Raw genomic sequence first — 57352 nt, 5'->3', positions numbered from 1 at the left:
CGCCGGGCGCGAAGATCAGCGTCGTCGTGCTGTAGCTTTCATAGTCGTAACCGCCGCTGGCGGTCACGCTGTAGGTGTAAAAATCGACGGACGTTTCGTTGGTGCTGGGCGCGCTCAGCTTGAAGACGAGCATCGCCATTCCGTCCGGCTCGGCTTCGTTGAAAATTGCCCGTTCGACCGAGACATAGGGCGTTCCTGCCGCGGCCGTGTCGCTCAACCCGATCGTGGCAGTCGCCACCCCGTCGCCGATCCCCGCGCCGCTGACTCCGGATATGCCGGTCAGTTCGAAGCGGAACGCCTCCGCCTTTTCGGCGACGCTATCGTCGGCGATCGCGACGCGGATCGTCTTGGCGGTTTCGCCGGGATTGAACTCGACCGATCCGGTCAGCGCGGTGAAATCGCTATCGGCAGTGGCGGTGTCGCCGACCGTGCGATAGCTGACCGTGACCTGCACCGTCGATGCACGGTCGAGCACGATTACGAAGTCGGCGAAGCCATCGCCTTCGTCGACAGCCAGGTCGCTGACCGTCGCGATCGGCGCGCGGTCGGTACGGTCATCATCGGCGATCCAGACCGGGGTGACCGCGTCGGCGATCTTAAGCCCGACCGCATCCTGCAGGAACACGTTGAATGCCTCGAACCCCTCGACGTTCGCATCGTTCAGCAGCGGCACTGCGACCGTCTTGACCGTCTCGCCGGGGGCGAAGACCAGCGTCGTCGTGCTGTAGCTTGCATAATCATAACCGCTGCTGGCCGTTTCGCTCGACGTATAGAATGTGACCGACGTCTCGCTGGCGCTCGGCGCGCTGAGCTTGAACACCAGCACCGCCTGTCCGCTGGCCTCGGCCTCGTTCACCACCATGCGCTCGACCGAGACATAGGGCGTCCCCGTCGCGGCAGTGTCGCTCAATCCGATTGTACCCGTCGCTACCCCGTCGCCGATCTTCGCGCCGCTGACCCCGCTGATGCCGGTCAGTTCGAACCCGAAGCTTTCCGCCCCTTCGGCAACGCTGTCATTGGTGATCGCCACGCGGACGGTCTTGACGACCTCGCCGGGGCTGAAGGTCACCGATCCGGTCGCGGCGGTGAAGTCGCTGCCCGCCGTCGCAGTGCCGCCCACGGTGCGATAGCCGACGGTCACCGATGCCGTCGCGCTGCGATCGAGGATGATGACGAACTCGGCGAAGCCCGCGCTTTCGTCGACGTTGACGTCGCCGATCGTGGCGATCGGCGCACGATCCGCGCGCTCGTTGTCAAGGATGGTCGCGGTCAGCACCGGGGTACCGATCGTCAGCCCGTTCGGCGTGTCGAGGAACAGCTGGAAATGCTCGATCGCCTCCCGCGTGCTGTCGTTCAGGATCGGCACGTCGATGGTGCGTTCGGTCTGGCCGGCGGCAAAGGTGATCGTGGTATAGCCGAGCCCGGTAAAGTCGTAGCTCGAACCGGCATTGATCCCCTGCGTATAGACCCGGACGCTGGCGGTCGTCGTCAACGCCGACGACAATCGCAGTGTGAAGCGGACATAGGGGTCGCCTTCATCCACGATCGCGCCGAAGCCGCTCAGTACCGCCATGGAACAGTTCCTTGAACAAGAGAGGTGAATAGTTGCACGCTTCTCCTGGACCATGGCGATGCGGCCGTCATAACGGACTTCTGAAGATTTTATAAAGAGCGCATACTTCGATGGAATCTCCTTCGACATCAAACGGTTCGGGGTCGCAACGACGCGATCTCTGGCGGTTCGGGGCCATGGCGTTCGACGAATCGACCTGGACCCTGACGGTCGGCGGACAACCGGTGGCGCTCGAATCCAAACCGCTCGCGGTGCTGTACGAACTGTTGCTGCGGCCGGGCGAGGTGGTGACGAAGGACGAATTGCTGACGGCGGTGTGGCCGGGCGTCTTTGCCAGCGAGGCGTCGCTCGCCACCGCCATTTCCAAGCTGCGCCGGGCGTTCGGCGACAGCGGCAACACGGTGATCGCGACCGTATCGCGCATGGGATACCGGCTCACCGTCCCGGTCACGCGCGAGGCGGTGGCGCAGCCGGTCGCACGGCAGCTGACGCTGGCGGTGGGCGACGTGGTGCCCGGCCGGTCGCGCTGGACCCTGGTCGAGGAGCTGGGTGGACGGCGGGACGGCGCGGTGTGGCGGGCGGGGAATGCGAAGACGGGGGAGATGCGGATATTCAAGTTCGCCGACACCCCGGCGGGGCTGCGGGCGTTGAAGCAGGAGGTGACCATCGCCCGCCTGCTGGCGAAGGCGAACCCGGCGGACCGGCCGTTCGTCGACATCCTCGAATGGTCGTTCGACACACCGCCCTTCTTCATCGAAAGCGCCGATGGCGGACAGGATCTCGTCCGCTGGTCCGCCGGCGACGATGGCTTCGCCGCCACCCCGGTCGGGCGTCGCGTGGCGATCGTCGCCGCCGCCGCGCGCGCGGTTGCCGCCGCCCATGCGCTGGGCGTGCTGCACAAGGACGTGAAGCCGAGCAATATCGTGATCGGTAGCGATGGGGTCGTCCGGCTGCTCGACTTCGGCAGCGGCGCGGTGATCGATAACGACGCGCTCCGTGCCTTCGCCATCACCGATCCGGGCGATCCCGAGGCCGAGGACGGCCGGGGCACGCCCGCCTATCTGGCGCCAGAACTGGCCAAGGGTGCGCCCTATTCGATCGCGACCGACGTCTATGCGCTGGGCCTGCTCCTCTATCAGATGATCGTCGGCGACCTGACCCGGCCATTGGCGCCGGGTTGGGAAGCGGACATTGCCGACCCCCTGCTGCGCGACGACATTGCGGAGGCGGCGGCCGGCGACCCGGCCCGACGGCTGCCGAGTGCGGCGATGCTGGCCGACCGGATCGACACGCTGGCCGATCGCCAATCACGGATGGAGCGGGACCGGATCGAGGGCGAGCGGACGGCACGGGCGGCGGCGGCGGAACAGCGGCGGCGGGCGCGCGCGCCCTGGGTCCGCGCGGCGGCGGTCGCAGGCGGGCTGGGACTGGTGGCGACGAGCGCGGCGACGATCCTCGCGATCACGTCGCGCAACGCGGCGCAGGCCGAACGACAATCGGTCGAGGCCGCGTATGAATTTCTGACCGACGACTTGCTGGCGCGCGTTTCGCCGCGCCGGGCCAATGCGGCGGAAGAGACGCTGACCGAGGCGGTGCTGCGCGCGCGGTCCGACATCGACCGCCGCTTCGCCGACCGGCCGTTGCTGGCGGCGCGGCTGCACGTCGCGCTGGCGGGGGCGCTGCACGAACGGTCGCAATGGGAGGAGGCGCGCCGATCCTATCGGCTGGCCGATGCGGCGTTCGTCAGGGGCAAGTCGGGCGAGAGCGACGAGGCGCGTGAGAACCGGCTGACCTGGGCGGGGATGGAGGCGGCATCGGCGCAACCGGGGTCGCTCGACCGCGCCAAACACATGGTCGCGACAGAACGCAAGCACCTCACCGACCCGGATCGCGGCGCGGTCGGCGTGAAACTGGCGCAGGCGGAAGGTGCCGTGGCCTATTTCGGCGATCCGGCCACCGCGCCGGCGAAGTTCGATCGCGCGGTCCGGCTGGCCGATGCGCTGCCCGATCGCTTCAAACCTTTCGAACGGTTGCGGATGCGGCAATCCGCGGCGATGGGCCGTTTGCGGACCGGCGACACCGCCCGCGCCGAACGCGAGTTGCGCGCGGTAGCGACGCAGATGGCTGCGCTGAAGGGGGCGGACGATCCCGACGCGCTGCTGGCGCGAATGAGCGCGATCATCGCCGCCGCCTATGGCGGACAGGATGCGACGACGACGGTGGCGGAAATTTCGGCGATGCTGCCGCTGGCCGAGCGGCGCTTCGGGCCGAACCATCGCTATACGCTCGCGCTGCTGTCGCAACGTGGCGATTCGCTGATGGTGGCAGGGCGGCTGCGGGAAGCGGCGCGCGACGCCGAACGGGTCTGGCGCGCGGCGCTGGCACGCGAGGGGCCGGGGCAGCAGGCGCAGGTCGGCGAACTCGATCTCGCCATCGCGCTGTGTCGCGACGGACAGGCCGATGCCGGGGTCCGTCACGCACGGGCGGCACGGACCGCCGTGATTGCGGGCGGCGGCCCCGAACAGCCGCTGGCCCATGCGGCGAACTTCGTGCTGGGCGAATGCCTGACGGCGGCGGGCGATGCGCGTGACGCGCTGACGCTCTACGACGCGGTCGACCCGGTGCGGGTCGGGCAACAAATGGCGGATCCGCACTGGCAACCCAATCTCGACCTAGCGCGCGCCGAAGCGTATCTGAAGTTGGGCAATCGGCAGAAGGCGCGGGACTATGTCTCGCATCTCGGCACCGCTTTCCGGGAACGCAAGGATGCTTATCAGCGCGATCGGTCCGATCGTTTGCGCCGGGCGCTGTCGTTCTCCTGAAAGGCTGACCCGTTATCGGATGCCGGCGATTTGTCGTGTGACGGTTTTGATGCACGCAAGCATCTGCCGGGCCTCCTTTGACGGTTCAGTACCGGGCCATGCGGGGCGTCGCGAAGCGCAGGAAGAGCGGTTCGATGGCAGCGGGATGGGCCATGATCTCGGGCGATCCTTAAATGCCGGTCGGGGATCCTATCAGGAAGGGCGAATCGAAAAGCGGCTGTTCAGTGCGAACGACACCGAGCGGTCGCACGCCTCGCTGGGTGCCGCTACCCCGACCCTGTGTTCGAGCTGAGCCTCTCTGATGCGATTTCGTGATGATTTTCTTGCGGGGTGACCCGTCGAATGCCAGCTTGCAAGTACCGTAATGCTACCGGATCGGGTCGCCCTTTATGCCGAACGATCATCACGACGTGAATCGCCGGGAGCTTCCGCCACTGCCTGCACTGGCCAGTTTTCTCGCGGCGGTGGAATCCAGCAGCTTCTCGCGCGCGGCGCAACGTATGGCGCTAACGCAAAGTGCGATCAGCCGGCAGATCGCGCTGCTGGAAGATTGGCTGGGCGTGCCGTTGTTCGAGCGGAGGGGGCGGCGGGTGACGCCGACTCCGGCGGCGCTGGCCTATGCCGAGGCGGTGGGGCCGGCGGTCGAGAAATTGCGCAGCGCCACGCGGCGGTTGCTGACCCCGGCGGCCGATCGCGCGCTGACCATCGCGACGTTGCCGAGCTTCGGGATGCGCTGGCTGGCCCCGCGCCTGCCTGGGCTGACCGCGCGGCATCCCGAATTGCTGGTGAACTTCGCAGCGCGATCCTATCCGTTCGATTTCGCGGAGGAGCGGTTCGATGCGGCGATCCACTATGGCCTGCCCGACTGGCCGGGTGCGGATCATGCGCTGCTGTTCCATGAGGATGTCGTGGCCGTGTGTTCGCCCGACTGGCTGGCACGCCATCCGGTGGCGACGCCCGCCGACCTGCTGCGGCATGGCCTTTTGTCGCTGGAGGCGAGGCCCGATGCATGGGCAAGGTGGTTCGCCGCCGCCGGCATGGACGACACGGCGATACCCGAAGGGCCGGTGTACGAACACTTCCTGATGCTCGCCCATGCCGCGGCGGCGGGGATGGGGTTGGCGCTGATCCCGTCTTTTCTGATCCGTCCCGAATTGGCGTCGGGCGCGTTGGTCACGCCGCTCGATATCACCCTTGTCGCGTCGGAAGCCTATTATCTGGTCTGGCCGCGCCGTAGCAGTCACAGCCCGCTGTTCGACCGCTTCCGCCACTGGCTGCTGGATGAAGCCAAGGCAGAGGCGTGAGGGGGCAGTTGGCAACGGCGTCACCCTAGATCAAGTCCGGGGCGACGATGACGGTTTTCGGATCTCTTCTTACAGCGGCTTGCCACGCATCTTCCGGGTCAGCTGCACTGCAAAGCTGCGGCCGATGCCGTCGAACCAAGAGATGTCGTAACAGGGACAGGACGCATAGGTCGGGTCGCGCCCCGGCGCCTGATCGAACAGGTTGGTGACGGTGCCGGTCAGGCGAAGGCGTTCGTTCAGGTCGTAGCGGGCCGAGAGGTTGAACAGAGAGCTTGCCCTGATGAAAGCATCTTGGTCGTAGTTGGGCAGCTTGCCCAAGCGCAGGCCGGTGAGCGTGGTTGAGAAATCCGCCGAGGCTCCATGTCAGACTGGCGGTGCCCTTTTCGCGGGGGATGTCGAAATTGCTGTCGAGCGCGAACTTGTCGATGATCGGATCGCCGGGATACCGCCGCACCGTGTGGTTGAAGACATGGGTGTAGCCGCCCGACAAAGCGAATTCGCCGATCGCGGCGGTGGGCAGGCGGAAATTGGCGGCTGCGTCGATGCCGTCGGTGGTTTCTTCCGCGACGTTGATCGGGTTGACCGCCACCGCCTGTAGCTGTCCCGCCAGCGCGCCGCTGGTGTAGCGGATCACGCGGACAAGCGCGTCGCGGCAGGTCGGCGACGATGCATCGTCGCCGCCACCCGCGCGGCAACGCGATTCGTCGCGCAGTACCGAATCGATGCTGATGTCGCGCACCTGATCCTGCATCTTCACCCGGAAATAGTCGACGGACAGGTCGATCCGGCTGGACGGTTGCCACACGATGCCAGCGGCGGCGATGGCGGGTTGATTGCCTTGGACGGTAGCGGACGCATCGCCTTCGCGATGAACAGCGACGGCATGTATCGTGGTAGCGTGACGGAGGACCGGCGCTGGTGCGCGCGCATGTGATGATGACGACGCTGCCCAAGTTGCTGGACGAGACGAACGAGGCGCTGGCGGCGATTCCGGAGCTGCCCGGGGTGTATGCCATTGCAGGCGAATATGACCGGATCGCCATGGTCGAGGCCCCCAGCCTGGAACGGCTGAACGACGTGATCGACGCGATCGGGCGGATGGAGGGCATCGGACGGACGATGTCGGCGGTCGTGCTGGCGACGCGGTTGCGGCGGTAGCGGCGCCTACCCGGTCAATATCCGGTCGATCAATTCCACCGGATGCAGCGGGCGGCGGCCGGTCAGGCGCTTGGTTTGGCAGCGGCAGGAAAAGCCGGTGGCCAGCATCGCGTCGTCCTGCGTCACGTCCGCCCAGCTCAAGGCGAAAATGTCGCGCGACAGCTTCTGGTTCGCCGCTTCGTGCCCGAACAGCCCAGCCATTCCGCAACAGCCGGTTTTCGTCGGGGCGGCGGCAATGCCGAAGCCGGCGAGCGCCTCGGCCCATTGGGCCAGCGCCTGTGGCCGGAGTGCCTGTTCGGTGCAATGGCCGAGCAGGCGTTGCGGGGGAAGGGCGTGGGTGGCAGCAGGCGCGCGACCCTGTCGCACCGCGTCGGTGAGCACGGTTTCCAGCCCGGCGACATCGACGCTGTCGCCGGTCATCTCGGTAAATTCCTGCGTGAACATCAGCGCGGTCGCGGCGTCCAGTCCGACCAGTCGGACGCCCATATCGGCGAGCGCCTTCGCTTCCGCCATCCGCCTCGCGGCGACCCGGGCGAAGCGGTCGCGTATCCCCAGCAGGTGCAGTATCTTGCCATTGCTGCGCGGCGGCAGGCGTAGCACAATATAGCCGCAGGCAGTCAGCACGCGTCCGGCAGCGGCGACCAGCGGGCCGTCGAAGCTGGCGGTAAAGCTGTCCTCGACCAACACGACCACGCGCGTGCGTTCCCCGGCAGAAATGGCTTTGAGCTTCGACCGCGAGACGATCGGGGGCAGGCTGCGCGGATCGGCGACGGCGAAGGCGGGCAGGTCGACATAGCCGAGCCTGTATTCCAGCGCGGCCCGTGCGCGGTCGCTGCTCGCCACGCTGTTGGCGATGCCCGGCAACGCGCGGGCGGCGGCGAGCATCGCTTCCATCCGCGCGACGACATGGTGGCGGAGCGGGCGGCTGCGCCTCGCCCAATAGCGTTCGGCGAAGCGCGACTTCATCGTCGGCACGTCAACCTTGACCGGGCAGAGCGTCGTGCACGCCTTGCACGACAGGCAGGTGGCGAGCGAGGCTTGCGTGTCGGCGGCCAAAGCGTCGCGCTCGGCGGCCTCGGCCGGGGTCGGCTTCGCGATGGAGTCGAGCCGTGCCCAGGCGCGGAGCAATGACGCGCGGCCCTTGGGCGATTGCGCGCGGTCGCGGGTCGCCTTGTAGGACGGGCACATGACGTCGAGCGAGTCCCACGCGAAGCACGCGCCATTGCCGTTGCAGGCGACCGCGCGATCGAACTGCTTGGAACGCACCGCTTCGATCCGGCGGTCGGCTTCGCCCCGCAACGGTACGCCGTCGATCCGGTCGATCGGCTGCCCGGCAGGCGCGGCGAGCTTGCCGGGGTTGAGGCGGTTGTCGGGATCGAACGCGGCCTTCAGCGCCTGTAGTTCGCCATAGAGGCTGCCGAAGAACAGGGGCGAGAATTCGCCGCGATAGCCGCGACCATGTTCGCCCCACAGCAACCCGCCATAGGATTTGGTCAGGCGTGCCACTTCGTCGGAGATCGGGCGGATCAGCGCGGCCTGTGCGGGGTCGCGCAGGTCGAGGAACGGACGAACGTGCAGGCAGCCGACATCGGCATGGCCGAACATGCCATAGTTCAGGCCATGGCCGTCGAGCAGCGCGCGGAACTCGGCGACGAAATCGGCCAGCTTTTCGGGCGGGACGGCGGTGTCTTCGACAAAGGGAATACCCTGTCGCGTGCCGCCCAGCCGGGCGAGCAGCCCGACCGATTTCTCGCGCAGGGTCCAGAGCTGGCCGATCGCGGCATCGTCGCGGACGATCCGCATGTCGCCCTGCGGGCCGATGGCGGTCAGCGCGGCGAGGCCGGCCTCGATGGTCGCATCGTCGTCGGCGGTGAATTCGACGAAGTTCATCGCCGCGACAATTTGATCCTCTAGCGAGGATGCGGTGCCGGCCCGCTCCCCCACCCGACCACCCACAGCGTATCCTGAATGGGTGGTCGGGTGGGGGAGCGGGCCGGCACCGCACTGATCCGGCATCGCCGGATCAGCCGCCGCTACCGCGTCGCTCGCCCCGCCCAGCAGCCCCTCGACGCTCGACCAGATAATGTCGCTGCGCGCGACGCCCAGCACCTTGTCGTCGAGAATCTCGATCGCGACCGGATCGGCGGCGATCAATCGCTGCACGTCGCGCATCGCAGTGTCGAACGCGCCGTAGCGGATGACGGCGAGCGCGCGCTTCTTCGGCTTGTGCGCGACGCGCAGCGTGATCGCGCGGGTGATCGCCAGCGTGCCTTCGGACCCGGCGAGCAGAGGCCCGAGGAAGAAACGGTCGGCGGCGGCGTCCCACGCCTTTTGCAGGTTATAGCCGGTCAGGCCCCGGTTCATGTCGGGGAAGATCGCGGCGATATCGTCGGCGCGGGTCGTGACGATGCGCAGCGCCTCGCGGTGGATGTCGGCGACGATGCCGCTACCGGCCGCGATCCGCTCCGCCTCCGCCCGCGTCATCGGTTCGGCGCGCCATGGCGTGCCGTCGGATAAGGTCAGATCCAGCGCGACGATATAGTCCGACGTCTTGCCCCAGCGGCGCGATCCCTTGCCCGACGCATCGGTTGCGACCATCCCGCCGATCGTCGCGCGGCTGGCGGTCGACACCATCGGCGGGAAGAAGCGGCCATGGGGTTTGAGGAAGGCGTTGAGCTGATCCAGCACGACGCCCGGTTCGACCGTTACCGTGTTCGCATCCGCATCGAACGTACCGACGCCGCGCATATGGCGGGCGAAATCGACGATGACCCCGTCGTTCAGCGACTGGCCGTTGGTGCCGGTATTGCCGCCGCGCGCCGTCAGCGACAGGCCGGTATCGGCCAGCGTGCGCACCAGCAGCGTCACATCGTCGCCGGTGCGCGGATAGAGGATCGCGGTCGGGCGGACCTGATAGATGCTGTTGTCGGTCGATGCGACCTGCCGTGCGCCGATGCCGTCCTCGACATCACCGGCGAACCCCGCCTGGTCGAGGCGGCGCAGCAGGTTCGCGACCGCCGTCATCAGGCCGCCGCGACCCCACGCAACGCTTCACGCACCGCCTTCATCGACTGCGTCTCCGTTGCGGCATAGAGCGCCAGTTCGTCCTGCACCTTGTCGCCCAGCGCCGCCTCGAACGCGGCCTGCGCCGCCGACGCGGCATAGCTGCGCTGTTCGGTCCCGCCCAGATTGGACTGGAAGATGCCCGCCGCGCTGACCGGTAGGAAATCCTCGTACACGATCGGCAGGGCGCGGACATAGCCCGCGTGCACCCAGGCATCGATATCGCCCGCCGGCCGTGCCCCGGTCGCGACCAGCCGTTGCCCGACGTCGGTCAGCTCGTAGCGGAACCAGGCGAGGCCCTGTTCGCGCAACGCCTCTACCGTGTCGGGAAAGGCGGCGAAGGCGGTGGCGAGGCGGTCGGCATAGCTCGACCCCTGTGCCCCCTGTTCGCCGCGCGCGGTCGCCAGCAGCCGGTCGTACAGCGCGCGGCCCTTGGGCGTCAGCGCGGCGCCGCGCTGTTCGATCTCGCCGAAACGCGCAGTGTGGTGGCCGGGCTGGTCGCCGGGGAAGGTCACGGCTTCCTCGATCGCCTTGAAACTGGTCTGGCGCAGCAGGATCGGGACGGCACGGGGCGGCGGTCCTTCGATCACCGCCTTCGCATCGATGCCGCGTGCCTGCATCGCGTCCTGCGCGGCATCGATGTCGAGCGTGCGCGGGGTCAGGTGGTTGATGTGCGGGCCGCGAAACGACACGACATCGGCGATCAGTCGGTGCGCCCCGTGCAGCCGTTCATAGGTCGCCGCATCGACCCTCGCATCGCCATGCCAGCGAAAGGTTTCGAGCAATTCGCCCACAAAGCGTTCGGCGTCGTCCACATCCAGCCCGCCCTGCGCCTCGTCCCGTTCGATCAGGTGAATCGCTTCGTCGGTGAAGATCTGCCGGGTCGACAGGATCGCGTCCGCCTCGGCGCGCAGCCCTTCGTCTTCGATCAGTTCGAGGCGCAGCAGCGAGGTGAACACGCGGAACGGGTTGGCGTTCAGCGCGGCGTCGCAGATCGGGCGGAAGGCGGTCGAATGGACCGGCACGCCCGCCACCGACAGGTCGTAATAGCCGACCGGAACCATCCCCATCACCGCAAAGGCGCGGCGCATCATGTTCAGCTCCGCCGCGGTGCCCAGCCGGATCGCGCCGTGGCGTTCGACGTCGAGGCGATCGAGTTCGTCTGCCGAGGCCATTTCCGCCGCCAGATCGGGGCGGTCGGCCAGCACCTGTGCATTCACCTCCGCCACGATCGACAGCAGGTCGCCATAGAGCGGGACTTCGGCACGGTACATCGCCGACATCGCTTCGGAAAAGCGGGTGCGGATGGCGTTCGGATCGGTGAAGCGGTGGGTCATGGCTATCTCGGTCAGATAAGGTCAGCGCGGGGCGAAGGTAATGGGGTCGCCGATTCCGACGCGCAGCGCCTGTGCCGCCGCCGGATTGATGACGATGCCGTCGTCGCGGGGGGCAAGCCGGGCGAAACAGGCGCGGAACGCCGCCAGCCGGCCGGCGGCGGCGATATGCGGCGCGGCATCGTCGCTGTCTGCCACCGCGCGGACGATGGCGGTGCGGGCATCGCGGACGGTGGCGATGTCGTCGGTCGCGGCGGTCACGGTCGGGCCGCCGTCGAACAGGTCGACATAGTGATCGTAGCGAAAGCCTTCTTTCTCCAGCAGCCGCAGCGCAGGGCGGCCGGAGGGATGCGGCACGCCCAGCACGGCGCGCGCGCAGTCGGGCAGCATCGCCAGCAGGACCGGCGTGGTCGGCAACAGGCCGGCCAGGACGTGGGTGCCATGTTCCGCGTTGAACGCATCCGCCGCCGCGAAGCCCATGCCGAAGAAGCGCGCGGCGATCCCATCCCAGAAGGGGGCTTCGCCGGCATCGTCGACCACGCCGCGCAGTTCGGCGATGGTCCGGTCGGCGAAGCGCGGGCGGTGCATCGCGATGAACAGGTAGCGGCTGCGCGCCAGCAGCGTGCCGGCGCCTCCCGAACGGGCATCGGCGCGCAGGAATAGCCCGCCTACCTCGCTGCACCCGGCATGGTCGGTGCAGATGGTGAGGGTGGTGTGATCGACCGCGCGGCCGAGCACCGCATGGTCGGCGCCATGCCGGTCGATGCGATAGCTGTAGAAGGGCGTGTCGGTGCCGATATGCGAAAAGATCTGGCAGGTGCCGTGAATCGCCTCGCCCGCCACGTCCTCCAGCACGAACAGGAACCGGTCGATGCCGAACGCATCGGTGTCGCGCGCAAAGGCGGCATCGGCGGCGGCCAGCCGGTCGCCGAGCTTCGCCTTGTCCGCCGGCAGGTTCACGAACCCGCCACCGGTGGTTTGCGCCATCTCGTACAGGGCGGACAGGTCATGCCCGCCCGCCGCGCGTAGCAGGATCGTCACGCCGCGCCGGCCCCCACCACGGGCTTGAGCGCGTCCCAATTGCCCGCCGCGCTGCCCGCCTCGAAGCTCGCCATCGGATAGGCGCAGTAATCGGCGGCATAATAGGCGCTGGGGCGATGGTTGCCCGAATCGCCGATGCCACCGAACGGCTGCGCGCCCGCTGCGCCGGTGGTCGGGCGGTTGCGGTTGACCACGCCTGCGCGTGCCTCGAGGACGAACCGGTCCCACAGCGTATCGTCGGCGGTGAGCAGCCCGGCGGACAGGCCGAAACGGGTATCGTTGGCGGCGTCGATCGCGGCGTCGACATCGGCGACGCGGATGACCTGCAGGACCGGCGCGAATATTTCCTCGTCCGGCACGGTCACCCCGGTCACGTCGAGCAGAGCGGGTGTGATGAAGGCGGCGCTGCGCCCTTCGATCCCGGCGAACGGCACGATGGCGCGGGCCCCGGCGGCCTCCAGCGCGGCGACCTGCGCGCGGGCGGTCGCGGCGGCGGCGTCGGAGATCAGCGGGCCGATATAAGGCGTTTCGTCCCAGCGGCCGATAGGCAGGCGCGAGATCAACGCGGCCACCGCCTCCACCACCGCATCGCCGAACGCGCCATCGGGCAGGATCAGCCGGCGGGCGCAGGAGCAACGCTGTCCGGTGGTGATATAGGCGGACTGGACGATCAGCGCTGCCGCCTCGGCCACGTCGCCGTCCCACGCGATCAGCGGATTGTTGCCGCCCAGTTCCAGCGCGAGGATCACTTGCGGCCGCTCGGCAAAGGCGCGGCGGAAATGCGCGCCGGTGGTCGCCGATCCGGTGAACAGCAGCCCGTCGATATCGGCCGCGACCAGCGCCGCGCCGGTTTCGCGCGCGCCCTGCACGACGTGCAACACGTCGTCGGGCAGGCCGGCTGCGGCCCAGGCATCGGCCATCGCCGCGCCGACCGCCGGGGTCAGTTCGGACGGTTTGAACACCACCGTGTTCCCCGCCAGCAGCGCGGGGACGATATGGCCGTTGGGCAGATGGCCGGGGAAATTGTACGGCCCCAGCACCGCCATCACCCCGTGCGGGCGGTGGCGCAGCACGGATTCGCCGAACGGCATCGCGCTGCGTTTTTCGCCCGCGCGTTCGGCCTGGGCGGCGATCGACAGTTCGACCTTGCCGACCATCGTGCCGACTTCCTGCGTGGTTTCCCACAGGGGCTTGCCCGTTTCGCGCGCGATCAGCTCGGCGAGTTCGGAAGAGCGGACCTTCAGCACGTCGGCATAGCTGCGGGCGATGGCCACGCGTTGCGCGATGGAGGTGCGTCGCCAGTCGCGGAACGCGGCGCGGGCGCGGGCAACCGCGGCATCGACATCGTCGACGGTCGCGGTCGGGCCGGTCCAGATCGTCTCGCCCGTCGCCGGGCAGGTCGAGGTCAGCACGCTCATGCCGCCTGCGCCATGTTCCCGCGCACCGCGACGCAGGCCGCTTCCAGCCGGGTGACCGCCTCGGCGATCTCCTCCGCGGAAATCAGCAGCGAGGGAAGCAGGCGCACGCAATTCTCACCGCCGCCCGCGACCAATATGCCGTGATCGCGCGCGATCCCCATGAACTCGCGATTGTTCGGGATCATCTTGAGACCGATCAGCAGCCCCTTGCCGCGGACTTCGGCGATCACATCGGGGAAACGGGTGCGCAGCGCCTCCAGCTGCCGGAAAAAATCGGCGCTGGCGGCGCGGGCATGGGCCAGCGTCTCCTCGTTGGCGATGGTGTCGAAGGCGGCGATGCCGACCGCCATCGCCAGCGGATTGCCGCCAAAGGTCGTGCCATGGACGCCCGGAGTCATGCCCTTGGCGGCCTCGGCGGTGGCGAGGCAGGCGCCGACCGGAAAGCCCGATCCCAGCGCCTTGGCCAGCGCCATGATGTCGGGCGCCGCGCCGTCGAACCATTGGTGCGCGAACAGACGGCCGGTGCGGCCCATGCCGCTCTGCACCTCGTCATGGATCAACAGCACGCCATACTGGCGGGTCAACTCGCGCAGGCGCAGCAGCCATTCGCCCGACAGCGCACGCGCACCGCCTTCGCCTTGCACCGGCTCGACGATCGCCGCCGCGGTGGTCGGGCTGGCGATCGCGGCCTCGATCGCTGCCGCGTCGTCGATCGACAGCTGGACGAAGCCCGGCAGGCGGGGACCGCAGCCCTCCATGTAACCGGCATTGCCCGACGCGTTGATTGCGGCATAGGTGCGGCCGTGGAACGATCCGCCGAAACCGACGATGTCGATCCGCTCCGGCTGGCCGTTCACATGGTGATAGCGGCGCGCGGTCTTGATCGCGCACTCGACCGCTTCGGTGCCGGTATTGGCGAAGAACACGCAGTCGGCGAACGACGCGTCGACCAGCCGCTGCGCCAACGCCTCCTGTCCCGGAATGCGGAAGATGTTGGAGACGTGCCACAGCTTGCCCGCCTGTTCGGTGAGCGCCGCGACCAGCGCGGGATGGGCATGACCCAGCGCATCGGTCGCGATGCCGGCCACGCAGTCGATATAGCGCCGCCCCTCGGTATCGATCAGCCATACGCCTTCACCGCGCTCCACTGCGATCGGCGCGCGGTTGTACAGGTTCATCAGGGCTTGGGTCATGACGGCTCCTATCGCGAATTCGAACCTGCACCGGCGGGCGCAGGCGCGGTGGCACCAGCTTCTGCAAAAGCGGGCCGTGTGAAGGCCCTATTGGTCCCAGGAACCAGCGCGAACAAACGCAATGCCATCATCTGTTGATGCGTAATGGGAATGAAGGAAAGCGCCTTAACGCCCCTTGATCGGCGGGACGGTCGACGGACATCCGTCGATTGCAGGGGAGGCTGTCATCCCACGGCAGCAGGCGGGACGACCATGTCGCCCGGCTGGGTATGCGGGTCGGTGCCCAGCCCCGCGACCCGCGCGTCGAGCGGCGCGGTCATAGTGGCGGTGGTCCGACCAAAGGGGTCGGTGACGATCGCCAGCACATCGCCCTTCCTGACATATTGGTTCAGCTTCGTACGCAATTGCGCCCATCCCCCGCGCGGACGGTCGACATTGGTGACGACGTTGCCGAGAAACGGTTCGGGATCGCGAAGGCCGGGTCTGCCGGACAGCATCCCCCGGTCGATCATCACGTTGCGCACGCCGCGCAGGCCGCGGGCGATCATCGCATTGTCGAACACCTCCGCCCGCCCAGTTCACGAGTGACGGCCGGGATGGCATTGGCGTTCAGCATGCCCTCCACCGCGCCGTCGATGCCCGCATTCACATAGATGCTGTCGGGCCGCAGCATCATCACGGTCCGCTTGGCGGCCGAGGTCGCGACGAAGACATAGGCCGGGTACGTGCCGCGGCGCGACTACAGGCGTCCGGCATAACGCTGCGCCGCATTCCCTTGTCGCCACGCGCGTTCGGATCGCGTGGGATCAGCCGATTGAGATTCTGGCCTGCGCCGTTGTGACTTCCGGTGAATGTGCGTGTCGAATTACGCAGGCCCGGCGCATTCAGACCTGGCAGGGCGATCAGCGTTCCCTTCATGGCGGCCGGGTCGAGGCCTTGGACCAACTGGTGGATCACGCCGATCCCGTTCAGTTCGTCGCCATGTATGCTAGCCGTCAACGGCAGGCGAGGGCCGCCCTTCGCGCCCTTTACCACGATGATCGAACCATAATTGCCCTGCCCAGTGTCATCGTCGTCGACCCGCAGCCACAGCTGCGTCTTGCCCATGGGCAGAGCGGCGACGTCGAGCTTTTCGATCAGGGGTACCCCGCCGATCCGGTCCCCGGGCTCGGCCGGCAGCGCGGCGGCGGACACGGCAGCGAATAGGGCGAGGACTACCTCGGACCGGGTTCAGAAATGAAAAGCGTGGGACATGGCCGTTCTCCAAGGTGGCAGAACAAGGCGCGCATGTCGTTACGGTGCCGTCCAAGCGAAAATCGATCAGGTCCTGATGCGTCGCGCTCATCAAGAAAGCATTGCGCCGTTCCGAAAGCCGGCTGACGTTGGCGGAATCCTGACAATGCAGCAGCCGCATTGGTCGCCGACGGTTGGTCTCTGCGCGCGGGTCCGGTCGTGATGCGCGGGCGTGCTATTTAAAGAAGGCGGCCGAGGTTCGGCGATGGCGCGCAGCGATCGAGCCATGGGTGCACCGCGGGCACGGCGAGGTCGAGATCGCGCAGCATAGTCCGTAGCCCGTCAAAAGCCATGCCGTGGTCGGCGAGGCTTCGGCGCATGTTCGGATGGAGTGCTGCGGGCGACGACCCCGCCCCCGAACCTTGTGGCAAAGTACCGATAGGCAAAATCGGGGCAGGCGCGTCCCGCCCCGAGCAGCGCCTCGCCGGTCGAGATCGACCAGGACCTGCGGGTATCGGCGACCCTGTGCCTCGGCCGCCGTGTCGACATCCGTGCCGGGCGGCGCTGCCCTGCCGGCACCCGCGATGCGATCGCGGTCGGTCCACACCTGTTGCGCGGCGAGCAGACCGTGCCGCTGCATCGCGCCCCTGCTGCCGAAGGCGGCAAAGGCCCGCGCACCGCCATCGGCCTGTCGGCGGATCGACGGCGGGCGTGGATCGTCGTCGTCGATGGCCGGGAGAAAGGCCATAGCACGGGTGCGGACCATGCCGCGCTGGTCGCGCCGTTCCGCGAACTGTGCGCCAGCGACGCAATGGGTTTCGACGGCGGTGGCTTGTCGACGCTGGCCATCGCCGACAACAAGGGAGCGGTCGTTTGCTCGCTCCGTTGGCGCTTACGCGCAAATAGGGTCATTGCGGCCCGCTCCAGCGGGCTCCACGCGCCTGGACCGACGCCGGCCAGCGGCAGCAAGCGTTACCTAGGCGAAGCCGGTCTCGCAAACGGGCCGGACACGCGTCTCATGCGGGTACCGATGCGAACTAATGCTCCGGTGCGATGCAGGTCCCCGACCAACCTCGCCAATGCCGCGAGGCGCGCCCGCCCGGACCATCACCCCATCATAGGAGCCTCTACGAGCGTCCGTCTCACCATATGCCCGCGAAAGCGGGGACCCAAGGCCGCACCCGCAAAGCTTTGTTGTGATTAGCTCTAGACCGCCATCTGCGCAGGGGTACGGAAGGGTTTCGCGATACGCGTACGGGCTTCGCATCGGCGCGTCGCGTGCGCAGCCACCGCTTGTCACGCCCCTGCAAACCCGCATAGTCGCGCGTCCTACCGATCGGAGCACCTCTTGTCCCACGACCCTGCCCAGACCGACATTCTCATCATCGGGTCGGGCGCCGCCGGCCTGACGGCCGCGCTGCATCTCGCCGAGCGGTTCCGTGTCACCGTGTTGGCCAAGGGCGCGCTGAATGAAGGATCGACGGCCTGGGCACAGGGCGGGATCGCGGCGGTGCTGGAGCCGGGCGATACGTTCGACAACCATGTCGACGACACGATGGTCGCCGGTGCGGGTCTCAACGACCGTGCCACCGTCGAGTTCGTGGTCGAGGGCGCCCCGGCGGCGATCGAACGGCTCGCGGCGCTGGGCGTGCCGTTCAACATGGATGGCGAGGCGCTGCACCTGACGCGCGAGGGCGGCCATTCGCACCGCCGCATCGTCCATGTCGATGACGCGACCGGCTGGGCGGTGCAGGAGGCGCTGATCCGCGCGGCGAGGGCGCATCCCAACGTCACGCTGCTGCCCGACATGGTCGCGGTCGACCTTGCCACCAGCCGGCATGAGCAACGCTATTCTGGTGCGGGCAATGTCTGGGGTGTCTACGCCTTCAATCGCGCCACCGACCGCGTCGAACTGTACACCGCGCGCGCGACGATCCTCGCCACCGGCGGGGCGGGGCGGACCTATCTGTTCAGCACCGCGCCGCGCGGCGCGACCGGCGACGGGATCGCCATGGCGTGGCGCGCCGGCTGCCGCGTGTCGAACATGGAATTCATGCAGTTCCACCCGACCTGCCTCTACAATCTGGAGGTCAAGAACTTCCTGATTACCGAAGCGGTGCGCGGCGAGGGGGGCAAGCTGATCAACCCGACCACGGGCAAGAATTTCATGCCCTATTACGATGCGCGCGCCGAACTCGCGCCGCGCGACATCGTCGCGCGCGCGATCGATGCCGAAATCAAGCGCTTCGGCCTCGACTATGTCCATCTCGACATCAGTCACATGCCGCCCGAATTCGTGCGCGGCCATTTCCCCAATATCTACGAGAAGCTGCTCGGCCTCGGCATCGACATGACGACACAGCCGATCCCGGTCGTGCCCGCGCAGCATTATACCTGTGGCGGCGTGGTGATCGATCGCGACGGGCGCACCGATCTGCCCGGCCTGTACGCGGTCGGTGAGGTGTCGCAATCGGGGCTGCACGGCGCCAATCGCCTCGCGTCCAACTCGCTGCTCGAATGTTTTGTGTTCGGCGAGGCGGCGGCGCGCGACATCGCCGCGCGCTGGGACACGCTGCCGCCGCCGCCCGCGATCCGGCCATGGGACGAAAGCCGCGTGACCGATTCGGACGAAGAGGTGGTCATCAAGCAGAACTGGACCGAAATCCGCCGCTTCATGTGGAATTATGTCGGCATCGTCCGCTCGACCAAGCGGCTCGAGCGCGCCCGGCACCGTATTGCGATGCTGACCGAGGAAGTCGCCGACTATTACGGCCATTTCCGCGTCACGCCCGACCTGATCGAACTGCGCAACCTGCTGCAATCGGCCGATCTGATCGTGCGCTCGGCACTGCATCGCAAGGAAAGCCGGGGCCTGCACTATACGCTCGATTACCCGGAAACGGCGGCGGAGGCGGTCGACACGATCCTCGTCCCTTGACGCTACGGCATCGGTTTCCGCCATTCGTCGCCGCTGCGGGGGGATTCGTCGCAACTGCCGATAGATGCCTTGTACTATTAACCTGCATCGCAGCATGGTCGCCGCTGGACGGGGTGAGATGATCGTGCAGATGCTGAAGAAGGTCCGGCCGCTGAATGCGGCGCTGGTGATGGGACTGATCGCGCTGGGCGGCGTCGGGCTGACGACGCGCACGCTGCCGCCCGCCGCACAGGCGGCGGTGCCCAAGGCGGCGGTGCCCGTGCCGTTGCCCGCTGCGACGCGGCCTGCCCCGGCGGCGCTGGTTGCGGCGATCAACGCGCTGGGTGGCGGGTTCCAGGGCAAGGTCGGCATCGCGGTGCGCAGCATCGACGAGGGCTGGGTCGTCGGCCATGCGATGGACCAGCGTATGCCGCAGCAATCGGTCAGCAAACTGTGGGTCGCGCTGACGACGATGAACGCGATCGACGAGGGCAAGCTCTCGCTGACCACCCCGGTCACGATCACGCGCAGCGACCTGACGCTGTTTCATCAGCCGATCGCCTATCTTATGAAGGACGGCGTGTTCAGGACGACGGTCGGCGACCTGCTGCGCCGCGCGCTGACGCTGAGCGACAATACCGCCAACGACAAGCTGCTGAACCTCGCCGGCGGACCGGTGGCGGTACGCGACTTCATCGCCAGCCGTGGCCTTGGCAATATCCGCTTCGGTCCGGGCGAGCGACTGCTGCAGGCGAAGACCGCCGGGCTGCCGTGGAAACAGGAATATTCGCAGGGCAATGCCTTTGCGCAAGCCCGCTCGCGGCTCGACCCCAATGTCCGCCGTGCCGCCTATCAGGCCTATGTCGCCGATCCGCCCGATGGCGCCGGCGCGGGCGCGATCGCCGACGCGCTGGCGCGGCTGCGTCACGGCATGTTGCTGACGCCGCAATCGACCAGCTGGCTGCTCGACACGATGAGCCATACCCGCACCGGCCGTGCCCGCCTTCGCGCGGCGCTGCCGGCCGGATGGAGCGTCGCGCACAAGACCGGGACCGGACAGGATCTGGGCGGGCGGACGGCCGGCTTCAACGATGTCGGCATCCTCACCGCGCCCGACGGCAAATCCTATGCGGTGGCGGTGATGATCGGCGACACCGCGCGGCCAGTGCCCGAGCGGCAGCAGCTGATCCAGACGGTAGTGTCGGCGATCGTCGCGATGCACGGATAAGGACGCTACCCCTGTCCCCGCGCAGGCGGAGATTCAGCGCCACGGACGCCATCGCGGCATGACCGTGGACCCCCGGCCTGCGCGAGGGTTCATCGTCTTGCCAACACTCGCGGCCCGACACCCTTGTCGGTGATCACCACCGGCGCGATGCTGCCATCGGCGCGGAAATAGAGCCGGTCGATCGCGATCTCGCGATGATTGCCGTCGCTCTCGCCCAGCGGGCGGCGGTGATAGACGATGTACCAGTCGTCGGTGCCCGGTATCTGCAACAGCGAATGATGCCCCGCCCCGCGCGCCACCCGCGCATCTTGTTGCAACACCACGCCGCGCGGGCTGAACGGTCCGGTCGCGCTCGGCCCCGTCGCATAGGCGACACGGTAATCCGGCCCGGTCCAGTCGCCTTCCGACCACATCAGATAATAGATGCCGTTCCGCTTCACCATGAACGGCCCCTCGACATAATCGGGCGAGGGGGTGATCGACTTGAACGTCGTCCCATCGGCGAACGGCACAATGCCGGTCAGCGTATCGGACAGCCGCACGACGTTGCAGTGCTTCCACCCGCCATAATAGAGATAGACCTGTCCGTCATCGTCGCGGAACGCCATCTGGTCGATCGGCTGCGCGCCGTTCACGATCCTGTCGATCAGCGGTTTGCCGATCGCATCGCGAAACGGCCCCTCCGGCCGATCCGCCACCGCGACGCCGATCCCGCCGGTCTGGGCATCGTTCTTGATGTCGTTCGCGCCGAAGAACAGATAATAGCGCCCGCGATGCTCGATCGCCGAGGGCGCCCACATCGAATAGGCCGCCCAGCCGACCCGTTCGACGTCGAGCACGCGCGGATGCCGCGTCCAATGCACCAGATCGGAGGAGGAAAAGGCGTCGAGAAAGGTCTGGCGGAGGAACGGGTGCCAGATATGCGGCGCGCGGCGTTCGTTCGCCTGCCATGGGGTGAAGCGGCTTTGCGGCGCGGGCGTACCCTTGTCGGCGCTGTAGGTCGGATAGATCCAGTAGCGATTGCCGAAAATGCGGATCTCGGGATCGGCATACCAGCCGGGGATCGGCGGATTGGCCGCCAGTGCCGCGCGTGGCAGGGCCAGTGACGCGCCGAGCCCGGCCAGCAGCGTCCGGCGGTGGATGGTCAGCTCAGCGATAGTCGGCAATGGCATAGGTCCCCTCTGTCGCCGGCACGCGCGGCCCGACGATCGCGACGGCGGCACCCGCCGCCTTGCCCGCCGCGACGCCGGCCGGCGAATCCTCGAACACCAGACAATCGGTGATGGCCACGCCCAGCCGGTCGGCGGCGAGGCGGAAACCCTGCGGGTCGGGTTTGCCTTGCGAGACGTCTTCGGCAGTGACGAACACCCCGGGCGCCGGCAATCCGACCGCGCGCAACCGCACTTCGGCAAGATTGCGTGGTGCGGAAGTCACGATTGCCCATTGGTCGGGCGTAAGTCCGGCGATCAGGTCGTGAACGCCCTCGATCGCGACGACGCCGTCGACATCTTCCAGCTCGGCGGCGTTCAACCATGCCGCTTCGGCATCGATATCCATGCCAGACGTGGCAAAGCGGCGAACGGTGTCCTCGCCGCGTACGCCGTGACAGACCGCGATCAGCGCCTCGGCATCGATGGCGTGACGGTCGCACCACCGCCGCCACACGCGTTCGACGGCTTCGGACGAATCGAGCAACGTTCCGTCCATGTCGAACAGGAACGCGGCATAGGGGGTGTTGTGAAACGACGGCATGGCGCGTTCGTATCGGGCGGCAGCGGGTATGGCAAACGCGCTTTCCCCACGGATGCCAGACCGTACCCCGGCGAAGGCCGGGGCCCAGTTGGGTGCGATCACCAGATTACATCACCCGGCCTGCAACCGGACCCCGGCCTTCGCCGGGGTACGTCAGGGGTGGAGGGCGCTTACGTCCGCAACCCCCTTGGATCAATGCCGGAAGTGACGCATCCCCGTGAACACCATCGCAAGGCCCGCTTCGTCCGCAGCCGCGATGACCTCTTCGTCGCGGATCGATCCGCCCGGCTGGATCACCGCCGTCGCTCCGGCCTCGACCGCCGCCAGCAGCCCGTCGGCGAACGGGAAGAAGGCGTCCGACGCGACCGCCGACCCGATGGTGCGTGGGGTTGCCCAGCCGGCCTTGTCAGCCGCATCCTTCGCCTTCCACGCGGCGATGCGCGCCGATTCCAGCCGGTTCATCTGCCCCGCGCCGATGCCGGCGGTGCTGCCGTCCTTGGCATAGACGATCGCGTTCGACTTGACGTGCTTGGCGACGGTCCAGGCGAAGCGGCAATCGGTCAGTTCCTGCTCGGTCGGCTGACGCTTGGTCACGACCTTCAACTCGACCTGCGCCAGATTGCCGGCATCGCGCGACTGGACCAGCAGACCGCCGGCAATGGTCTTGACGGTGAGGCCGCCCCGCGCCGGATCGGGAAGGTCGCCGGTCAGAAGGAGGCGGAGGTTCTTCTTGGCGGCGAACACAGCCTTGGCTTCGTCATCGGCGGCGGGGGCAGCGACGACCTCCGTAAAGATGCCGCTGATCGCGCGCGCGGTCTCGCCGTCGAGCGGACGGTTGACGGCAATGATCCCGCCGAACGCCGACACGCTGTCGCACGCCAGAGCGGCCTGATATGCCTCGATCAGCGTCGCGCCGGTCGCAACGCCGCACGGATTGGCGTGCTTGACGATCACCACGGTCGGCGGCCCGTCGCGGAATTCGCTGACCAGCTCCAGCGCGGCATCGGCGTCGTTGTAGTTGTTGTAGCTCAGCGCCTTGCCCTGCACCTGCTCGGCCTGCGCGATGCCACGCGCGGCGGGACCGCGCGGGATATAGAGCGAGGCCGACTGGTGCGGGTTCTCGCCATAGCGCAACTCCGCGCCGCGGGTGAAGGCGAGCGGGAGCGTGTCGGGGAATGCCTGTCCCTGATCGGCAAAGGCGAACCACTGCGCGATCGCCGAGTCGTATGCGGCGGTCGCGGCATAGGCTTTCGCGGCGAAGCGGCGACGGGTGGCGAGGCTGGTGCCGCCGTTCGCGTCCAGTTCCGTGATCAGCGCGGCATAGTCGGCGGGATCGGTCACGATCGCCACCGCATCATGGTTCTTCGCCGCCGATCGCACCATCGACGGCCCGCCGATATCGATATTCTCGATGATCGTGTCGCGGTCGGCGCCCTTGGCCACGGTCGCTTCGAACGGATAGAGGTTGACGACGACGATATCGATCGCGCCGATGCCATGCTCCTGCATCGAAGCGACATGTTCGGCATTGTCGCGCACCGCCAGCAGCCCGCCGTGCACGATCGGGTGCAGCGTCTTGACCCGCCCGTCCATCATCTCAGGGAACCCGGTCAGGTCGGAAATGTCGCGGACCGAGAGGCCGGCATCGCGCAGCGTCGCGGCGGTCCCACCGGTGGACACCAGTTCGACGCCATGGCGGGCAAGGGCGGTGGCGAGGTCGACGATGCCGCTCTTGTCGGAAACCGAGAGGAGCGCGCGCTGCGGGGTGACATGATCCATGGGCGCGCCCTTTCGCGCGAAAGGGACGGCGGGGCAAGGGGGCGCGGCGTTCGAGAAAAGACACGGGAATGTTCGCGCTGCGACGGTTTGGACTGGCTGGTAACCGCCGGATGTCTATTACGGCGTCATGCACGTAATCGGATCGATAAGGCTCCTTATTTTGGCGATAGCGGCAGCTTTCGCCTTACCCGTGCAGGCAAGCGCCTCGCCGCCAATGCCGCAGGAAAGCATTCGCGTTATTTCCGACGCGCTTTCCTCCTGTACCGGTGGTTGGGTTGAGGTCGGCAAGGAAGGCCTTATCGGTCCTGCGTCTTTAGTGCCGCGACTTGCATTGCTGTCTTCCGCATCGGATTTGCTCGACGAGCGTGCTGGCCACGACCTTTACACGGTAGCGAAGGCCCTTCTGGCGCCGGCCATCGAATCTCACGACGGAATTATGGATGGACATTCCTTTTTGAAATGTCCTGCCCGTCCCAAGGAAGCAGTTGCCCTTCTGAAGTATCTGATGGGAGAAACGCCTAACGACCGTCGAGGCGTCTTCAATGGTCTAGAATGGTTGGCGTATGCCTATCGATCTGGAGTTGCCGGCGTGAAGGACCCTGCACTAGCGCGCCGCTATTATCTCAGATTCCGCATCCATTTGGGTCTCGACCCGGCAAAGCAATGGTCGGATGGTATCGACGACAGCCTTTTGGGTAATGTCGACCGTGCAGGTTTGAGACCCTATCTCGAAACGCTGGCGCAAAGCGATCGTAGTGACGCCGCAGGGGCGAGATTCGTCTTGGCGGAGGAGGTGCTCGAGAGGGACCCCCAAGCTGCAAGGAAGTGGCTACGATATTTGCACGACAGAACCTTGGTTCGGTTGATTGAATTGGAAAATCAGAAGCGGATACCCAAGATCGTCAACGAAGACGAGATTTCGTTCTGGGCTGAAGCCGCGAGGACGCTGTTCCGATACCGGGAATATGCGGCGCGAATAAGCGAAATGGCAAAATCCTTTAACGGGGGGAGCGTCCCGACTTCGAGTGTGCGCCCGTCACTTGCTTCGCTAAAATCGCAGATCGATGAGGTAAAGGTTGCAGATGCTTCCGCTACGCGTGAACCGATTCCGGTTCGTGCGTTGGTCGCGCCCGATGGTCGAGCCTTGTGGATAGAAGCGTGTGGAATGTATCCACCGTCCTTGAAATTAGCCTCGGTCGTCACGAACGTGTACTTGGATAGTGCCCGTCTTTATGGTTTTCGGAATTTTTCAACGTTCCCGAAGCTGCCGGTTACCAAGGTCGACGGAAAGCCGGGATACAGCTGGGTGATGTTACCTGCGGTACACTTTACACGAACTAAGAAGGGCAAGCTGAAGATCAAATTCTACGACTTGCCGACAGAACGTTGCATATACTCCGGTATAGCGATGCCGTCCCCGTCTTGAGGGTGTCGTTCATTCTGCGAACAGAGAAATTGCGAAGTGTCCGCTCCTACCGCGCCCGGTGGAACCGCCACGAAAAGTCATGCCCCCCCGCCGGCGTCGCGCCCGACAGCACCAGCTGGAACGTCGCGACCGGCATGCCCGCATCGTCGATCCACAGGCTTTCCTCGACGCCCAGAGTCGCCCCCTTGCAGCGGAATTGCCACACCGGCCCGTCGGGCACGCGCAGGAACGCGGCCTGCCCGTCCGGCGTCGGCGCGATCTCGATCCCCGGCGCCAGGTGAAAGCGCGCGACGAAGCTCGTGTCGCCCTTGCGCCCGCGCCGGCCGGTCGGGATCAGCATGTCCTCGCCCTGCACGTCGCGCCCATCGGCGGAGAGAGTCAGGACGCGGCGATGCTGGAAGCCCAGACGCTTGGCATAGCCGTCATGCGCGACCTCGATCCGGCTGATCGCGTCGCTTTCCTGCCGCGCCATGTCGACCACGCCGACGCCCTTGCCCAGCGAACCGTCGGCATGGATCGCGGTCGAATTGGCATCGTCGAGCACCAGCGTCGAATGCGCCGCGGTAGTGCGCAGCGCGCGGCGCAGCTCGGGCGACAGGGTCAGCGCCGCTGCCGCCGCGCCGCCGCAATTGACCACGATCCGCTGGCCATGATCGGACAGTTCGAACGCCAGCGTCGACGCGCAGCCTTCGCGCGCCGCCCGCGCCACCGGCGGCGGCGCGGAATCGACGATCAGCACGGTGCGCCCCGCCGCCAGCCGTTGATACCCCCAGTCGCTGGCATGGCGAAGCGGCCGGGTGCGCACCCCGGTCGCGGCGACGACATCGGCGATGCGATCGCCATCGACCGGCCCTGATCCCTGCCAGCAGGCGAGGCCACCCTCGCCGTGACACACGCCCAGCAGCGCCGCGACCATCCGGGTCAGCGCCAGTTGCTGCGCCTCGGGCACGTCGAGCCGGCGCGCGGCATAGATTTCGCGGAGTGCCGTCAGCGTCATCACCACGTCGAGCTGATCGGCGGGCGACCGGCTGACGATGCCGCCATCCTCGAACACGCCGGTGGTCAGGGCGCGCGCAAGACCATGCTCGCCGAAGCTGCGCCGGGGATCGCCGCCCGGAATGACGAGGCCTGCCGCGACTACCCCCGCCCATGCGGTGATTGCGCGGATGCCCGCCGGGGCCTTGCCCGCCTCGCCGTCCAGATGCCGGGCGGCGCGGGCGATGGTGTTGAGCACCCGCGACCGATAGACGAGGTCGGTCGACGACAGGATCAGCGGCGCATGCGCGATCCAGAACAGCAGCCGCCGCCCGGTCAGATGCGGGCCCCAGGCCGGTTCCGACACCCGGTCGCCATGCGCGTTCAGCCATTGCAGCATCAGCGTCTCGGCAATCGGCACCGCCGTCACGCGCGGCGCGACGCTCGACAGGTCGCGCAGCCACGCAAAGCCATGGAGATGCTCGGCAAAGGCGGCGGAGAATTTCGGCCGGTCGAGCCCCAGCCGGTCGATCGGAACGCTTTCGCCGCGGAACATCAACTGCCCCGCCAGCATCGCCTGTCCGCGCGCCAGATCGCCCAGAAACGGGTCGTCGGCGATCGCGATCAGCTTAAGCGGATGCCGCCCTTTCAGCCTGAGGCCGTGCAGTGGCGTGCGCCATGCCAGGCGCTGTAATTTCTCGGCAATTCGTTCGGACAGCGACAGCCCGGTGCCGCCGCCCTGCCGGACCAGCCTCTTGCCGACGTCGATGCCGTCGCGGGGTTCGTCGATCGGCTGGGGCGGGGTCATGCGCCCCGCAATGCGGCGATGTTCGCGGCATAGGCGGTGGGGCCGCCGGTAAAAGTCGCGGTGCCGGCGACCAGACAGTCCGCCCCCGCCGCGATCGCCTTGGGCGCGGTCGCACGATCGATACCGCCGTCAACCTGCAAGTCGATCGCCCGCCCGGTCGCGTCGATGCGGGCACGCAGTTGTTCGATCTTGCGCAACTGGCTGTCGATGAACTTCTGCCCGCCAAAGCCGGGATTGACGCTCATCACCAGCAACAGGTCGGTCAGGTCGAGCACATGGTCGACCACCTCAACCGGCGTTCCCGGATTCAGTACCACCCCGGCACGCTTGCCCAGCGTCTTGATCCGCTGCAGCGTGCGGTGGAGGTGCGGCCCCGATTCCGGATGAACCGACAGGATATCGGCCCCCGCCTCGGCGAACGCCTCCACCAGCGGATCGACCGGCGACACCATCAGATGGACGTCGAACGGCTTGGCGCTATGCGGGCGCAGCGCCTTCACCACCGCCGGGCCGATCGTCAGATTGGGGACGAAATGCCCGTCCATGACGTCGATATGGATCCAGTCGGCGCCGGCGGCATCGATGGCACGGACTTCCTCGCCCAGCTTGGCGAAATCGGCGGACAGGATGGAGGGGGCGATGCGGACCGGTTGCATGGAATGCGTCCTAGCATGGTCTCATCATGCGGCAAGGGAAGGGTAGGAGAAGAAGCAAGAATTGGTTCGCGCGGGCGCGGAAGAAGAAGAATTTGGTTTCGCGCGAAGGCGCGAAGGACGCGAAGGGGTTGCGTCACGGGCGACCCGACCGCGATCGGAAGACCCCCGCTGCTGAAAGCCGCTACCGCGGCCAGACATGCAACCTCTCCGCGTCCCTTGCGCCTTCGCGTGAACCAATCCTCCCTAGGAACGCCGCAACCGCACGATGAAGAACCCGTCCATCCCGCCCTTGTCCGCCAGCATTCCCGGCAGCGTCCGCACATAGCCTTCGCGGTGCGGCTCGACGCCAACGGGCAGTTCGTCCGCCGTCGCTGGTTCGATCGCGTAATCGCTGCGACTGCCCAGGAACCGGGTCAACTGCGCCTCCCCCTCGGCGGGCTCGAGCGAACAGGTGGCATAGACCAGCCGCCCGCCCGGCTTCACCCAGTCGGCCGCACGTGCCAGCAACCGTGCCTGGAGTGCCGCCGTCTCGGCGATCACGCTCGGCCGCACCCGGTGGAGCACGTCAGGATGGCGGCGGAAGATGCCGGTCGCGCTGCACGGCGCGTCGAGCAGCACCGCATTGGCCGGCGCCGCTGGCTTCCACACCAAAGCATCGCCGGTCACCACCGACGCCGTCAGCCCGGTCCGCTCCAGATTCTCGCGCAACCGCCCCAGCCGGCTTTCCGAATTGTCGAGCGCGGTCACGTCCCATCCGGCGGCGGCCAGTTGCAGCGTCTTGCCGCCCGGCGCCGCGCACAGGTCGATCGCGCTGCCCGGCCCCATGCCCAGCAGCCGCGCCGGGATCGACGCCGCCAGATCCTGCACCCACCATTCGCCCTCGGCATAGCCGGGCAGGTCGGGGATCGACGCCCCATCGTGCAGCCGCCGGTGATGCGCCGCCAGCGCCTCGCCCTCCGGCCCGGCCTCACCCTTCAGCGACAGGTCGACCGGCGGCTGCTGCGCGATGGCGCGCGCCGCTTCGATCACCATGTCCTCGCCCCATGCCGCGCACCAGCGGGCATCGGTATCGGCGGGCAACGTCGCCGCATCGGGCAGCCGCGCATTGCCGCGCATCAACGTGCCGAACACCCCATGCACCAGCTTGCGCGGCCCGCCATCGACCAGCGGCAGCACCGTCGCGATCGCCGCATGCGGCGGGGTGTTCAGCACCAATGCCTGCCCCAGCGCGATGCGCAGCACGAACCGCGCCTTGGCATCGTCGGGCAATTGCCGCTGCGTCGCACTGTCGATCAGTGCGTCGAGATCGGGCAGCCGCCGTAGCACCGCCGCCGCGATAGCATGGGCCAGCCCGCGATCCTCACGCCGGTCGAGTTCCTGCGTTGCGCTGGCCAGCGCCGCCTCCAGCGGCAATCCACGCCGGATGACGGCATCGAGCAGCCGGAGCGCAGCCCGCCGTGCGGGCACGCCCGGCGGTTCGGGGGCGAGGCGGGGCCGGGCCGCGCGGCGGCGATCCGGCGAAGTTGGTCGATCGATCACTTGAATCCTGTTGCTGGTCCGCCAAGTGCATCCTGACGAACCGTGATGGAGTCTCCTATGGGCAACCGACCCCCGCATGTGAAGCCACCCGCGCACCTCTCCAAATCGCCGCCGGTGCCGACGCCCGAACCGATCCCGCCCAAATCGGACAGCGACGATCCGCTGGGGCTGAGTCCGACGCGCTATGGCGACTGGACGCACAAGGGGATTGCTGTCGATTTCTAAGGGGGGAGGGTATCGGCATTCCCGTTTCCGCATATCGGACCGGACGTTTTGGGAAAGGCGTTCGGGAACAGGTTTTAGGAAACACGGCAAAAGAAGGCGGCTTAATCGCATTCTGTGCGGCCGGTACCTCGGTAGTGTTTCTTTCGAGATTGGTGGAGCGCGCTTTGGTAGGCTTCCGAGAAAATTGCTCAGTTGGAGGCGGTTTTAAACAGCCACTCATTACTAGCTGTTGAAGCAGACGTGTTCTTCATTGCCAGGATCGAGGCGTCATAGATTTTGGCGTTCACAAAGTCGTTGGTGCTGACAAGCCGATCACGATCACGGGTCAGTTCCCCAACTATGTTTCTAGGTGTCGTCCAATCGATAGCACTTCCAAATGATGTTCCTCCATCGGCCTTTTGGAGTCCGATGCTCCATGTTGCCGATAGCTGTTCCGACGTATAGCCGAGGTTCTGAACCATGTTGGCCCTCACGACGGATAGCTGCCCGACAGTCATGTGTTCATAGTCGTACTTACCAGATGGAAGCCCCTGAGATGCACTGATCGCATCAGCCTGCTTCTTGACGGCGAACCTTCGTTCGTTTTCGGGTATTTGCATGAGGCGGTTCCAAGAAGCCTCTTCGAATACCGCACTAGTCGTCAATGACTTATCCGATAAAGTTGCTGCCTTTGAAGAAGTCTCTTCCCGATCTCCCGAGGGCATCCTATTTGTCGATTTCGCTTCGGACAGGGCGTTCGCGAATGCGGCACCGGCAGTCGATACCTTCGATGGGTGCAAGATGGTGACCTTGGAAAAGTCGCTAACTGATATCGTCATTCCCTTGCCCCGCTTTGCTGTTGTCCCTGCTGATCAGCAAAATAGTGTAACGTGGTTAACCAAACGTGATAATGCGCAATCGCAAAGCTGTTCGCCAGACTCTTTACTATCGGCAAATCTCTTGCGCTTAGTTCCGACGCTTCCCATTTCACCATCCCAATTGGGAAGGCAGCATCGCCACCGCCATGAACCTGGCTACGCGCATCGTTAGCGATTCCATTGCGCCCATGGAACGAACGCCCCCGTTCCGACTTATCGCAAGATGGTCAGGCTCGCGCGCCCGTGGCGGTTCATCCTTGGCGGCACCCTTGGCCTCGCACTCCTCATCCTGCTGATTCTCGCCGCCTTTCCGTGGGGCATCCTCCGCGACCGGGTGAGTGCGCGTCTCGCGCAGCGTTTCGGGTCGGACGTGTCGATCGGCACGATCGAACGGGTCGAGCCGCTGTCCTTTTCGCCGACGCTGATCGTCCGCGACCTGACCATCGCCCAGCCGCATTGGGCTGGAACCGGCGATCTGGTCCGGCTGAAACGGGTGGATTTCCGCTTCAAGGTCCTGCCATTGCTGCGCGGCAAGTTCGATCTCCAGGCACTCGCCATCGACGGCGGGCGCGTCGCGATGGTGCGCACGCGCGACGGCCGCAAGAACTGGCAGCCCGACAAGCGCGGCGACAAAAGCTCGGCGGCGGCGATCACCAGTCTGTCGATCCGCGACCTCGTGATCGATTATCGCGACGCGGTGCAGAACCGTCGCTTCGCCGTCACCGTCGCCTCCGACGCCAACGGCTTCCGCGCCGAGGGCGATGGCGCGATCGACGAACGCCCGGTGCAGGTCGCACTGACCGGACCGACTATCCGTGGCGACGGACCCTGGCCGTTCCGGGCGCGGGTCGATGGCCCGACGATCACCGTCGATGCCAAGGGGGTGATGGCCTCACCGCTCGGCACCAACCGCATGACCGTCGACCTGACCGCGCGCGCCAACGATTTGAAGACGCTCGACGCGCTGATCGAGGCCGGGCTGTTCGGTACCCAGCCGGTCAGGCTCACCGCGCGCGTCCGCCACGACGATCCGACCTGGGTGATCGAACGGCTGTCGGGCACGATCGGCCGGTCGAGCCTGACGTCCGCAAAGGCGACGATCGGCAAGGAGGGCGACCGGACGAACATCGACGGCAGCCTGCATTTCGCCGACCTGTCGTTCGACGACCTCGCCACCGACGAAGGCCGCGCCCGTGCCATCGCGATCGAACGACGCATCGGCCCGCGTGTCGTGCCGGGCACCCGCATCAATCTGGAGAAGATGGGCGGCGTCGACGGGCGGCTGGCGATCCGCGTCGACCGTCTGCTTGACATGGCGGGTTTGCGCGGCCTCGATACCGTGCTTGCGATCGATCGCAGCCGCCTGACCGTCGCCCCGTTGACCGTGCGGCTGGCACAGGGCCGGATTACGGGGCAGGTGGTGGTCGACCAGCGCGAGCGGACGACGCCCCGCGCGACCTTCGATCTGAAACTGGTCGATTCGCGAATCTCGACCTTCGCCGGCGGCGCCCCGGTCGATGCGCCGCTCCGCGCACGGCTGAAGCTGGTCGGTAGCGGCGACACGATCCGCGACGCGATCGGCCGGTCGGACGGCATGATCGGCTTTGCGGCGGCGGGCGGCACGTTGCCGGCGAAGATGGCGTCGCTGCTCGGCGCCGATGTCGCGCGCGGGCTGACCACCGACGAGGATGCTCGCGCGCGGCTGCGCTGCCTCGGGCTGCGGCTGAACGTCACCAACGGCGTCGGCCGGATCGACCCGCTGCTGATCGACACTTCGCGCGCGCAGACGCGGGGGCAGGGAGTGGTGCGCCTGTCCGACGAACGCCTTTCGATCGCGCTGACCGGTACGCCGAAACAACGCACGCTGCTGCATCTCGATCAACCGGTCCGCATCGGCGGCCGCATCCAGGACCCCGACATCCGCATCCCGCCGGGCGTGAAGAGCGCGGGCGGCATCCTGCGCATGCTCGGCCGTGCGATCGGCGGCGACGATACCCCGCGCGCGGGCAATGCCGATTGCGGCGCGCTGGTGCGGCGGGTGCTGGGTTAGCGCTTTCCTACTTGTCCCGCCAGCGGCAGGATCGCCGACATGCCGGTTCCATTCGCCCCTTCAGCCGCCCAATATCCTCATCTGTCTGGATGGAACCAGACGTCATCCCGGCGGAGGCTGGAGTCTCCCAATGATGGCACGGGCAAGACCCGCTTCAAGTCGCAGCCTTCGTTGCACCGGCGTTTCCAGTAAGCTGGATCGGCCGCTAGCCAGACATGCGCTGTTGCGAACGCTACGCAACAAAATGCGTGCGAGTGTGAACTTCGTGAACTTTGGCGCCGGAATCAGGCGTCCGGCCGTGTCGGCGCGCCGCGCTCGGCGACCATTCGCTCGCCATCGATGACGATCGGGCTGGCAAGGCCGGGCAGACCGTCGGGCCGGATCGCCATGCCCCGGGCCACCACCTGCGGGTCGGCGAACACGTCGTCGACGGCGTTGATCGGCCCGGCGGGGATGCCGGCGGCCTCCAGCGCCTCGTACAGATCGGCCTTGCGCCACGTCGCCACCGCCGCCTGCACCGCCGGGATCAGGTCGCGGCGATGGACCACCCGCGCCGGATTGGTCGCGAAACGCGGGTCGCGGTGCAATTCCAGCCCCAGTGCGTCGCACAGCCGCGCGAATTGCCGGTCGTTGCCGACCGCGATGATCAGCGCGCCATCGGCGGTCTCGAACGCCTGATAGGGGGCGAGGTTCGCATGGCCATTGCCCATCCGCGTCGGCACGACGCCGCTCGCCATCCAGTTCAGCGCCTGGTTGCCGAGCACCGCGACCTGCGTGTCGAGCAGCGCCATGTCGATATGCGCCCCTTCGCCGGTCAGGTCGCGGCGGCGCAGCGCCGCGAGGATCGCGACCGCGGCATAGGTCCCGGTGAAGATATCGGCATAGGCGACGCCGGCCTTTTGCGGCGGTCCGTCCGGCTCGCCGGTCAGCGACATGGCCCCGCCCATCGCCTGGACGATGAAGTCGTAACCGGCGCGGTGGGCATAGGGGCCGTCCTGCCCGAAACCGGTGATCGAACAGGTGACCAGCCCCGGCCGCACCGCCGACAGCGCAGCGTGGTCGAGGCCGTATTTGGCAAGGCCGCCGACCTTGTAATTCTCGATGACGATATCGGCTTCCGCGACCAGCGCGCGGACCTCCGCCTGCCCCTCTGGCGTCGAGATATCGATCGCCACCGACCGCTTGCCACGATTGGCGGCATGGAAATAGGCGGCGTCGCGGTTGCTGCCATCAGGCGCGGTGACGAAGGGCGGCCCCCAATGCCGGGTGTCGTCGCCGGCACCCGGCCGCTCGACCTTCACCACCTCCGCCCCCAAATCGGCGAGCAACTGTCCGCACCATGGCCCGGCGAGGATCCGCGCCAGCTCGACCACGCGGACCCCGGCCAGCGGCTTCACGCGCGGCGCAGTTCGTAGACGACGTGCGAGACCATCCGCCCGCCACGCGGCACATCGATCGTGCCGGGACGCAACGTCGCACCCAGCGCCTCGACAGCGGTGCGCGACCGGCGATTGTCCTGCCCGATATGGAAGGTGATCGCTGACACGGACGGGGCGATATGGTCGATCATCAGCCGCTTGGTCTCGCGGTTATAGCCCCGCCGCCACCGATCGCGCGCGAAGAAGGTCCAGCCGATCTCGATCTCGTCGGCTTCGCGGTCACAGGGGCCATAGCGGCTCGACCCGATCACGCTGCCATCGCCCGCATCGCGGATGGTCAGCATCCCGCCCCCGGCCAGCCCTTCGTCGAAAAACGCGCGGAACACGTCCGGCTGCCAGCGGTCATGCGCGGGGTGCTGGTCCCAGATCGTCGGGTCCGCCGCGACCGCATACAGCGCGGCGTAGTCCGCCGGCACCGTCGGCGCGACGCGCACCAGCTCTCCCACCAAATCCGGCTGGCGATCCATCAGAAGGCAGCGATCCCGGTGATCGCCCGGCCCTGGATCAGGCCGTGGACGTCGTGCGTGCCCTCATAGGTATTGACCGTTTCGAGGTTGATCGCATGGCGCATCACATGGAATTCGGCCGCGATACCGTTGCCGCCATGCATGTCGCGCGCGGTGCGGGCGATGGCCAGCGCCTTGCCGCAATTGTTGCGCTTGATGATCGAGATCGCCTCGGGCGCCAGCGTCCCCTCGTCGAACATCCGCCCCGCGCGCAACGCCGCCTGCAGCCCCAGCGCGATCTCGGTCTGCATGTCGGCCAGTTTGAGCTGCACCAGCTGCTTCGACGCCAGCGGCACCCCGAACTGCTTGCGGTCGAGCGTATATTGCCGAGCTGCGTGCATACAGAACTCCGCCGCGCCCATCGTGCCCCAGGCGATGCCATAGCGCGCGCGGTTGAGGCAGCCGAACGGCCCCTTCAGCCCCTCGACATTCGGCAGCAGCGCATCCTCGCCGACCTCGACCCCGTCCATCACGATCTCGCCGGTAATCGACGCGCGCAGGGACAGCTTGCCCTCGATCTTCGGTGCCGACAGCCCCTTCATCCCCTTTTCCAGCACGAAGCCGCGGATCTTGCCGTCATGCGCGTCGGACTTGGCCCAGACGACGAACACATCGGCGATCGGCGAATTGGTAATCCACATCTTCGCGCCCGACAGGCGATAGCCGCCATCGATCTTCTCGGCCCGCGTCCGCATCCCCGCGGGGTCCGACCCGGCATCGGGCTCGGTCAGCCCGAAACAGCCGATCCATTCACCGCTCGCCAGCTTGGGCAGGTATTTGCGGCGCTGTTCCTCCGAACCATAGGCGTTGATCGGATGCATCACGAGGCTCGACTGGACGCTCATCGCGCTGCGATAGCCCGAATCGACCGCTTCGACTTCCCGCGCGACCAGTCCATAGGCGACATAACCGAGGCCGGCCCCGCCATATTCGGGATCGATCGTCGGGCCGAGCAGCCCCAGCGCGCCCATTTCCGACATGATCTCGCGCGCGAAATCCTCGTCGAGGAACGCGCGGGTGACGCGCGGCAACAGCTTCTCGCGGGCATAGCCATGCGCCACGTCGCGGACCATGCGCTCTTCGTCGGTCAGTTGCGCGTCGAGCGCGAAGGGGTCTTGCCAGTCGAAACGGCCCATCTCGGCCATGTTCTCGTTCCTTACAGCGTCGGGTCGACGGGATCGGCGGCGACCGGGGAATCGGGTTGCACCGGTGCGGCCTGCACCGGTGCCGGCGGCGCGGCAGGCGCCGGGCGCGGGGTGGTCAGCGCGACCGATTCGAGGTCGATCAGCGCCTTGCGCGCCTCTACATATCGTCCTGCAGCCGTGGTCCAGCGGCGAGCGCTGGCGGCGCCGGGCATGCGTTCGATCTCGGCCATCGCCAGTTCGACCTGCCCGGTGTCCAGCCGCCGGCGCGCGCGGTCGAGCCGGTCGATCGGACGGCTGCTGGGCGTCGGCCCCTGGCGCAACACAATCAACTGGCCGAATTCGCGCCGCAGCCCGTCCCAGAAGCCTTCGCCCGAACGGCCCGCGATCAACGGCGTCGCGACCGCGTCGAGCGCGCTACGCAGATCGTCGAGCGTCACCGGGTTTTGCGCAGAGGCGATCAGCGTGCGGACCGCGTCGGGACGGCTCGCGCCGAAGCGGTCGCGCAACTGCCCCTCGAGATAGTCGAGCGGACGGCCGCGATCGAGCGCCCGGCGGGTCGCGACGATCACCATCATGTCCTCGGCCCGCGTCGCATAGCCCGCCGCATTGCGCGCGCTGGTGTCGAGTCCGACGATCCGCGTTTCCAGTTCGCTGATCCGCGCCGCCAGTGCCGCTTCCCGTGCCGACAAGATCGGCAGCGCGGTGGCTGCGACCGGTTGCGGCGTCGCGGCGGGCGTCGGTTGCGCGACCGGCGTCGTGCTCTGCGTCGCCCCGCTCCAGCCGAGCCGGGGGCCGACATAACGCAGCACCGCCAGCGTCGCGCCGATGCCGATCAGGAAGGCGAGAATGGCGATAAGCAGCCATCCACGGCTTCGTCGCGGCCGGTACGGGCCGCCGGTCGTCGCAAAGGACGCGTCTTCGCTGGTCATGCCGCCTTATCTCCGCGCCCGTCCGCCGGGTCAATCGCGTGCGAGCGTGTCGGAAAGGGTCATGGCGGCGGCGATGACCGCGGCATCGTCGGGCCGTGCCGCCACCGTCACCGCCCGCCAGTCGTCACCCAGCATCGCCGCAGTGGCGCTGGAAATCGCGACGACCGCGATAGGACTGCGATCAGGGACGATTTCGGCCAGTCTTGCCGCAGCCCTTGCCGAATGGACCAATGCGATCGATCCGGCAAGCGGAGCAGGATCGACCCGCTCGATGGCTTCGCTGGCATAGACCGCCTCGATCGCCGTCACCGCGGGATGCGACGCGACCGCCCGCTCGCGCGCGGTCAGCAGCAACGCCGTCCGCACCCCGCCCGCCCGCGCCGCATCGAGCAGTGCCCGGCCATCGCCGCTGCCCGTCGCGACCAGTCGCAATCCGGCCGCCCGCGCCGCCGCCGCCGTCGCCGCACCGACCGCATGCACCGGCAGCGCGGCATAGCGCGACAGCGCCGGTCCGGCGTGGCGCACCGCATTGGCGCTGGTCAGGATCAATGCGTCATGGGCGCCCGGGTCGGGACCGTCCCATGGCAAGGCCTTGATCCTGAACAGCGGCAGGCGGATTGCCCGCCGACCTTGTGCCTCGATCGCAACGGCGGTCGCGGCATTGCCCGGTTCCGGACGCAACACCGCGATCGGCAGGGTCATCGCGCGAACAGCCTCGCGACATGCTCGGGCGCCCGCGCCAACAGCGTTTCGGCAAGGGCGCGCGGCAGGTCGATATCGTCGATCGCCCCGCTGACGCTGCCGCGCACCTCAGCGCTGCCGTCCTGCGCCAGCAACTGTCCGGTCAGCGTCAGCACGTCGCCCGCGATCGTCGCCAGCGCGGCGACGGGCGAGTGGCAATCCGCTCCCAAAGCCGCGAGGAAGCCGCGTTCCGCCCGCACCGCCTGATGCGTCGGCGCATGGTCGATCGCGCGGACGAAGGCGAGGGTGCGATCATCCTCCGCCCGCACCTCGATCCCGACCGCGCCCTGCGACGGGGCGGGCAGCATGTCGTCGATCGCGATCGCCGTCCCGACATCGGGGCGCCCGAGCCGGGTCAGCCCGGCAGCGGCGAGCAGCGTCGCATCGACCTCGCCAGCCGCCAGCTTGCCGAGGCGCGTGTCGACATTGCCGCGGAACAGCACGATCTTCGCATCGGGACGGTGGTGCAGCACCTGTGCGGCGCGACGCGGGCTGCTGGTGCCGACGACGCCGCCCTCGCGCAGTTCGGCCAGCGAGGCGATCCCGATCAGCCGGTCGCGGACATCGGCGCGCGGCAGCATGGCCGCAATGCGGATCTCGGTCGGGCGGATCGTCTCGACATCCTTCATCGAATGGACCGCCGCGTCGATCTCGTGCGCGCACAATGCGCGGTCGAGTTCCTTGGTCCACAGCGCCTTGCCGCCGATCTCGGCCAGCGCGCGGTCCTGCACCCGATCGCCGGTGGTCTTGATCGTCACGATCTCGATCTCTGCCGGATCGATCTGATGCGCCATCGCCAGCGCGTCGCGCGTGGCATGCGCCTGCACCAACGCCAGCGGCGATCCGCGCGTGCCCAGTTTGAAGGTCATCATAGCTCGCTACGCATCGTGTTCGTTCGCGGCAAGGGTGGTCGGAACCAGGTGGCTGCGTAAGAAAGGAAGAATGTTTCGCGCAAAGGCGCAAAGGACGCGAAGAGGTCGTTTGTATTGCCGCGTCGTTAGCCCTCACCAGACGGTCTACCGAACGCGAACCGGTTGCCCTAGCCCCCCTTCCTTTGCGTCCTTGGCGCCTTTGCGCGAACAACCTTCCGCTCCGTGCCATCGCGCCTTCGCGTGAACCAACCTTCCTACCGCCCCCCAATCCGCGCTAAGGCCGACGCGATGGCCAACCCCCTCATCCTCGGTATCGAATCCAGCTGCGACGAAACCGCCGTCGCGCTCGTGCGTGGCGACCGCACGATCCTGTCGCACCGTCTGGCGGGACAGGAGGCGGCGCATGCCCCCTATGGCGGGGTCGTGCCCGAAATCGCCGCCCGCGCGCATGTCGAGATCCTGCCCTCGCTGGTTGAAGGGGCGCTGGCCGATGCCGGCGTCGCGCTTGCGGATGTCGATGCGATTGCGGCGACGGCGGGGCCGGGGCTGATCGGCGGAGTGATGGTCGGGCTGGTCATGGCCAAGGCGCTGGCGCTGGCCGCGGACAAGCCGTTGGTCGCGGTCAACCATCTGGAGGGCCATGCGCTGTCCCCCCGGCTGACCGATCCCGACCTCGCCTATCCCTATCTGCTGCTGCTGGTGTCCGGCGGTCATTGCCAACTGCTGCAGGTCGATGGCGTCGGCAGCTATCGTCGATTGGGCACGACGATCGACGATGCGGCGGGCGAGGCGTTCGACAAGACCGCGAAGGTCCTTGGGCTCGGCTATCCTGGCGGTCCACGCGTCGAGGCGGCGGCGCTGGCGGGTAATGCGCGCGCGGTGCCGCTGCCCCGGCCGCTGCTCGGCACGCCCGATCCGCATTTCTCCTTCGCCGGCCTCAAGAGCGCGGTGCTGCGCGCGCACGAAGCGGGCGCACATTCGGTCGCGGATATCGCCGCGTCGTTTCAGCAGGCGGTAGTCGACTGCCTGCTCGACCGTACGCGGCTGGCGCTGAAACTGGCCGGGCCGGTCAGCGCGCTGGTCGTGGCGGGCGGAGTCGCCGCCAATCGCGCCGTGCGTGGCGCGCTCGAGGAACTGGCCGGGACGAACGGCCTCCGCTTCGTCGCGCCGCCGCTGTGGCTGTGTACCGACAATGCGGCGATGATCGCCTGGGCCGGGGCGGAGCGGTTCATGGCCGGGCATAGCGACTCGCTCGACGTGGCGGCGCGCCCGCGCTGGCCGCTCGATCCGACGGCGGAAAAGGTGCGCGGGGCAGGAGTGAAGGCATGAGGATCGGAGTCATCGGCGGCGGCGCATGGGGTACCGCGTTGGCACAGGTCGCCGCACGCGGCGGCGACGTGACGCTGTGGGTGCGCGAGCGCGACGTCGCCGACGCGATCAACGAGTGCCATGAGAACCCAGTGTTCCTGCCCGGGGTGTCACTGTCACCGGCGATCCGTGCCACGACCGACAGCTCCGATCTCGCCACGGCCGAGGCGCTGCTAGTCGTAACCCCGGCGCAGCATGTGCGCAGCATATTGGCGACGATCGATGTCGGCGAACGCGCGCTGGTGCTGTGCGCGAAGGGCATCGAGGCGGGCAGCCGGATGCTGGTCGGCGAGGTCGCGCGCGCGGTGCATCCCCAGGCGCCGGTCGCGGTATTGTCCGGCCCGACCTTCGCGCATGAGGTCGCGGCGGGCAAGCCGACCGCCGTCACGCTCGCCTGCGCCGATGCGGGTTTGCGCGACCTGCTGGCGGAGCGGCTCGCTGCGCCGGGCTTCCGCCCCTATGCCAGCGACGACGTGATCGGTGCGGAGATCGGCGGCGCGGTCAAGAACGTGCTCGCCATCGCCTGTGGTGTGGTCGAGGGGGCGGGGCTGGGCCAGAATGCGCGCGCCTCGGTGATCGCGCGTGGCTTCGCCGAAATGACGCGCTTCGGTCTGGCGCGCGGAGCGCGCGCGGAGACGCTGGCCGGGCTGTCGGGGCTGGGCGATCTGGTGCTGACCTGTTCCTCGACCGCGTCGCGCAACTACTCGCTGGGCGTCGGCCTGGGGCAAGGGCGTGCCGCCGCCGACCTGATGGCCGATCGCCGGACGGTGGCGGAGGGCGCCTTTACCGCGCCGGTGTTGTGCGAGGCGGCGGCCGACGCCGGTGTCGACATGCCGGTTACCGCAGCGGTCGGCGCGCTGCTGACCGGTATGCCGGTCGGGCAGGTGATCGACACGCTGCTCAGCCGCCCGTTGCGCCGCGAGGGTTTGTGATTACCGTAGACGCTCGATCAGCGCCTGTGCGCCCGCCGGTGCCCTGACCTTTGCCCCATTGATGAAGAAAATATAGGTTTCCCGGGGCTTTTTCGGCGGTGGGGTCGGATCGGCATAGGGCAAACCGTCGGGCGCGCCGCCCGCCGCCCACGTCCGTGCCGCCTGCGCCCAGCGATCGAGCGCGGCGTCGTCATAGCCGGTGGCCACTTGCTCGACCGCATTCTCCAGCCGGGCATAGACGAAATCGCCGGTGATATCAGCGATGGCGGGATATTCGGCGGCGTCGGCATGGACGATCGCGACCCCGGCCTTGCGCGCCATGCTCACGAATTCAGGGACATGGAAGCTGTCATGGCGGACCTGAACCGCATGGCGCAGCTTGATGCCGGCATGGGTTGCCGGGAGCAGCGCGAGGAAGGCGGCGAAATCGTCCGCATCGAACTTCTTGGTCGCCATGAACTGCCACAGGATCGGGCCGAGCTTCTCGCCCAGTTCGGTGATGCCCGAGCCGACGAACTTCGCGATCGATTCCTCGGCTTCGGCCAATACCTTGCGGTTGGTGCAGAAGCGCGACGCCTTTACAGCGAAGACGAAGCCATCGGGTGCGGTCGCGGCCCAGTTGGCGAAGCTCGCTGGTTTCTGGGTGCCGTGATAGGTCGCGTTGATCTCGATCGCGGTCAGTGCGTGGCTCGCAAACTCCAACTCACGCTTTTGCGGCAGCTTTTCGGGGTAGAAGCTGCCGCGCCACGGCGCGAAGGTCCAGCCGCCGATGCCGATGCGAATGGGAGCGTTAGACATGGTGACGAAGGTGTCGCGTAGCGGCCATGCTGGCAAGGGTCAGTGGGCGGTCACGTCGCTGGAAGTCGTCAGTATTTTCGGATCGACGGTCAGCACCGGCGGCTGTGCGGCGGTCCAAGTTGACAGGGCCGCGCGATATTCGTTGTAGGCGCGGTAGAAATCGATGAACGGCGCATCCAGCGCGGCGATCGCCGGAGTGGCGAAGGCGTCCAGTTCGCCCGCGGGCATCTCCGCCACCTGTGTCAACATCGGCAGCGCCCGCGCGCAAAAGGGCTCGCGGACCGGCGGCTGGGCGAAATAATTATAGACGCGGGTCATCGCGTCATCGAACCGGTCCTGCCAGTCGCCACCGCCGCGCTTATATTCGGTTTCCAGTGCCTTGAACGCGGCGGCGAAGCGCGCGGAATGAACCTTGAGCAGGCGGTTATACGCCGCGACCCCGGCCGGATCGCCGATATTGCACTGTAGCGCGGCAACATTGAGCGCCGCGCGCAAATGCCACAGCGCAGCGTCGGGGGTAAGGCCGCGGTTAAGCGTGGCATAGCCGCCATCGGGCGTCGCCGCCGGAATGGTCAGGTTCGGCGCGGCCCCCTGTGGCGGCTTGGGTCTGGGCGCGGGTGGCGGGACCAGGATCGGCGGCGGGGCGACGGTCGCGACCTCGGGCGTCTTGCGGGCGCACCCGCCGAGCAGGGCGACACCGCATGCGATGACCAATAGCAGCCGGGTACGCATGTCACTCACTCCCCTTCGTCCCCGCTGCCTCAGCGTCGCAGCAGAAACACCGCATGTTCGGCGCGGAAGTTGGCCGCTGCCGCCGTGGTACGTTTGCCCCCCGAAAGGAACCACGCATCGACGACGGTGATCCCGCGCTTTGCGACGAACGCCCGGAAATCGTCGATGGTGACGTGGTGAATGTTCGGCGTCTCATACCATTCGAGCGGCAGCAGCGTCGTCACCGGCATCCGTCCGCCCCACAGCAGCGACGCGCGCACCCGCCAATGCGCGAAGTTCGGGAAGGACACGAATGCCTGCGCACCGATGCGCAGCAGATGGTCGAGCACGACATGCGGCCGCATCGCGGTCTGCAACGTCTGGCTGAGGATCGCATAGTCGAAACTGGCGTCGGGATAGTCGGCAAGGTCGCGATCGGCATCGCCCTGCATCACCGACAATCCCCGCGCCATCGCATCGGCGACATTGCCCGGGTCGATCTCCAGCCCGCGTGCGTCGACGTCACGCGTGTCACGCAGCGCCGCCATCAACTGCCCGTCGCCGCACCCGACATCGAGCACGCGTGAGCCACGCGCGACATGCGCGGCGATGATCGCGAGATCGGGGCGCAGGCTCATATGCTCGCCTCCAGAAAGCCGCGCATGATCCGGTCGAGTTCGGGCGATTCGAGCAGGAACGCATCGTGCCCGAAGGGCGAGGACAGCTCGACGAAGCTGGCAGGCGCCCCGGCCGCGTTCAGCGCGTGGACGATGTTGCGCGATTCTGCGGTCGGATACAGCCAGTCGGTGTCGAAGCTGACGATGCAGAACCGCGCCTTCGTCTGCCGGAACGCATTGGCGAGCACGCCGCCATGTTCCTCCGCCAGATCGAAATAATCGAGCGCGCGGGTGATGTAGAGATAGGAGTTGGCGTCGAACCGGTCGGTGAAGGCCAGCCCCTGATGCCTGAGATAGCTTTCGACCTGGAAATCGGCGTCGAAGCCGAAGGTCTTGGCACCCGCCTGTCCATCGGCGCGCGCCTGCAGCTTGCGGCCGAACTTGGCGGTCAGGCCCGCTTCGGAGAGATAGGTGATGTGCGCCGCCATCCGCGCCACCGACAGCCCGGCGGCGGGCGGCGATCCGTCGGCATAATAGTCGCCGCCGCGCCAGTTGGGATCGGCCATGATCGCCTGCCGGCCGACTTCGTGAAACGCGATATTCTGCGCCGAATGCCGCGCGGTCGAGGCGATCACGACGACCGCCTGCACCCGGTCGGGCAAGGTCGCCGACCATGACAGCGCCTGCATCCCGCCCATCGACCCGCCGACCACCGCGCGCAGCCGATCGATGCCGAGATGGTCAAGCAGCATCCCCTGCGCGCGTACCATGTCGCGGATGGTCAGCACCGGAAAGCGCATCGCCCATGGACTGCCCGTGGCCGGGTCGATGCTGGCGGGGCCGGACGAACCCATGCAACTGCCGAGCACGTTCGAGCAGATGACAAAATGCTTGTTCAGATCGATGGGTTTGCCCGGACCCACCATGCGCGACCACCAGCCGGGCTTGCCGGTGCGCGGATGGGTGGAGGCGACATGCTGGTCGCCGGTCAGCGCGTGGCAGATCAGGATGGCATTGTCGCGCGCCGGCGACAGCGTGCCATAGGTTTCATAGGCGATGTCGATCGCGGGCAGGGTCGCGCCGCCATCCAGCGCCAGCGAAGTGGCGAGGGTCGCGCGGCGATCGGGACCGAAACGGGAATCCATGGGCGCTGCGGTAGATGCGCGGGGCGGCGGGTTCAAGCGTCGTGGCGGGTTCGCCCGAACGGCGGACGCGGGCAAGGCGCGAGGACATGGTTCGACCCGTTCGTCCTGCGTAGCCATCGAGCTTGTCGGAATAGCGTATCGAAGGACCGTCTGCGGCATGTGCCTCGATACCGGTCTTCGACTGCGCTCAGCCCCCACTCAGCACGAACGGTTCTTTTTGTAGTCTTCTCGCTACGCCGCCAGCGGAAAGCGCAGCAGCCGGTCCTCCAGCGCGATCAGCGCCTCGGCACCGCCGCCCACCGCGCGCACGATTTCGGGGTGATGCGCGTCCAGTCCGCCGGTCAGCGATCCGAAGGCGGGCAGGATCAGCTTGGTCGCGGTCGCCACGAAACAGCGTCGCGACACGCCGCGCCCGCGCAGCTTCACGCGCAGCTTGGGATGGAAATGGCCTGACAGCTCGGGTCGGGTCTCGCGCGGATCGGCTTCGTGGCGCAGCACCAGCCCGTCGACCACCGCTTCGTCGATCACCTGCCCGCCGCAATGGTCGGCGACGATCCGGTCGTGATTGCCGGTGATCCACGTCCAGTCGCTTGCCGCCGTCAGCGCGCGCAGCCGCGTCTGCGCTTCGTCGGACAATCGGTCGCAGCCGCCGATATCGTGAAAACTGTCGCCCAGGCACCAGATTTCCGCCGGCTGCGTCCGCGCGACCACCGCTTCGATGCCCGCCAGCGTCTCCAGCGTGTCATAGGGCGGCAGCATCTGCCCGAACTGCGCGAACCAGCTCGCCTTCTCGAAATGCAGGTCGGCGAGCAGCAACGCACGCCGCGCCGGCCAGAACAGCGCGCCGGCGGCAAGGGCGTCGAAAGCGTGACCGGCGAACGAAAGGCGAACCATGGCGTGCCTATAGCGCAGCCGATGCGGCGCTCAAGCCATGGGGGCGTAACGATCCGCCTGTTTCGATCGGCCGTCGGCGGTGCGTGCGGGCGGCTGGGGCGCTTCGCCCGCCGTTTCGGCCCTTGTGCGGAGCGTTGGGGTGAAAAAGTAGGTTGATTCGCGCAAGGGCGCAAAGGACGCGAAGAGGATGCGTATGCCGCGTCTGCGGCTTTCCGTCTGAGCGGGCCGAAAGGAAGCGGCTTCGCTAGGCAGGCTGCGATCGCCTGCTGAATGACGCCTTTGCGTCCTTTGCGCCTTTGCGCGAACCAATGTTCTTCCGCCGAGAGAACAGCCGGTACCTCGCGCCGATCGCGCCCTACAGCCAGATATCGACGACATGGATCGCCAGCCCGACCGTGCCGCCGACCAGCGTGCCGTTGATGCGGATGAACTGCAGATCGCGGCCGACGGCGTTTTCCAGCCGGCCGGTGATCGTCCGCGCATCCCAGCCGCGCACCGTGTCCGACACAAGTCGGACGATGCCGTCGCCATAATCGGCGACCGCGCCCACCACCGCGCGGCGGACGAAGCGGTTGATCTTGGCCTTGAGCACCGGATCGTTCTGCAGCGTCAGCCCCAATTGCCGCATCGCGTCGCCGATCGGCCCGGCGAGCGCCCGGTCGGGGTTGCGCGCGACATTGAGCAGACCGCCACGGATACGTTCCCATACCCCCATCCACCAGCCGGCGAGCGCGGGGTTTTCGATCAGGTCGTTCTTCAGCCGCTCGACCTTCGCCTGCATCTCGGGCGAATGTTGCAGGTCGTGGGCGAGAAGGGCGAGGCCTTCGTTCGCCTTGGCACGCAGGGGGTGGGCAGGGTCCTCGGCGACATCGGCCAGCATCTTGTGCAGGCCGTTCACCACCGACGTCGCCAGCGTCACGTCGAGCCCGGTCCAGCGCAGCACAGCGCCCGCGCGCTTCTGAATCATCGCGCGGACCAGTTCCTCGTTCGCATCGAGCGTCTTGGACGTCCAGCGGATGATCGCATCGACCAGCGGCAGATGGCGATCCTCGGCGATCGCCGCCTCCAGCGTTCGGCCGAGCGCCGGGGACACGCGCAACGCGCGCAACCGGTTGGCGAGCGCGCCGCGCACCATCGTCCCGAACTGATCGGGGTCGAGCCCCTCTAGCACATTGACCGCGAGGCGCGACGCGCCGTGGCGCAGCCGCCCGCTGCGCGTTGCCGGCTCGGCCAGCCATTTGCCAGCAATGGCGGCGGCATCCATCCGGTACATGCGCCGCGCGACGACATGCGCCGTCAGGAAATTGTCGCGCAGAAAGGCGGCGAGCGTGTCGCCGATCCGGTCCTTGTTGCGCGGAATGATCGCGGTATGCGGGATGGGCAGGCCGAGCGGATGGCGGAACAGCGCGCTGACCGCGAACCAGTCGGCAAGGCCGCCGACCATCGCCGCCTCGGCAAAGGCCTGGACGAAGCCCCATGCCGGATGCACCCCCTCCATCCGCCGTGACAGCAGGAACAGCGCCGCCATGGCCACCAGCATGAGCGTGGCGACGCGTCGCATCCGGCGTAGGGGAACAGGGACCGCGTCGCTGCCGTGGGAAATGGTCGGGGATCGTGGCATCGGCGAAACAATCGCCGGCTGCGGGGAAAGTTCAATAGGCAGGTCCCGTCCGGTTCACTTGTCGCGAACCGGACGGGAAGTGGGTCACTCCGCGGCGGGCAGCGATCTCGGCCCGTCGCCCGGCGGCAATTGCCCGCCCGGCTGATGCTCGATCGCCGGGCGGTCGGCGTCGCCCGGACGATAGGTGAGCAGCCGCCGCGACAGGCGCGGACCGACCCAGCGCTCCAACCCGACGGCAAGGCTGAACGCGCCCGGTACGATCAGCAGCGTCAGCAGTGTCGACAGCGTCAGCCCGCCGATGACGGTGATACCCATCGGCGCGCGCGACGATGCGTCGCCCGACAGCGCCAATGCGGTCGGCACCATGCCCGCGACCATCGCGACCGTCGTCATCACGATCGGCTGGGCGCGCTTGTGCCCGGCGTCGAGGATCGCGACCTCCTTGTCGACGCCCTTCTCCATCTCCTCCAGCGCGAAGTCGATCAGCAGGATCGAGTTCTTGGCGACGATGCCGAGCAGCATCAGCAGCCCGATATAGACCGGCATCGAGATCGGATTGCCGGTGATCCACAGCGCGAGCAGCCCGCCGAGCGGCGCCAGCAGCAGCGACCCCATGTTCACGAACGGCGGCATGACGCGCTTGTAGAGCAGCACCAGCACCCCGAAGACTAGCATGATCCCCGAAATCACCGCGACGATGAAGTTGGTGATCATCTCGCCCTGCCACTTCGCCTGACCGACGGTCAGTTCGGTGACGCCGAGCGGCAGGTCCTGCATGATCGGCAGGTCGTGGATCGCCTTCATCGCGACGCCCGACACGACGCCGGGCGCCAGATCGGCACCGACGACGAGGCGGCGTTGCTGGTTGATGCGGTCGATCTTGGTCGGGCCCGCGCCGAAGCCGATATCGGCGACCACCGACAGCGGCACCGATCCGCCATTGCCGGTCGGGACCGGCAGGTTCTGGATCGTCGACAGCCGCGAGCGCGCATCGCGCGACAGCGCGACACGGATCGGGATCTGCCGGTCGGACAGCGAGAAGCGCGCGCTGTTCTGGTCGATATCGCCCAGCGTCGCGATGCGGATCGCGCCCGACAGCGCGGCGGTGGTCACGCCGAGGCTGGCGGCGAGGTCGCTGCGCGGGCGGATGATGATTTCCGGCCGCTTCAGGTCGCCCGACACGCGCGGGGCGACGATCATTGGCAGCTTTTCCATCTGCTTGACCAGAATGTTGGCGGTCTCGTTCAACTTGACCGGATCGTCGCCGCCCAGTGTGATCGACAGGTCGCGGTTCGATCCGCCCCAGCCGAATTGCGACCGGAACGACACCCGCGCATCTGGGATCGCGGCGAGTTCGGGGGCAAGGCCGCGTTCGAACTCGGTGCTCTTGGTCGTGCGCATCGCATTGTACGCGGCATCGTCCATCAGCCCGAATGTGTGTCGCACGCTTTCACCGAAGCTCGGCTTGTCGATCAGCTCGGCGGTGACGCGGCCATTGCCGGCATAGCTCGACGAATAGACCGATTTGACCATCGGCTGTTCGCGCAGCAGATTTTCGACGCGCTTCACGACGACGGCGGTCTGTTCGAGGGTGGTGCCGGGCACCATCTCGACGCTGGCGGTCACGCGGTCGCGGTCCTGCGGCGGCTGGAAGGTCTGCGGCAGGACGAAGAACATGGCGATGGTCAGCGCCAGCGCCGCTGCCGCGCCGACGATCGTCGACCAGCGATGGCGCAGCGTCCAGCGCAGCACGCCCATATACCGGTCCATCAGCCAGCCCTCGCCATGGCTGGCATGCCCCTGCGCCTTCAGGAAATAGGCGGCGATCATCGGCGTGATGAGTCGCGCGACGGCAAGGCTCATGAGGACGGACGCGACGACGGTCAGACCGAAATTCTTGAAGAACTGGCCCGAGATCCCCGGCATCAGCCCGACCGGCAGGAACACCGCGACGATCGCCATCGTCGTCGCCAGCACCGCGATGCCGATCTCGTCAGCGGCGTCGATCGATGCCTGATAGGCTGATTTGCCCATGCGCATGTGGCGGACGATATTCTCGATCTCCACGATCGCGTCGTCGACCAGCACCCCCGCCACCAGGCTGAGCGCCAGCAGCGTCATCTGGTTGAGGGTGAAGCCCAGCATGTCCATGAACCAGAAAGCGGGGATCGCCGATAGCGGGATGGCCAGCGCCGAGATGATCGTCGCCCGCCAGTCGCGCAGGAACAGGAACACGACGACGATCGCGAGCAACGCGCCCTCGACCATCGCGGTCATCGCCGAATGATACTGGATTTCGGTGAACTTGACCGAATTGGACAGCAGCGCGAAGCGGACCTGCGGGTTGCGCTTCTGCAGGTCGGCGAGCTTCTTTTCCGCCTCGTGGAACACGGTAACGTCCGACGCGCCCTTGGCGCGCTTGATATCGAACGCCAGTACCGGGCGGCCATTATATTCGGCGCGGCTCTTCGGCTCGGCATAGGCGTCGCGGACCTCGGCGATGTCGGCGAGGCGGACCGAGCGGCCACCACCGACCGGTACCTGCGTCTGCGACAGCGCATAGGCAGTGGCGGCATTGCCGAGCACCCGGACCGATTGCTGCGATCCGGCGATTTCCGCCTGACCGCCCGCCGCGTTCAGATTCACTTGGCGCAGCGCCTGGTTGACCTGGCTCGCGGTCAGCCCCTGCGCCTGTAGCCGGGCGGGGTCGAGCGTCACACGGATTTCGCGGTCGACGCCGCCGACGCGTTCGACGGTCGCCATGCCCTCGATCGACAGCAATTCCTTGGCGACGGTATTGTCGACATACCAGCTGAGCTGTTCGGCGGTCATGTCGTCGGCGATCGCCGTCCACGACGCCAGATCCTTGTCAGTGGTGTTCGCGCGGAACACCTGCGGCTCGAGGATGCCGTCGGGCAGTTCGCTGCGAATCTGGTTCACCGCCTCGCGCACGTCGTTGACCGCGCGGTCGATCGGGGTGCCGATATCGAGCTGGATGACGGTCTGCGACGACCCTTCGGTCACGCTCGATTCGATCTGGTCGATGCCCTGCAGCGAGCGTACCGCCGCCTCGACGCGCTGCGTCACCTGCGTTTCGAGTTCGGTGGGGGCAGCGCCGGGCTGGCTGATGACGACGATCGCGACCGGGAATTCGATGTCCGGGTCCTGATTCACGTCCATGCGCATGAAGCTGACGATCCCGGCGATCGTCAGCGCGAGGAACAGCACCAGCGGCGGTACCGGGTTGCGGATCGCCCATGCCGAAATGTTGCGAAAGCCCATGGCGCTATTCCTTGCGAGCGGCGGCGGCGGCGGCGCGGACCGGCACCACCTCCTGCCCGACATTGAGGAACGCGCCGGCGCTCGCCACCACGCGTTCGTCGCCCATCAGCCCGGAGGCGATGAGAGCTCCCTCGTCCGACACCTCGGCCACGCGGACGTCGCGGCGTACCACCTTGTTCTGCGCATCGACCAGATAGACATAGCTGCCCTTGTCGTCGCTCAGCACTGCCGATTCGGGCAGCAGCGGCGCGGTCGACGCCCCGGCACCGATGCGCGCGCTGGCGAAGCCGCCGGGACGCAGCGCCGGATCATAGTTGAGCGCGATGCGGGCGATGCCCTGCCGCGTCTGCGGATCGATGACCGGCGCGACCTGCCACACCTGTCCCTTGAATACACGGGTGTCGCCGACCGGCACGACCTGCGCCACCGAACCGGCACGGACATTGGCAAGATCGGCTTCGGACAGCTGCGCGCGCATTTCCATCTGCCCGCCCATCGCGATGCGGAACAGAACGCCACTGCCGCTGCCGACGACCTGACCCGGCTCGACCGCGCGGGTCAGCACCAGCCCGGCGGCGGGCGCGCGGATGTCGAGGCGACGGTTGCGCGCCTGCGTTTCGGCCAGCTGTGCCTGCGCCACGCGGACGCGGGCATTGGCGGCGTCGCGGGTGGCGGTCTTGCGATCGATATCGGCCTTCGACACGAAGCCGCGCTCGACCAGCTGATTCGACCGGTCGAGTTCGGTCTGCGCGATCTGCGCGTCGGCGCGGGCGACGCGGACCTGCGCCGACAGCGATTCGGCGGTCTGCGCCTGCACCGAGCGATCGACCGTGGCGAGAATTTGTCCAGCGCTTACCCAGCTACCCGGCTCGACCAGCACCCGCGTGACGAGGCCGCCTTCGCCGACCACCCCGACCGGCATTTCGCGTCGCGCGGCGAGTGATCCGGTACCGGTCACCGCACGGGTCACCGTATCGCGGCCGGGGACGACCACGGTCACCTTGGGGAGCGCACCGGCGGCGGCAGCGGGGGGCGCGCCCTTGGCGGCAGGTGCCTCCGTACCCTTGCGACCGAATGCCCAGACGGCGCCGACCACGACGAGCAGGACGATCACGATCCCGACGATGACGGCGCGGCGGCGCGACCGCGGGGCGCCGTCGGGTCCGGTCAGCAACTGGCGGTCACCCGCGATCGACGTCGATTCGTAATTCATCCACCCCATCCTGTTGGAGGGCCCCCAGCCCGTTTCGTGCTGTATTACCTCAATACAGCACTACCCTCAAGCATAGACATCGCGTTTTTCGATAAGAACGGCAAGGGCTGCATCGATTGCGTTCATGTCACGTTTTGCGGCGGGTGCGTAACGACCGATTGTTCGTCGTGATTGTATTCGAAAGGGAAATGTCGATGCTCCGTTCCGTCCTGATCCTCGCCGCCATCGGAACCGCGTTGCCCGCGACGGCACAGCAGGCGGTGCCCACGTCGGCCCCGGTGTTGACCGACGGAACGCTGCTCGACGTCAGCGCGACGGGTAAGGCGACGCGCGTACCCGATATCGCTACCATCCGTTCGGGCGTGGTCAGCCAGGCGGCGACCGCCGCCGCCGCGCTATCGGACAACGCCCAGCGCATGACCCGCGTCGTCGCCGCGCTGCGTCGAGCCGGCGTCGCCGATCGTGATATCCAGACCGCGCAGATCCAGTTGCAGCCGCAATATCGCTATGCCGAGAACCAGCCGCCGGCGATCACCGGCTATCAGGCGAGCAACAGCGTCTCGGTACGCTTCCGCGACGTGGGGAAGAGCGGCGCGATCCTCGACGCGCTGGTCGCGCAGGGGGCGAACCAGATCGACGGGCCGACGCTGTCGGTCGATGCCGCCGACGCCGCGCTCGACGAAGCGCGCACCGACGCGATCCGCCGCGCCCGCGCCCGCGCCGACCTCTATGCGCGCGCCGCCGGGCTGCGCGTCGATCGCATTCTGTTGATTTCGGAAGATGGTGGGCAGTTGCCGCAGCCGCCGATGCCGATGCTGCAGATGGCACGTGCGGCAAAGATGGCCGATTCGACTCCCGTTGCGGCGGGCGAGCAGGATCTGACGGTCGACGTCGCGGTCCGCTTCCTGTTGCGGTGAACCATGCCAGCCGCTCGTGCTGAGTAGGGGCTGAGCGCAGTCGAAGATCCGTATCGAAGCACCGGGAGCAACGGTCCTTCGATACGCCGCTTCGACAAGCTCAGCGGCTACTCAGGACGAACGGGGATAGCCGAGAGATACAGGTCAGCGCGTAAACCGTTCGACCACTTCGGCTGGCACGCGCAGCAACCGCCCGCTCTGCCGGTCGAGCAACGCCCACGTCGTGCGCGCGTCGACCTTCACCCGCCCATCGGCACCGGTGAAGCGCATCAGCCGGTCGAACCGGGCACCCTTGGGCGCATCGTCGACCCAGGTCTCCGCCGTCACCGTCTCGCCGGCCACCACATTGCCACGATAGTCGATCTCGTGGCGGGTGATGACCCAGACATAGGCGGCATGTTGTTCGGGCGTGGCCAGCGCATGCCAATGCTCGACCGCGACGTCCTGAATCCAGCGGACCCAGACCGCGTTGTTGACATGGCCGAGTTCGTCGATGTCGTCGGGACCGGCGGTGATTGTCCGGGTATAGCGGGGCGCGGTCATTGCTGCGTGGCGGTGTCCGTTGCGGGGCGCGGCTTCAGGCCGCTGTTCTGGATCCGCCATGAACGTTGTTCGGCGGTTGCGCCATCGATATCGCCCGTCCGGTGCAGCGTGACCGGCCCGGCCAGCGACACCGGCGTTCCGTCGCGCAAGCGTCCGGTGACCCGTACCGGTATCTCGATATAGCGCTGTCCCGCCCCGGCATCGATCCGGCCGGGTGTGCCGATCGTCGCGCGATACTCGGCATATTTCGCGTAGGAATCGGCGAACGCCTTGGCCGACATGCCCGATGCTTCGCCCCGGCCGTTCCACAGGCGATAGGCGTCCTGATAACGGCCGCTGCCGATCGCAGCGAAATAGTCGGTCAGCACCGCCACAGCCTCCTGCGGTCCGGCCTCGGTCGCGACCGGGGCAGTGGCGTCGGCCGGGCGAACCTCGTTGGCGGGCAGCGGTGCGGAGACGCCAGGAATGCCATCGCCCGCGGGCAGGGTCGTCGACGGCGTCACCGGCGTCGGCTGACCCGCGATCGGCGTCGGTTCGGGAGCGGCGACGTTGTCCGCCGCCGCCCCGTTGCCTTCATCGCCACCGCCGCAGCCGCCCAGCAGCAGCGCCAGTCCCGCGACGGCGTGCATCCTCACGGTTCGATCGCGTCGCGATCAGCGTCGTTGAGATCGCCGTCCTCGGCGAGATTGTCCTCATCGAAATCTTCCTGCAACTCGTCCTCGGTCTGGTCGCCCTGACCGGTGATCGTCACATCCTCATCCTCTTCGGCGAGTTCGTCGTCGACCATGTCGAGTTCGTCTTCGTCCTCGTCGTCGGACATGCCGAGATCGGGTTCGAGATCGGTCAGGATCGTGCCGTCGCTGGGGCCGTCGCGGGTCGCTTCGAGGATTTCGGCGCGCTGGCTTTCGTCATAGCCGTCTTCGTCATAGCCGTCGTCGCCCGATCCCTGACCATTTACCTGATGACCGCCCATCGAATGACTCCTGCTGGTTAGGACAGGGAAACCCGTTGCGGGCGGTGCCGGTTCCTATCCGCGACGGAACAGCCGGCCATGTTCGGTACGAAACACGACGAATACCGCGATCAGCCCGAGGAACAGGAACCCGCCGTACAGCGGCACGGTGGTTCCGTCGAACGCCTGTCCGATCACCGCACCCAGCACCGCCCCGCCGAGCATCGACACGAAACCCTGCAGCGACGACGCCGTGCCCGCGATCGACCCCATATTCTCCATCGCCATCGCCGAGAAATTGGAGGAGGCGAGGCCGAAACAGGCCATCATGATCGCCTGCAGGATGATGAAGCTGGTCAGCGACTCGATCCCCGCCAGCGTGATCGCGAGGTGGATCGCCGCGACCGCGACCAGCCCGAGCAGTGCAGCGTGCGAGATCAGCCGCGTGCCGAAGCGCATCACGATCCGCGAATTGAAGAACGACCCCGCCGCCATCGTACCGGCGACGCAGGCGAAGACGACGGTCAGCAGCTTCGGCTTGCCGAACGTCACCTCCATGATCTGCTGGATCGATCCGACGAACCCGAACAGTCCGCCCGACAGCAGCGCTGCCGCAACGGTATAGCCGACCGCATAGCGATCGCGCAGGACGATGCGATACCCCTCCATGATCCGGCCGGGGTCGAGCGGCTGGCGTTCGGCAACGGGCAGCGTTTCGGGCATGCGCAGCACGAACCACGCGAACACGGCGGCGGTGACGATCGCGATCCCGCCGAAGATCCACCGCCACGAGGCGAAGGCGAGCACGAATTCGCCGAAGGTCGGCGCCAGCACCGGGGCGGCCATGAAGAAGATGAAGGCGAGGCTCATCACCCGTGCCATCGCCCGGCCCGAATAACAGTCGCGCACCAGCGCCACCGTCACCACGCGCCCGCCCGCCACCGCCGCACCCGATGCGAAGCGCGCGATCAGCAGCAGCAGGAAACTGCCCGATACCGCCGCGACCAGATTGGTGATCGTGCTGGCGATCAGCGCGAAGATCAGCACCGGCCGCCGGCCATAGCGGTCGGCGAGCGGACCATAGGCCAACTGCGCGATCGAGAAGCCGAGCAGGAACGAGGTCACGACGAACTGCCGCGTATTGGGTTCGGCGACGCCCAGCGCATCGCCGATCGCGGGCAGCGCCGGCAGCATCGAATCGATGCCGAGCGCGGTCAGCGCCATCAGCGCCGCGATCAGCGTCACGAACTCGCCGAACGGCAGCGGCGAACGGTCCGCCGACCCACCGCTGTCCGGGGCGGGAGCAGCATCGGTCAGCGCGGCCGAGGTGTCGGGCGACAGGGGGTCGGTTCTTTGTTGCATCGCATCATCCCCATGCCGCAACTCTTGGCCGACGTCACGCAAAGGATGACCCTGTTCGGCGGCGGGCCGTGCGTCTATCTTCATGGCTTCGTTCCGGTATCTTTCAGGATTTGAGACCAATGGCCGACACGCCGCTTTCGCAGGTTCCGCTGATTTCGATGGCGCAGGCCGAGCAGGACCCCGATGGCTTCGCCCGCGACTTCGGCGGCTCGTTCCAACGCTTCGGTTTCGCGATGGTATCCGACCATGGCGTCGACCAAGGCGTCATCGACCGCGCCTGGGCGATGACCAAGGCATTCTTCGACCTGCCCGAAGCCGAGAAGCGCGCCTATTTCGTCGAGGGCGGCGGCGGTGCGCGCGGCTATACCCCGTTCAAGACCGAAATCGCCAAGGGCGCGACCCATGTCGACCTCAAGGAATTCTGGCATGTTGGCCGCGAGCTTGCTGCCGGCCACCGCTACGGCGATGTCATGCCCGCCAATGTCTGGCCCGACCGGCCGGAGGGGTTTCGCGAGGCGTTCCTCGACCTGTTCGCCGCGCTCGATGCGGCGGGCGACCGGCTGCTGTCGGCGATCGCGCGCTATCTGGGGCTGGAGCCGAACTGGTTCGACCGCGCGGTGAAGGACGGTAATTCGGTGCTGCGCCTGCTGCACTATCCGCCGGTTGCCGCGGATGCTCCCGAAGTCCGCGCTGGCGCGCATGAGGATATCAACCTCATCACCCTGTTGCTGGGTGCCGAGGAAGCGGGCCTCGAACTGCTCGACCGCGACGGGCGCTGGCTGCCAGTCGCGCCGCCGCCGGGGGCGATGGTCGTCAATGTCGGCGACATGCTGCAGCGGCTGACCAACCATGTCCTGCCATCGACCACCCACCGCGTCGTCAATCCGGCCCCCGAACGGCGCGGCCATTCGCGCTACTCGATGCCGTTCTTCCTCCATCCCGCGCCCGATTTCCTGATCGAGACGCTGCCCGGCTGCATCAGCGAGGAACGCCCGAACCGTTATCCGACCCCAATCAGTTCGCACGACTATCTGTACGAGCGGCTGGTCGAGATCGGCCTCATCAAGAAATAGCGCCCTTCCGGCGGCGGCAGGCAAACCCTTCCCCTCCCGCGCCACAGCTACTAGAGGCACGAAACCGGCCGGGGCGATGCTCCGGCCGCAATTTTGTTACGTCAACTAATTGAGGGATCTATGACCGAACCGCTCCGCGTCGCCATCGCCGGCCTTGGAACCGTGGGTGCGGGTGTCATTCGGTTGATCGAAACCAATGGCGCGCTGATCGCTCGCCGCGCCGGCCGCCCGATCGAGGTCGTCGCGGTATCGGCCCGCGACCGCAGCCGGGACAGGGGCGTCGACCTGTCGCGCTACCAATGGGTCGACCATACCGCCGCGCTGGTACAGGCGGGCGATGCCGATGTCGTGGTCGAACTGATCGGCGGATCGGACGGCCCGGCGCTGACGCTGGCACGCGGTGCCCTCGCGGCGGGCAAGAGCTTCGTCACCGCCAACAAGGCGATGATCGCGCATCACGGCCTCGAACTCGCCAAGGCCGCCGAGGACAAAAGCGTCGCGCTGAAGTTCGAGGCGGCGGTCGCCGGCGGCGTGCCGGTCATCAAGGGCTTGCGCGAAGGGGCGGCGGCCAACGAGATTTCGCAGGTCTTCGGCATCCTCAACGGCACCTGCAACTTCATCCTGTCGAAGATGGAGGCCGAAGGCCGCGACTTCGCCGAGGTGCTGGCCGAGGCGCAGGCGCTGGGCTTTGCCGAGGCCGATCCCAGCTTCGACATCGACGGCGTCGATGCCGCGCACAAGCTATCGATCCTCGCCAGCCTCGCCTTCAACACCCAGCCGGCGTTCGATGCGGTGGCGGTCACCGGCATCCGCCACGTGCTGGCCGCCGATATCGCCGAGGCGGCGGCATTGGGCTATCGCATCCGCTTGGTCGGGGTCGGCGAAGCGGGGCCGCGCGGACTGTTCCAGCGGGTCCATCCGCACCTCGTGCCGCTCGACCATCCGCTGGCGCATGTCACCGGTTCGCTGAATGCGGTGGTGGCAGAAGGTAATTTCGTCGGACGGCTGTTTTTCCAGGGGCGGGGGGCCGGTGACGGTCCGACCGCGAGCGCGGTGGTCGCCGACCTGATCGATATCGCTCGCGGCGAATTCGGCCCGCCTTACGCCATGCCGGTCGCCGACCTGACCCCCGCCGCACCCGAACCGACCGGCGAACGCCGCGGCCGCGCCTATCTGCGCCTGCAGGTCGCCGACAAGGTCGGGGTGCTGGCAGAGATCGCGGCAGCGATGCGCGATGCCGGAGTCTCGATCGAAAGCCTGATCCAGCGCGGCGCGAATGCCGATGGCGGGGTACTGGTCGCGATCGTCACCCATGAAGGGCCCGAACGCTGCGTCGCGCAGGCACTGGAAAAGCTGGAAAGCTCGGCCAGCGTGCTCGGCCAGCCGATGTGGATGCACGTGCTCGGCGGGTAGGATACGCGCGCCGGCCCGTTTGGCGAATCAGGGGAGCGGGATTGCCGCCTCTGCATCGCGCCGTGCCCGGCGTTCCGCTCGCGCGGCATTGGCGCGCTGAATGAAGCAGCCGGTCTGGCCGCCGACCCCGGCGGTCGAGCAACTGCCGATCCCGCTCGACCCGGCGTTCAGATTGTCCTGCACCCGCGTCGCCCAGCTTTCACCGTCGCGGGTCGGTTCGACGTCGCGCAATTCCTTCGGGATACGGAAGCGTTCCTGTTCGCCCCGGCGGACGCAGACCACAATTTCCTCGCCATCGGCGTTGGTCGGGCATTTGTCGTTGCCATAGATGACGAGCGTGCCGTTGCGGACCTGCGCAGCGGCAGGCGCGGCCGGCAGGGCAAAGGCGACGATCGCGGCGGCACCGGCCAGAAGCGTGCGGGTCATCACAAAATCCTCCTGTCCGGGTAACGCCCGGACGATCAAATGCGTTTCGAAACTTCGATGGCGATGCGACAGCCCGCGCGGATCGCCGCCGACAGCAGCGGA

General features: G+C 67.4%; 52 protein-coding genes (2 of these 52 cut by a window edge). 15 read left to right on the top strand and 37 right to left on the bottom strand.

Features of this window, described 5'->3' with window-relative positions; genetic code table 11:
* Positions 1-1573, bottom strand: partial view of a Calx-beta domain-containing protein gene (locus tag AAIO73_RS08790; RefSeq protein WP_345877341.1) — the start only. Its footprint begins 2723 nt before the window's first position; 1573 of the gene's 4296 nt are visible here — the first part of the coding sequence; the start codon lies at positions 1571-1573; the stop codon falls past the left edge of the window.
* 176 nt (positions 1574-1749) lie between these two features.
* Here AAIO73_RS08790 and AAIO73_RS08785 point away from each other — a divergent pair, with 176 nt between their 5' ends.
* Together AAIO73_RS08785 and AAIO73_RS08780 are read left to right on the top strand one after the other, a co-directional pair.
* The gene (locus AAIO73_RS08785; RefSeq protein ID WP_345877339.1) at positions 1750-4395 is read left to right on the top strand and encodes a protein kinase domain-containing protein; all 2646 of its coding nucleotides are present in this window, start codon (positions 1750-1752) and stop codon (positions 4393-4395) included.
* 410 nt (positions 4396-4805) lie between these two features.
* Positions 4806-5699, top strand: a complete 894-nt coding sequence (locus AAIO73_RS08780) for a LysR substrate-binding domain-containing protein (RefSeq protein ID WP_345877337.1) — start codon at positions 4806-4808, stop codon at positions 5697-5699.
* A gap of 25 nt (positions 5700-5724) precedes the next feature.
* On the opposite strand, the gene AAIO73_RS08775 is transcribed toward AAIO73_RS08780, so the two are convergent.
* Entirely contained in the window at positions 5725-6450 is a 726-nt protein-coding gene (locus tag AAIO73_RS08775; protein WP_345877336.1) for a hypothetical protein, read from the bottom strand.
* Positions 6451-6495: 45 nt separating this feature from the next.
* Here AAIO73_RS08775 and AAIO73_RS08770 point away from each other — a divergent pair, with 45 nt between their 5' ends.
* Both AAIO73_RS08770 and AAIO73_RS08765 read left to right on the top strand, forming a co-directional pair.
* A complete protein-coding gene (locus AAIO73_RS08770; RefSeq protein ID WP_345877334.1) occupies positions 6496-6633 on the top strand; it encodes a hypothetical protein in 138 nt (45 codons plus the stop codon).
* Positions 6618-6857 carry an Lrp/AsnC family transcriptional regulator gene (locus tag AAIO73_RS08765; protein WP_345877333.1) on the top strand — a complete coding sequence of 80 codons (240 nt, stop codon included), beginning with the start codon at positions 6618-6620 and terminating at the stop codon, positions 6855-6857. The genes AAIO73_RS08770 and AAIO73_RS08765 overlap by 16 nt, the downstream gene beginning before the upstream one ends.
* Before the next feature lie 6 nt (positions 6858-6863).
* On the opposite strand, the gene AAIO73_RS08760 is transcribed toward AAIO73_RS08765, so the two are convergent.
* The 8 genes from AAIO73_RS08760 to AAIO73_RS08725 all read right to left on the bottom strand — a co-directional run bounded on the left by AAIO73_RS08760 (position 6864) and on the right by AAIO73_RS08725 (position 16100).
* The gene (locus tag AAIO73_RS08760) at positions 6864-9881 is read right to left on the bottom strand and encodes an FAD-binding and (Fe-S)-binding domain-containing protein (protein WP_345877332.1); all 3018 of its coding nucleotides are present in this window, start codon (positions 9879-9881) and stop codon (positions 6864-6866) included.
* The gene (gene hglS / locus AAIO73_RS08755) at positions 9881-11257 is read right to left on the bottom strand and encodes a 2-oxoadipate dioxygenase/decarboxylase HglS (protein ID WP_345877330.1); all 1377 of its coding nucleotides are present in this window, start codon (positions 11255-11257) and stop codon (positions 9881-9883) included. The genes AAIO73_RS08760 and hglS overlap by 1 nt, the downstream gene beginning before the upstream one ends.
* A 21-nt stretch (positions 11258-11278) precedes the next feature.
* Positions 11279-12295, bottom strand: a complete 1017-nt coding sequence (gene astA, locus AAIO73_RS08750; RefSeq protein WP_345877328.1) for an arginine N-succinyltransferase — start codon at positions 12293-12295, stop codon at positions 11279-11281.
* Positions 12292-13713 carry a succinylglutamate-semialdehyde dehydrogenase gene (gene astD, locus AAIO73_RS08745; RefSeq protein WP_345877327.1) on the bottom strand — a complete coding sequence of 474 codons (1422 nt, stop codon included), beginning with the start codon at positions 13711-13713 and terminating at the stop codon, positions 12292-12294. Before astD ends, astA begins: the two co-directional genes overlap by 4 nt.
* The gene (locus tag AAIO73_RS08740; RefSeq protein ID WP_345877325.1) at positions 13710-14906 is read right to left on the bottom strand and encodes an aspartate aminotransferase family protein; all 1197 of its coding nucleotides are present in this window, start codon (positions 14904-14906) and stop codon (positions 13710-13712) included. Before AAIO73_RS08740 ends, astD begins: the two co-directional genes overlap by 4 nt.
* Positions 14907-15130: 224 nt before the next feature.
* A complete protein-coding gene (locus AAIO73_RS08735) occupies positions 15131-15469 on the bottom strand; it encodes a succinylglutamate desuccinylase/aspartoacylase family protein (RefSeq protein WP_345877324.1) in 339 nt (112 codons plus the stop codon).
* Positions 15451-15585 (bottom strand): hypothetical protein, encoded by a 135-nt coding sequence (locus tag AAIO73_RS08730; protein WP_345877322.1) that lies wholly within the window; start codon positions 15583-15585, stop codon positions 15451-15453. The genes AAIO73_RS08735 and AAIO73_RS08730 overlap by 19 nt, the downstream gene beginning before the upstream one ends.
* Positions 15582-16100 carry a M14 family metallopeptidase gene (locus tag AAIO73_RS08725; RefSeq protein WP_345877321.1) on the bottom strand — a complete coding sequence of 173 codons (519 nt, stop codon included), beginning with the start codon at positions 16098-16100 and terminating at the stop codon, positions 15582-15584. The genes AAIO73_RS08730 and AAIO73_RS08725 overlap by 4 nt, the downstream gene beginning before the upstream one ends.
* A 532-nt stretch (positions 16101-16632) precedes the next feature.
* Here AAIO73_RS08725 and AAIO73_RS20285 point away from each other — a divergent pair.
* The 3 genes from AAIO73_RS20285 to AAIO73_RS08715 all read left to right on the top strand — a co-directional run bounded on the left by AAIO73_RS20285 (position 16633) and on the right by AAIO73_RS08715 (position 20284).
* The gene (locus AAIO73_RS20285; protein WP_526023790.1) at positions 16633-17343 is read left to right on the top strand and encodes a phosphodiester glycosidase family protein; all 711 of its coding nucleotides are present in this window, start codon (positions 16633-16635) and stop codon (positions 17341-17343) included.
* A 144-nt stretch (positions 17344-17487) separates the two neighbouring features.
* Complete coding sequence (gene nadB, locus AAIO73_RS08720) at positions 17488-19077, top strand: L-aspartate oxidase (RefSeq protein WP_345877320.1); 1590 nt, start codon at positions 17488-17490, stop codon at positions 19075-19077.
* Between the two features lie 94 nt (positions 19078-19171).
* Positions 19172-20284 (top strand): serine hydrolase, encoded by a 1113-nt coding sequence (locus AAIO73_RS08715; RefSeq protein ID WP_345877319.1) that lies wholly within the window; start codon positions 19172-19174, stop codon positions 20282-20284.
* A gap of 89 nt (positions 20285-20373) precedes the next feature.
* On the opposite strand, the gene AAIO73_RS08710 is transcribed toward AAIO73_RS08715, so the two are convergent.
* The 3 genes from AAIO73_RS08710 to purH form a co-directional block, all read right to left on the bottom strand.
* Entirely contained in the window at positions 20374-21456 is a 1083-nt protein-coding gene (locus AAIO73_RS08710) for a glycoside hydrolase family 43 protein (RefSeq protein WP_345877317.1), read from the bottom strand.
* On the bottom strand, positions 21434-22036 hold the full coding sequence (locus AAIO73_RS08705; RefSeq protein WP_345877315.1) for an HAD-IA family hydrolase: 603 nt from the start codon (positions 22034-22036) through the stop codon (positions 21434-21436). Before AAIO73_RS08705 ends, AAIO73_RS08710 begins: the two co-directional genes overlap by 23 nt.
* A 192-nt stretch (positions 22037-22228) precedes the next feature.
* Positions 22229-23815, bottom strand: coding sequence for a bifunctional phosphoribosylaminoimidazolecarboxamide formyltransferase/IMP cyclohydrolase (gene purH, locus AAIO73_RS08700; protein ID WP_345877313.1), 1587 nt, complete (start codon positions 23813-23815; stop codon positions 22229-22231).
* Between the two features lie 127 nt (positions 23816-23942).
* On the opposite strand from purH, the gene AAIO73_RS08695 reads away from it, so the two are divergent.
* A complete protein-coding gene (locus AAIO73_RS08695; RefSeq protein WP_345877312.1) occupies positions 23943-25241 on the top strand; it encodes a hypothetical protein in 1299 nt (432 codons plus the stop codon).
* Positions 25242-25287: 46 nt separating this feature from the next.
* On the opposite strand, the gene AAIO73_RS08690 is transcribed toward AAIO73_RS08695, so the two are convergent.
* The 3 genes from AAIO73_RS08690 to AAIO73_RS08680 form a co-directional block, all read right to left on the bottom strand.
* The gene (locus AAIO73_RS08690; RefSeq protein WP_345877311.1) at positions 25288-27024 is read right to left on the bottom strand and encodes a heparinase II/III family protein; all 1737 of its coding nucleotides are present in this window, start codon (positions 27022-27024) and stop codon (positions 25288-25290) included.
* On the bottom strand, positions 27021-27680 hold the full coding sequence (gene rpe / locus AAIO73_RS08685; protein WP_345877310.1) for a ribulose-phosphate 3-epimerase: 660 nt from the start codon (positions 27678-27680) through the stop codon (positions 27021-27023). Before rpe ends, AAIO73_RS08690 begins: the two co-directional genes overlap by 4 nt.
* 243 nt (positions 27681-27923) lie before the next feature.
* Positions 27924-29216 (bottom strand): RsmB/NOP family class I SAM-dependent RNA methyltransferase, encoded by a 1293-nt coding sequence (locus AAIO73_RS08680; protein WP_345877393.1) that lies wholly within the window; start codon positions 29214-29216, stop codon positions 27924-27926.
* Between the two features lie 60 nt (positions 29217-29276).
* On the opposite strand from AAIO73_RS08680, the gene AAIO73_RS08675 reads away from it, so the two are divergent.
* Complete coding sequence (locus tag AAIO73_RS08675; RefSeq protein ID WP_345877308.1) at positions 29277-29444, top strand: DUF1674 domain-containing protein; 168 nt, start codon at positions 29277-29279, stop codon at positions 29442-29444.
* Between the two features lie 188 nt (positions 29445-29632).
* Here AAIO73_RS08675 and AAIO73_RS08670 read toward each other — a convergent pair whose 3' ends face one another.
* The gene (locus AAIO73_RS08670) at positions 29633-30262 is read right to left on the bottom strand and encodes a hypothetical protein (protein WP_345877307.1); all 630 of its coding nucleotides are present in this window, start codon (positions 30260-30262) and stop codon (positions 29633-29635) included.
* 262 nt (positions 30263-30524) lie between these two features.
* Here AAIO73_RS08670 and AAIO73_RS08665 point away from each other — a divergent pair, with 262 nt between their 5' ends.
* Positions 30525-32351 carry an AsmA family protein gene (locus AAIO73_RS08665; protein WP_345877305.1) on the top strand — a complete coding sequence of 609 codons (1827 nt, stop codon included), beginning with the start codon at positions 30525-30527 and terminating at the stop codon, positions 32349-32351.
* A 284-nt stretch (positions 32352-32635) separates the two neighbouring features.
* Here AAIO73_RS08665 and AAIO73_RS08660 read toward each other — a convergent pair whose 3' ends face one another.
* From AAIO73_RS08660 to hemC, 6 genes are read right to left on the bottom strand one after another with little or no spacing between them, the layout of a single operon-like run.
* Complete coding sequence (locus AAIO73_RS08660; RefSeq protein WP_345877303.1) at positions 32636-33748, bottom strand: CaiB/BaiF CoA transferase family protein; 1113 nt, start codon at positions 33746-33748, stop codon at positions 32636-32638.
* Positions 33745-34257 (bottom strand): GNAT family N-acetyltransferase, encoded by a 513-nt coding sequence (locus AAIO73_RS08655; RefSeq protein ID WP_345877302.1) that lies wholly within the window; start codon positions 34255-34257, stop codon positions 33745-33747. The genes AAIO73_RS08660 and AAIO73_RS08655 overlap by 4 nt, the downstream gene beginning before the upstream one ends.
* Entirely contained in the window at positions 34257-35441 is a 1185-nt protein-coding gene (locus AAIO73_RS08650; RefSeq protein ID WP_345877300.1) for an acyl-CoA dehydrogenase, read from the bottom strand. Before AAIO73_RS08650 ends, AAIO73_RS08655 begins: the two co-directional genes overlap by 1 nt.
* Before the next feature lie 11 nt (positions 35442-35452).
* On the bottom strand, positions 35453-36370 hold the full coding sequence (locus AAIO73_RS08645; RefSeq protein WP_345877299.1) for a hypothetical protein: 918 nt from the start codon (positions 36368-36370) through the stop codon (positions 35453-35455).
* A gap of 30 nt (positions 36371-36400) precedes the next feature.
* Positions 36401-37072 (bottom strand): uroporphyrinogen-III synthase, encoded by a 672-nt coding sequence (locus AAIO73_RS08640; protein ID WP_345877298.1) that lies wholly within the window; start codon positions 37070-37072, stop codon positions 36401-36403.
* Positions 37069-37983, bottom strand: coding sequence for a hydroxymethylbilane synthase (gene hemC, locus AAIO73_RS08635; protein WP_526023779.1), 915 nt, complete (start codon positions 37981-37983; stop codon positions 37069-37071). The genes AAIO73_RS08640 and hemC overlap by 4 nt, the downstream gene beginning before the upstream one ends.
* Positions 37984-38271: 288 nt before the next feature.
* Between hemC and tsaD the strand changes: the two genes are divergently transcribed.
* Positions 38272-39312: a tRNA (adenosine(37)-N6)-threonylcarbamoyltransferase complex transferase subunit TsaD gene (tsaD, locus tag AAIO73_RS08630; RefSeq protein ID WP_345877297.1), complete on the top strand. Its 1041-nt coding sequence runs from the start codon at positions 38272-38274 to the stop codon at positions 39310-39312.
* Positions 39309-40283 carry an NAD(P)H-dependent glycerol-3-phosphate dehydrogenase gene (locus AAIO73_RS08625; protein ID WP_345877296.1) on the top strand — a complete coding sequence of 325 codons (975 nt, stop codon included), beginning with the start codon at positions 39309-39311 and terminating at the stop codon, positions 40281-40283. Before tsaD ends, AAIO73_RS08625 begins: the two co-directional genes overlap by 4 nt.
* Here AAIO73_RS08625 and AAIO73_RS08620 read toward each other — a convergent pair whose 3' ends face one another.
* The 8 genes from AAIO73_RS08620 to AAIO73_RS08585 form a co-directional block, all read right to left on the bottom strand.
* Positions 40284-41081: a DUF72 domain-containing protein gene (locus tag AAIO73_RS08620; protein ID WP_345877295.1), complete on the bottom strand. Its 798-nt coding sequence runs from the start codon at positions 41079-41081 to the stop codon at positions 40284-40286. It abuts the gene before it with no gap.
* A gap of 39 nt (positions 41082-41120) precedes the next feature.
* The gene (locus AAIO73_RS08615; RefSeq protein WP_345877294.1) at positions 41121-41813 is read right to left on the bottom strand and encodes a hypothetical protein; all 693 of its coding nucleotides are present in this window, start codon (positions 41811-41813) and stop codon (positions 41121-41123) included.
* A 29-nt stretch (positions 41814-41842) separates the two neighbouring features.
* Positions 41843-42430, bottom strand: a complete 588-nt coding sequence (metW, locus tag AAIO73_RS08610) for a methionine biosynthesis protein MetW (protein ID WP_242119448.1) — start codon at positions 42428-42430, stop codon at positions 41843-41845.
* On the bottom strand, positions 42427-43554 hold the full coding sequence (metX, locus tag AAIO73_RS08605) for a homoserine O-acetyltransferase MetX (RefSeq protein WP_345877293.1): 1128 nt from the start codon (positions 43552-43554) through the stop codon (positions 42427-42429). The genes metW and metX overlap by 4 nt, the downstream gene beginning before the upstream one ends.
* 231 nt (positions 43555-43785) lie before the next feature.
* On the bottom strand, positions 43786-44448 hold the full coding sequence (gene pdeM / locus AAIO73_RS08600; RefSeq protein ID WP_345877292.1) for a ligase-associated DNA damage response endonuclease PdeM: 663 nt from the start codon (positions 44446-44448) through the stop codon (positions 43786-43788).
* Positions 44449-44803: 355 nt separating this feature from the next.
* The gene (locus AAIO73_RS08595; protein WP_345877291.1) at positions 44804-46009 is read right to left on the bottom strand and encodes a DUF445 domain-containing protein; all 1206 of its coding nucleotides are present in this window, start codon (positions 46007-46009) and stop codon (positions 44804-44806) included.
* A gap of 144 nt (positions 46010-46153) precedes the next feature.
* The gene (locus AAIO73_RS08590; RefSeq protein WP_345877290.1) at positions 46154-49351 is read right to left on the bottom strand and encodes an efflux RND transporter permease subunit; all 3198 of its coding nucleotides are present in this window, start codon (positions 49349-49351) and stop codon (positions 46154-46156) included.
* Positions 49352-49355: 4 nt separating this feature from the next.
* Positions 49356-50564 carry an efflux RND transporter periplasmic adaptor subunit gene (locus AAIO73_RS08585; RefSeq protein WP_345877289.1) on the bottom strand — a complete coding sequence of 403 codons (1209 nt, stop codon included), beginning with the start codon at positions 50562-50564 and terminating at the stop codon, positions 49356-49358.
* Positions 50565-50752: 188 nt separating this feature from the next.
* Between AAIO73_RS08585 and AAIO73_RS08580 the strand changes: the two genes are divergently transcribed.
* Positions 50753-51481 carry an SIMPL domain-containing protein gene (locus AAIO73_RS08580; protein WP_345877288.1) on the top strand — a complete coding sequence of 243 codons (729 nt, stop codon included), beginning with the start codon at positions 50753-50755 and terminating at the stop codon, positions 51479-51481.
* Positions 51482-51625: 144 nt separating this feature from the next.
* On the opposite strand, the gene AAIO73_RS08575 is transcribed toward AAIO73_RS08580, so the two are convergent.
* The 4 genes from AAIO73_RS08575 to AAIO73_RS08560 are packed head-to-tail and all read right to left on the bottom strand — an operon-like array spanning position 51626 to position 54422.
* Positions 51626-52024, bottom strand: a complete 399-nt coding sequence (locus AAIO73_RS08575) for an acyl-CoA thioesterase (protein WP_345877287.1) — start codon at positions 52022-52024, stop codon at positions 51626-51628.
* Positions 52021-52653, bottom strand: a complete 633-nt coding sequence (locus AAIO73_RS08570) for a hypothetical protein (RefSeq protein WP_345877286.1) — start codon at positions 52651-52653, stop codon at positions 52021-52023. Before AAIO73_RS08570 ends, AAIO73_RS08575 begins: the two co-directional genes overlap by 4 nt.
* Before the next feature lie 2 nt (positions 52654-52655).
* Positions 52656-52997 (bottom strand): DNA primase, encoded by a 342-nt coding sequence (locus tag AAIO73_RS08565; RefSeq protein WP_345877285.1) that lies wholly within the window; start codon positions 52995-52997, stop codon positions 52656-52658.
* Positions 52998-53051: 54 nt separating this feature from the next.
* Complete coding sequence (locus AAIO73_RS08560) at positions 53052-54422, bottom strand: multidrug effflux MFS transporter (protein ID WP_345877284.1); 1371 nt, start codon at positions 54420-54422, stop codon at positions 53052-53054.
* 35 nt (positions 54423-54457) lie between these two features.
* Between AAIO73_RS08560 and AAIO73_RS08555 the strand changes: the two genes are divergently transcribed.
* Complete coding sequence (locus AAIO73_RS08555) at positions 54458-55411, top strand: isopenicillin N synthase family dioxygenase (RefSeq protein WP_345877283.1); 954 nt, start codon at positions 54458-54460, stop codon at positions 55409-55411.
* A 120-nt stretch (positions 55412-55531) separates the two neighbouring features.
* Positions 55532-56824 (top strand): homoserine dehydrogenase, encoded by a 1293-nt coding sequence (locus AAIO73_RS08550; protein WP_345877282.1) that lies wholly within the window; start codon positions 55532-55534, stop codon positions 56822-56824.
* A 27-nt stretch (positions 56825-56851) separates the two neighbouring features.
* On the opposite strand, the gene AAIO73_RS08545 is transcribed toward AAIO73_RS08550, so the two are convergent.
* Positions 56852-57250 carry a hypothetical protein gene (locus AAIO73_RS08545; protein ID WP_345877281.1) on the bottom strand — a complete coding sequence of 133 codons (399 nt, stop codon included), beginning with the start codon at positions 57248-57250 and terminating at the stop codon, positions 56852-56854.
* 35 nt (positions 57251-57285) lie between these two features.
* Positions 57286-57352 carry the 3' end of a demethoxyubiquinone hydroxylase family protein gene (locus AAIO73_RS08540; protein WP_242119474.1) on the bottom strand. The gene runs 473 nt beyond the window's last position, so 67 of the gene's 540 nt are visible here — the last part of the coding sequence; its start codon lies beyond the right edge, outside the window; it ends in the stop codon at positions 57286-57288.

It is taken from the genome of Sphingomonas epibiotica, assembly GCF_039615155.1.
Taxonomy (GTDB): domain Bacteria; phylum Pseudomonadota; class Alphaproteobacteria; order Sphingomonadales; family Sphingomonadaceae; genus Sphingomonas.
The sequence above is the reverse complement of the archived record's forward strand: the minus strand, read 5'-3'. Positions and strand labels throughout refer to the sequence as shown.

Coding starts and splice junctions, on each gene's coding strand:
- AAIO73_RS08785 (WP_345877339.1), top strand. CDS start 1,750: ATGGCGTTCGACGAATCGACCTGGACCCTGACGGTCGGCGGACAACCG.
- AAIO73_RS08775 (WP_345877336.1), bottom strand. CDS start 6,450: ATGCAGGATCAGGTGCGCGACATCAGCATCGATTCGGTACTGCGCGAC.
- AAIO73_RS08760 (WP_345877332.1), bottom strand. CDS start 9,881: ATGACGGCGGTCGCGAACCTGCTGCGCCGCCTCGACCAGGCGGGGTTC.
- hglS (WP_345877330.1), bottom strand. CDS start 11,257: ATGACCCACCGCTTCACCGATCCGAACGCCATCCGCACCCGCTTTTCC.
- astD (WP_345877327.1), bottom strand. CDS start 13,713: ATGAGCGTGCTGACCTCGACCTGCCCGGCGACGGGCGAGACGATCTGG.
- AAIO73_RS08740 (WP_345877325.1), bottom strand. CDS start 14,906: ATGACCCAAGCCCTGATGAACCTGTACAACCGCGCGCCGATCGCAGTG.
- AAIO73_RS08715 (WP_345877319.1), top strand. CDS start 19,172: ATGGTCGCCGCTGGACGGGGTGAGATGATCGTGCAGATGCTGAAGAAG.
- AAIO73_RS08710 (WP_345877317.1), bottom strand. CDS start 21,456: ATGCCATTGCCGACTATCGCTGAGCTGACCATCCACCGCCGGACGCTG.
- AAIO73_RS08705 (WP_345877315.1), bottom strand. CDS start 22,036: ATGCCGTCGTTTCACAACACCCCCTATGCCGCGTTCCTGTTCGACATG.
- purH (WP_345877313.1), bottom strand. CDS start 23,815: ATGGATCATGTCACCCCGCAGCGCGCGCTCCTCTCGGTTTCCGACAAG.
- AAIO73_RS08695 (WP_345877312.1), top strand. CDS start 23,943: ATGCACGTAATCGGATCGATAAGGCTCCTTATTTTGGCGATAGCGGCA.
- AAIO73_RS08690 (WP_345877311.1), bottom strand. CDS start 27,024: ATGACCCCGCCCCAGCCGATCGACGAACCCCGCGACGGCATCGACGTC.
- rpe (WP_345877310.1), bottom strand. CDS start 27,680: ATGCAACCGGTCCGCATCGCCCCCTCCATCCTGTCCGCCGATTTCGCC.
- AAIO73_RS08675 (WP_345877308.1), top strand. CDS start 29,277: ATGGGCAACCGACCCCCGCATGTGAAGCCACCCGCGCACCTCTCCAAA.
- AAIO73_RS08670 (WP_345877307.1), bottom strand. CDS start 30,262: ATGACGATATCAGTTAGCGACTTTTCCAAGGTCACCATCTTGCACCCA.
- AAIO73_RS08665 (WP_345877305.1), top strand. CDS start 30,525: ATGGTCAGGCTCGCGCGCCCGTGGCGGTTCATCCTTGGCGGCACCCTT.
- AAIO73_RS08655 (WP_345877302.1), bottom strand. CDS start 34,257: ATGGATCGCCAGCCGGATTTGGTGGGAGAGCTGGTGCGCGTCGCGCCG.
- AAIO73_RS08650 (WP_345877300.1), bottom strand. CDS start 35,441: ATGGCCGAGATGGGCCGTTTCGACTGGCAAGACCCCTTCGCGCTCGAC.
- AAIO73_RS08645 (WP_345877299.1), bottom strand. CDS start 36,370: ATGACCAGCGAAGACGCGTCCTTTGCGACGACCGGCGGCCCGTACCGG.
- AAIO73_RS08640 (WP_345877298.1), bottom strand. CDS start 37,072: ATGACCCTGCCGATCGCGGTGTTGCGTCCGGAACCGGGCAATGCCGCG.
- hemC (WP_526023779.1), bottom strand. CDS start 37,983: ATGATGACCTTCAAACTGGGCACGCGCGGATCGCCGCTGGCGTTGGTG.
- tsaD (WP_345877297.1), top strand. CDS start 38,272: ATGGCCAACCCCCTCATCCTCGGTATCGAATCCAGCTGCGACGAAACC.
- AAIO73_RS08625 (WP_345877296.1), top strand. CDS start 39,309: ATGAGGATCGGAGTCATCGGCGGCGGCGCATGGGGTACCGCGTTGGCA.
- AAIO73_RS08620 (WP_345877295.1), bottom strand. CDS start 41,081: ATGTCTAACGCTCCCATTCGCATCGGCATCGGCGGCTGGACCTTCGCG.
- AAIO73_RS08615 (WP_345877294.1), bottom strand. CDS start 41,813: ATGCGTACCCGGCTGCTATTGGTCATCGCATGCGGTGTCGCCCTGCTC.
- metW (WP_242119448.1), bottom strand. CDS start 42,430: ATGAGCCTGCGCCCCGATCTCGCGATCATCGCCGCGCATGTCGCGCGT.
- metX (WP_345877293.1), bottom strand. CDS start 43,554: ATGGATTCCCGTTTCGGTCCCGATCGCCGCGCGACCCTCGCCACTTCG.
- pdeM (WP_345877292.1), bottom strand. CDS start 44,448: ATGGTTCGCCTTTCGTTCGCCGGTCACGCTTTCGACGCCCTTGCCGCC.
- AAIO73_RS08595 (WP_345877291.1), bottom strand. CDS start 46,009: ATGCGACGCGTCGCCACGCTCATGCTGGTGGCCATGGCGGCGCTGTTC.
- AAIO73_RS08590 (WP_345877290.1), bottom strand. CDS start 49,351: ATGGGCTTTCGCAACATTTCGGCATGGGCGATCCGCAACCCGGTACCG.
- AAIO73_RS08585 (WP_345877289.1), bottom strand. CDS start 50,564: ATGAATTACGAATCGACGTCGATCGCGGGTGACCGCCAGTTGCTGACC.
- AAIO73_RS08580 (WP_345877288.1), top strand. CDS start 50,753: ATGTCGATGCTCCGTTCCGTCCTGATCCTCGCCGCCATCGGAACCGCG.
- AAIO73_RS08575 (WP_345877287.1), bottom strand. CDS start 52,024: ATGACCGCGCCCCGCTATACCCGGACAATCACCGCCGGTCCCGACGAC.
- AAIO73_RS08570 (WP_345877286.1), bottom strand. CDS start 52,653: ATGCACGCCGTCGCGGGACTGGCGCTGCTGCTGGGCGGCTGCGGCGGT.
- AAIO73_RS08565 (WP_345877285.1), bottom strand. CDS start 52,997: ATGGGCGGTCATCAGGTAAATGGTCAGGGATCGGGCGACGACGGCTAT.
- AAIO73_RS08560 (WP_345877284.1), bottom strand. CDS start 54,422: ATGAAGATAGACGCACGGCCCGCCGCCGAACAGGGTCATCCTTTGCGT.
- AAIO73_RS08555 (WP_345877283.1), top strand. CDS start 54,458: ATGGCCGACACGCCGCTTTCGCAGGTTCCGCTGATTTCGATGGCGCAG.
- AAIO73_RS08550 (WP_345877282.1), top strand. CDS start 55,532: ATGACCGAACCGCTCCGCGTCGCCATCGCCGGCCTTGGAACCGTGGGT.
- AAIO73_RS08545 (WP_345877281.1), bottom strand. CDS start 57,250: ATGACCCGCACGCTTCTGGCCGGTGCCGCCGCGATCGTCGCCTTTGCC.